This window comes from Kitasatospora sp. NPDC004289, assembly GCF_053602875.1.
The window spans coordinates 1-56,796 of sequence record NZ_JBSGEL010000002.1; the positions used below are offsets into that span (position 1 = coordinate 1).

A 56,796-nucleotide genomic window follows, 5' to 3' on the forward strand; every position below is an offset into this window, starting at 1 on the left:
ACTGATCCACCCCGAAGGGCTTCACCGTTCGACTTGCATGTGTTAAGCACGCCGCCAGCGTTCGTCCTGAGCCAGGATCAAACTCTCCGTGAATGTCTACCGGTAATCCGGCAAGCACCCGCGTTGAGCGGCACGGCAACCACCGGAATAAGGCGGTCCCGCGCACTGCGTCCTCGCTAGTGTTTACTTCATAAAGGAATCTCCAACCCCACCGAACGGTGAGGCCGGGGATGTCAACATATCTGGCGTTGACTTTTGGCACGCTGTTGAGTTCTCAAGGAACGGTGGCTTCCTTCGGTCCGCCTTCCAGCGGGCCCTCCGGGCGCTTCGTTCGTGTTTCCCAGCCTATCAGACGTTTTCCGCTCCGTTTGACCGGAGTTTCATCCATCTGACCTGCTTTTGTTCGCTGCTCTCGCGGCGACTCCGGAACTGTACGGGGATCGGCGCCCCACAAGCAAATCGCCCCCGCCCGGCGGACCGGGCGGGGGCGAAGCGCGCTGCGCGTCAGCGGACCTCGGTGATCTCCGGGCCGCGGGCGAAGGGGTCGAGCGAGGCGTCCGCGAAGCGGGAGCCGGCGCCCTCGACAACGCCCGCGCCGCCGTCAGCGACCATCTGGGCGTCCTCGGGGAGCTTGAGGACGATCGGGTCGCGGGGGGCCATGGGGGTCTCGCCGCGGACCACGACGGTCTGCTGGAAGACCTGCTCCAGGACGCCCGCCATCTCGGGCTGGACCGCGGCCTGGCCGGAGATGACGCCGCGGAGGAACCAGCGCGGGCCGTCGCAGCCGACGAAGCGGACCAGCTGGACACCCTGGGTGCCGTCCGGGAGCTGGACCGGGACCTGGGCGCGGAGGTGCCAGCCCAGCGGGCCCTCCTCCTCCTCGACCAGACCGCCCTGCTGGGTGATGCCGGTGGCGATCTCCTCGCGGACCTCGCCCCAGATGCCCTCGGACTTGGGGGCGGCGAAGGCCTGCAGCTGGATGGCGCTGTTGCCCAGGACCAGGGTGGCGGCCACGATCGCGTCGCCGGCCACCTCCACCCGGAGCTCCATGCCCTCGACGCCGGGGATCAGCAGACCGCCGAGGTCCACCCGGCCGTCCTGCGGGGTCTCGAGCTCGGAGACGTCCCAGGGGCCCTCCGGGCGCGGGGCCGGCGGCAGGCCGACCCGGTCGGCGGGGTCGATGCTGTTCTCGCTCTCGGAGTCGGCGGAACCTTCGACGTCATCGGCCGTCTCGTCGGCGCTGATGGCGTCGTCGGCGAGCTGCTCGACAGCGTCCTCGCTCTTCTGGCGACGACGGAACACGGTCACTGTCCTTCCCGGTCCAAGACCGATGCGAATACCTGCTCGACTACTGCTCGGCTACTGCGCTGGCGCGGGCATGGTAACCCTGTCGTGACCTCCGGTCGACCCGAACCCGCCTTCTCCCCGGGACGAACCGGGCAGTTCGGCCACCTCGTGGAAGAGGGCCTTCTCGACCTGCTGGATGACCAGCTGGGCGATCCGGTCCCCCCGGCGGAACTTCACGGGCTCGCGCGGGTCCAGATTGACGACGATCACCTTGATCTCACCACGGTACCCGGCGTCGACCGTCCCCGGGGCGTTCACCAGGGCAACGCCGCACCGGGCCGCGAGGCCGGAGCGCGGGTGCACGAAGGCCGCGTAACCGTCGGGCAGGGCGATCGCGATGCCGGTGGGGAGCACGGCCCGCTCGCCCGGGGCCAGCTCGGCGTCCTCGGTGGTGCGCAGGTCGGCGCCGGCGTCGCCGGGGTGCTCGTACGCGGGCAACGGGATCTCCGGGTCCAGCCGGGTGATCAGGACGTCTACCGGCGGGCGGGCGGTGGTGCTCACGGGTTCACCTCAAGGGCTCGGGCGCGTTTGAACAGGTCCGGGTCGTCCATGGCCTTCTTGATGTCCTCGGGACGACCGTGCGTGGTGAAGTGTTCCAGCTTCACCTGGATGAAGAGTGCCTGGGCGCGGATCGCGACCGGTCCGTCAGGTCCGCCGATCCGGCCCTCGGCGGCGCTGTAGATCTTGCGGCCGTGCACACCGGTGATCCGGGCGTGGATGTGCAGCTCCGAGTCGACGGGCACCGGGCGGACGAAGTCGCACTCCAGGCGGCCGGTGACGGCGGGGGCGTTCAGCAGCCAGTTGAGGGTGCCGATGGTCTCGTCCATGGCGGTCATCAGGACGCCGCCGTGGGCCAGGCCGGGGCCGCCCTGGTGGCTGGGGCGGACGGTGAAGCGGGCGGTGACCTCCAGGCCCTCCCCGGCCACCGCGTCGAGCTGGAGGCCCTGGGGGTGCTGCGGACCGCAGCCGAAGCAGTGGTCGTAGTGCGAGCCGAGGTGGGTGCCGGGCGCGGGCGCCTCGGGGGCACGGGGCGGCAGCACGGCCTCGGCGGGCGGGGTGGTGGGCGGGAGCGCCGGTGGGGCGGGCGCCGCGGTGGGGGTGTCGGTGGAGGCGTTCACGCCCGCGACCCTACCGGCGGGTAGCTTCCGGTGCACGGGGTGTCCGGCGCCCGCCCGCACGGACGCCCGAGGTGCCCGGGCGGGCCTCCGGCGGGGCCCCGGAGGCCGTGGGCGGCGTTGGCGGACCCACAATGGAGCCATGTACGACGAACGCCTCACCGTCCCGCGCAGCTGGTGGCTGCTGCCCGTCGCGCTCGGCCTCACGCTGGGCCTGATCATGATCCGGTTCGACGCCGTCGCGGCCCTGGTCGCGCTGGTGATCGGCCTGGTCCTCGGCGCGGCCGCGCTGAGCAGCTACGGCTCCGCCCGGATCCGGGTGGTGCAGGGCTCGCTGGTGGCGGGGCAGGCCCGGATCCCCGCCGAGGCGCTGGGCACCGCGCACGTGCTGAACCCCGCCGAGACGGTCGCCTGGCGGACCAGCAAGGCCGATCCGCGCGCCTTCATGCTGCTGCGCAGCTACGTCCCGACGGCCCTCCGGGTCGAGGTGACCGACCCGGCCGACCCGACGCCGTACGTCTACCTGTCCACCCGCTCGCCGCAGAAGCTGGCCGACGCCCTGGCCGACGCCCGCCGGGTCGGGCGCACCAAGTAGGCCCGAGCCGCGCAGGTCCGCACCGGGCGGCCCCGGACACGGAGGAGGGACGGCTCCGCGTGGTGTCACGCGGGACCGTCCCTGTGTTCCGGTACTGCTGCCGCTCGGCCGGACGGACCGGCCGTGCGGTGGTGCGGGCGCGACCGCCGGAGCGGCCGCTGCTGCTGCCTCCGGCCTTGCTGCCCAAGGCCGGGCGGGGTGGTGTGCCGGGCCGGCGGTGACCGTCGGACCCGGGCCGTTCCCGCTCCGGCTCAGGCGCCGCAGTCCACGCAGATGGGCTGGCCGTTCTTCTCGCCGGCCAGCTGGCTGCGGTGGTGCACCAGGAAGCAGCTCATGCAGGTGAACTCGTCCGCCTGGCGCGGCAGCACCCGGACGGAGAGCTCCTCGTTGGACAGGTCGGCGCCGGGGAGCTCCAGGCCCTCGTTGGCGTCGAACTCGTCGACGTCCACCGAGCTGCCGGACTTCTCGTTCCGGCGAGCCTTGAGCTCCTCGATGCTGTCTTCGTTGACGTCGTCGTCAGTCTTGCGTGGGGTGTCGTAGTCCGTTGCCATTGTTCGCTCTCCCCCTCTGGGTGTGTGCGGGTATCTCCAGCGCACGTAACGCATGGGGGGCCGGTCTTGTGCCCGACCCGAGGCCGAGATTTTGCCTTACTTCAAGCCCCGTTACTCAATCGACACCCTCAAACGGCCCCCTGGGGCACGTCCTGAGGGGCCGTCAGGGGTTCACGCAGAGCTGCCACCGCCGGTGCGACAGGGCACTCGGATGGTCACGCTGAGCAACGGCCGCCGAGGGGACAATTCGCCAACTCACCTGTAACGCCATGGATTTGACGCTACGTCGACAATTGTCCCCACCGAACGGGCCGTCACCCTGCGGAGCCGATTCACCCTGATCGGTGATCACCAAGAGAGATCATCCGAACGGGTCGAGGGCGTTTGTGTGAGATCCGTCACAGTCTGAACTTTTCGGGCAAATCCCGAAGAATCCTCCTGCCCCGTGACTACTTCCGAGCGGCCGCGGCGGCCCTGCGTGCGAGCAGGGCGGCCTGCCGCTCGTCGAACTTGGTGGCCTGCGCGTCCAGCCCGTCCAGGAAGGCGCCGAGCTCCTGCTGGGCCAGCAGGCCCTCCGGGCCCAGGCCCCCGATCTCCATCACCTTGAGGTGGCGCAGCACCGGCTGCAGCACGTCGTCGTGGTGGATCCGCAGGTTGTAGACGCCGCCGATGGCGATCTGGGCCGCCGCACGCTCGAAGCCCGGGATGCCGTGGCCGGGCATCCGGAAGTTGATCACCACGTCGGCGACGGCCCGCATGGCCTGGTCCGGGGCGATCTCCAGGGCGGCCTTGAGCAGGTTCCGGTAGAAGATCATGTGCAGGTTCTCGTCGTTCGCGATCTTCGCCAGCAGCTGGTCGGCGAGGGGCTCGCCGGCGCACTTGCCGGTGTTGCGGTGCGAGATCCGGGTGGCCAGCTCCTGGAAGGCCACGTAGGCCACCGAGTGCAGCATGCTGTGCGCGTTGTCGGACTCGAAGCCCTCCGACATGTGCGACATCCGGGCCCGCTCCAGCTCCACCGGGTCGACCGCACGCGTGGCCAGCAGGTAGTCGCGGATGGCTATCCCGTGCCGGCCCTCCTCGGCCGTCCAGCGGTGGACCCAGGTGCCCCAGGCGCCCTCGCGGCCGAACATGGTGGCGATCTCGTGGTGGTAGCTGGGGAGGTTGTCCTCGGTCAGCAGGTTGACCACCAGGGAGACCCGGCCGAGCGGCGTCACCTGCGACTGGTCCAGCGACCAGGCCTCGCCGCCCAGCACGCCGTCGAAGTCCCGGCCCTGGCTCCACGGCACGAACTCGTGCGGCATCCACTCCTTGGCCACCTTCAGGTGCCGGTTGAGCTCCGTCTCCACGACCTCCTCGAGCGCCATGATCAGCCGCGCGTCGGTCCAGCCGGTGGTCGCGAGCGGGGCGGCGGTGGGGGCGGCGACGGTGCGCTGCACGGGTGCGATGGTCACGGTGCTCCTCGGGCGGGCAGGGACGACGGCGGTCGCGGTCGGGCCTGGGTGGCTGCGATCCACCTTACGGCTGCGTAGGTTACGACACCGTAAGTTCTCTCGGCGGCAAAAGACAAGCCGCCCCCGCCAGGGCATATGTCGGCTGACTTGCCTGGCGGGGGCGGCTGTTGGGCGATCGTGGACGTAACGGAATGCTCCGGACACGGAGCGACGCGGAGGCACCGGGGCGGCCGGTGGGGCGGCTGCGGGGGCGCGGGGACGGCGGGGCGGCGCGGGGGCGCCCGGAGGTCAGGCTCCCGGGATCCGGACCCGGATGGTGAGCCCTCCCCCGGGGCGCGCGGTGGCCTCGATGGCGCCTCCGTGCGCCCGGACCACCGAGCGGACGATGGACAGGCCCAGGCCGACCCCCTTGTCGCTCCTGGTCCGGTCCGCGCCCTTGACCCGGCGGAACGGCTCGAAGATGTGCTCCAGCTCGTAGCCGGGCACCACCGGCCCGGTGTTGCTGACCGTCAGCTCTCCCCCACCGCCCGGGGCGGGGGCACTGGTGATCTCCACCCAGCCGCCGGGGGTGTTGTAGCGGATGCCGTTCTGCAGCAGGTTGAGCGCGATCCGCTCCAGCAGCACGCCGTTCCCGCCGACCACGGCGGGGTGCAGCTGGGAGCGCACCTCCACCTCGCGGCCGGCCGCCTCCGGCTTGGTCACCTCCACCGCCCGCTGGGCCACCTCGGACAGCTCGACCGGGCGGCGCTCGGTCAGCTCGTTGTCACTGCGGGCGAGCAGCAGCAGGCCCTCGACCAGCTGCTCGCTGCGCTCGTTGGTGGCCAGCAGGGTCTTGCCGAGCTGCTGGAGGTCGGGCGAGGCCCCCGGATCGGAGAGCTGGACCTCCAGCAGTGTGCGGTTGATCGCCAGCGGGGTCCGCAGCTCGTGCGAGGCGTTGGCGACGAACCTGCGCTGGGAGTCGAAGGCCCGGTCGAGCCGCTCCAGCATCTCGTCGAAGGTGTCGGCGAGCTCCTTGAGCTCGTCGTCCGGGCCGTCCATGTCGATCCGGCGGTGCAGGTCCGACCCGACCACCTCGCGGGCGGTGCGGGTGATCCGGTTGAGCGGCTGGAGCACCCGGCCGGCCAGTGCGTAGCCGAGGATGAAGGCGATCACGGCCAGGCAGACCATGACGGTCAGTGACTTGCGCAGCAGGGTGGTGAGCGAGTCCGCGGACTCCTGCTGCTGGTACTCCCGGATCAGCTGGTTGAACGTGCCCTCGGTGGCCACCTGGCCGTTCGGCAGGGCGACCTGCACGTTCGGCCCGAGCCTGATGTACGGCAGCGAGGCGTCGTGGAAGGCCTGCTGGACGAAGTAGTACATGAGCAGCAGCAGCAGCACGCCGGCCATCAGGAACATCCCGCCGTACAGCAGGGTGAGCCGGATCCGGATGGTCGGGCGCAGCTGGAGCCAGCCGAACAGTCCGCCGCCGCTCGCCGGCTCGGCCGGCGACGGGGCCGCTGCCACGGCCGGGGGTTGGGTCGGCTGCGGCGGTGCCGGGGTGCCTCCGGGCGCGCCGGAGGACCCGCCGGGCGAGGGCGGGGTGGTCATGGCTGTCCTCTCGGGTGCGGTCCGGGGCCGGGGCGGTCCGGGGCCTGTGGTGGGTGGGGCCGGTCGGGTTGACGCGGCGTCAGGTCGGCTGCCCCGGACTCAGATCCGGTAGCCGGAGCCGGGCACGGTGACGATGACGGCCGGGTCGCCGAGCTTGCGGCGCAGCGTCATCACGGTCACTCGGACCACGTTGGTGAACGGGTCGGTGTGCTCGTCCCAGGCCTTCTCCAGCAGCTGCTCGGCCGAGACCACGGCGCCGCCGGCCCGCATCAGGACCTCCAGCACGGCGAACTCCTTGGGGGCCAGCTGGATCGGCCGCTCGTCCCGCAGCACCTCGCGGCGGCCCGGGTCCAGCGAGATCCCGGCCCGCTCCAGCACCGGCGGCAGCGGGACGGTGGCCCGGCGGCCGAGCGCCCTGACCCGGGCCACCAGCTCGCTGAAGGCGAAGGGCTTGGGCAGGTAGTCGTCGGCGCCGATCTCCAGGCCCTCGACCCGGTCGCTGATGTCGCCGGAGGCGGTCAGCATGATCACCCGGGTGGCGAGGCCCTGCTCGACGATGCTGCGGCAGACGTCGTCGCCGTGCACCAGTGGCAGGTCGCGGTCGAGCACCACCACGTCGTAGTCGTTGACCGCGATGCGCTGGAGCGCGGCCTCCCCGTCGTAGACCACGTCGACGGCCATGGCCTCCCGGCGCAGACCGGTGGCCACTGCTTCGGCGAGCAGCTGCTCGTCCTCCACGACGAGAACCCGCACGGTGGTTGTCCCTTCTACGGCTTGGCTGCGGCCCACCGTGGCGGTGCCCGGGCAGGCCGTGGTGCGGCCGGGCGCGGACACCGGCGCGGACGCCCACCGGCCTTGCGGCGGCGGGGCCGGGCACAGCGGTCCGACGGTGGCTCCATCCTGCCTGGTCGGGCGGTAAAGCAGCGATAAGCCAGGGCACGTCAGGTCGAACGGTTCCGTGTTCGGACTGTGACGCGGGCAACTTTCCGTCCCCGTCAGGTTTCCCGGCGGTGGTGGCGGGGAGTAGAGCTGCACACCCACGATCGCGCCGAACGCCGATCGTGGTCACCACCCGCCGTGCGTTCATCCGCACCGGTCCGGGTTTCGGAGTCACATAGGGCGGCCGCAGGCCGTTGACGCACCAGCCGGGGGAGCAGGGAGCCTGGCTGGGGCGTTCCCGTTGTCGCCGTCATCCGGATCGGGGAACGCCGGACCGTGCCCGTCCGACACCGTAAGGGGGCCCGAATGGACGCCTTCACCGCCGGGATCATCCAGCGCATAAGGAACGCCGAGGAAGACCTGCACCGCGCTCTCGCCTCCGGGGACGAGTTCCTCGCCGAGGTCGAGCAGTCCGAGCTGGACGACCTCCGCCGGCTCGCCGCCGAACACGGCGTCGACCCGGTGCAGGAGCTGCACCGCTCCGCCGCCTGACCCAGCGCCACCCGCACCGCCGCGCCACCCGCACAGACCGAGCCCTGGCACCCCCCGTGTGCCAGGGCTTCGTGCTGCCCGGGCACAACGGGGTACGGGGGTGCGGGTGCGGGGATGCGCGGCGGGGACGCGCGTGCGGCTGCGACCCGTCAGGCGCCGAGCTCGGCCAGCCGGGCGGTGAGCCGCTCGAAGGTGGCCGGCGGCGCGGCCACCGTGAGCCCGTCGCCGGCCGGTTCGCCGGGGCGGCCGCCGGAGACCCCGCCCGCCTCGGCGACGATCAGCAGCCCGGCGGCCCGGTCCCAGGCGTGCAGGCCGCGCTCGTAGAAGGCGTCCAGCCGGCCCGCCGCCAGGTCGCACAGGTCGACCGCCGCGGCGCCGCCACGGCGGATGTCCCGGACCTCCGGGAGCAGGCCGAGCAGCACCCGGGCCTGCTCCTCCCGGACGGCCCGCACGTAGTTGAAGCCGGTGGAGACCAAGGCCTGGCCCCAGGGCGGGGCCGGGCGGCAGCGGATCGGGGCGCCGTCGAGGTGGGCGCCGCGGCCGAGCACGGCGTGGAAGAGCTCCCCCCGGGCCGGGACGGCGACCACCCCGACCACCGCCCGCCCGTCCAGCTCGGCGGCCACGCTGACGCCCCAGGAGGGCAGCCCGTACAGGTAGTTGACGGTGCCGTCGAGCGGGTCGACCACCCAGCGCACCCCGCTGGTGCCGGGCCGGTCGGCGCCCTCCTCGCCGAGGTAGCCGTCCTGCGGGCGGCGGGTGCCGATCAGCTCCAGGACGAGCTTCTCGGAGGCGAGGTCCATCTCGGTCACCACGTCCACCGGGCTGCTCTTGGTGGCGGCCACCCCGAGGTCGGCCGGGCGGCCGTCGTGGAGCAGGGCGCCGGCCTTGGTGGCGGCCTCCAGTGCCACGTCGAGGAGTTCGTCGAGCAGGGCGGGATCGGGCACGGGGTTTCCTTCCGACGGTCCGTCAGGGTGACGCGGCGTCAGGACGACGCCGCGTCAGTTCGGCTCGGCGGCTCAGCGTTCGGCGGCGGCCGGACGCGGGGCGCGCGGGTTGGGGCAGCAGGCGACGGCGCACACGTCGTGGCTGGGGCCGAGCGCCCCGAGCGCACACCGTTCGGGGCGCTCCCCGCGTTCGGCGGCCGCGCGCTCCAGCACCAGCTCGCGCACGGCGGCGGTGAAGCGCGGGTCGGCGCCGACCGTGGCGGCCCGGGTGACCGGCAGGTCCAGCTCGGCGGCCTTGGCGGTGGCCTCGGTGTCGAGGTCGTACTTGACCTCCATGTGGTCGGAGACGAAGCCGATCGGCACCATCACGGCGGCCGGGGCGCCGGCCTCCTTCAGGCCCTCCAGGTGGTCGCAGATGTCCGGCTCCAGCCACGGGACGTGCGGCGCGCCGCTGCGGCTCTGGTAGACCAGCTGCCACGGACGGCCCGTCACGCCCGTGCGCTCGGCGACGGCCTCGGCGACCAGCCGGGCCACCTCCAGGTGCTGGGCCACGTACGCGCCGCCGGGCTCGCCCCGGGCCGGGTCGTCGGGGGCGCCGGAGCCGTCGGCCATCGCGTCCGGGATGGAGTGCGTGGTGAAGGCGAGGTGGGCGCCGTCGCGGGCCGCGGCGGGCAGCCCCTCCAGGGCGGCGAGGGTGGCGTCCACCATCGGCTCGACGAAGCCGGGGTGGTTGTAGAAGTGGCGCAGCTTGTCCACGCCCAGCCCGGTGACGCCCTCCGCCTCCAGGGCGGCCAGCGCGTCGGCCAGGTTCTCCCGGTACTGGCGGCAGCCGGAGTAGCCGGCGTAGGCGCTGGTGGCCAGCACCAGCACCCGGCGGTGGCCGTCGGCGGCCAGCTCGCGCAGGGTGTCGGTCAGGTAGGGCGCCCAGTTCCGGTTGCCCCAGTAGACCGGCAGGTCCAGGCCGTGGTCGGCGAAGTCCTTGCGGAGGGCGGCCAGCAGCTCCCGGTTCTGCTCGTTGATCGGGCTGACCCCGCCGAACAGGAAGTAGTGCTTGCCGACCTCGGCCAGCCGCTCCTTCGGGATGCCCCGGCCGCGGGTGACGTTCTCCAGGAAGGGGACCACGTCCTCGGGGGCCTCGGGGCCGCCGAAGGAGAGCAGCAGCAGGGCGTCGTACGGGGCCGGGCCGGAGCCGGGCGTGAGGGTGCGCGAGTCGGGCATGGCACCGATCCTGCCACCAAAGGGCCCGTTCCCCGGCGCAGGTCCACAGAACGGAAATATCGGTTGCCCGGGCTCGTAAGCTGTGTATGCGATCCGTGTTCCTTACCCCACCTGCGGAGCTCCCCCGTGCTGTCCAGCTACCGCCAGATCTTCGCCGCCCCCGGCACCCTGGCCTTCTCGTTCTCCGGATTCATAGCCCGGATGCCGATCTCGATGACCGGCATCGGCATCATCACCATGCTGTCCCAGCTGCGCGGCTCCTACGGGCTGGCCAGCGCGGTCTCGGCTGCCATGGCCGTCTCGGCCGCGGTGCTCGGCCCGCAGGTCTCCCGGCTGGTCGACCGCTACGGACAGCGGCGGATCACGCTGCCGGCGACGGCGGTCACGGTCGCCGCGGCGGTGGTCCTGCTGCTGCTCGCCCGGGCCGGGGCCCCCAGCTGGACGCTCTTCCTGCCCGCGATCGGGATGGGCGTGATGCCCAGCGCCGGCTCGATGGTCCGGGCCCGCTGGGCCAACCTGTACAGCTCGACCCCGCCCAAGCTGCACACCGCGTACTCCTTCGAGGCGGTGGTGGACGAGATCTGCTTCATCATCGGGCCGATCCTCTCCGTCACGCTGGCCACCAGCGTCTTCCCGGAGGCCGGCGTGCTGCTGGCCGGGGTCTTCCTGCTGGTCGGCGTGCTGCTCTTCACCGCCCAGCGGCGGACCGAGCCGCCGGTGCGCACCGAGGAGCACCGGGCCGGGCGGTCGGCGATCTTCTCCAAGGGTCTCCAGGTGCTGGTGGCCACCTTCGTGGCGACCGGCGCGGTCTTCGGCTCGGTCGAGGTGGTCACCCTGGCCTACGCCGAGGCCGAGGGGCACAAGAGCCTGACCGGCGTGGTGCTGGCGATCTACGCGCTCGGCTCCTGCCTGGCCGGGGTGGTGTTCGGGACGCTGAAGCTCACCGGATCGATGGCCACCCGCTTCCTGGTCGGGGTCGCGCTGATGGCGGCCAGCATGGTGCCGCTGGTGGTGGTCGGCTCGCTGGTGCACGGCACCGCCGGGCTGATCGCGATAAGCGCCGCGCTGTTCGTGGCCGGCATCTCCATCTCGCCGACCCTGATCACCGCGATGGCGCTGGTCGAGCGGCTGGTGCCGGCCACCCAGCTGACCGAGGGGATGACCTGGACCACCACCGGCCTGGCCCTGGGCGTGGCGCTCGGCTCCTCGGCCGGCGGCCTGGTGGTGGACGCGGCCGGCGCCTCGGCCGGGTACTGGGTGCCGGTGGCCTCCGCCGCCTTCGGCGCGCTGGTCGCCCTCGGCGGCATCCGGCGGCTGCGCGCGGGGCTGCCCGCCCCCGAGGCGCAGCAGCCCGTGGCGGTCTGAGACCGCTCCCCTCCGAATGATCGTCGGCGTGCCCCGGACCCCTGTTTTCCGGGGCGCGCGGCGACTACGCTCCCCCTACCCACCGGTACGGAGCGGGCCGAGGCCCGGAGCGGAGGCACCCCCATGCCCCAGGCCACCTGGCGGAACTGGGCCGGAAACCAGAGCGCCCGGCCGAGCCGGACGGCGACGCCGCGCTCGGTCGAGGAGCTGTCGGCCCTGATCGGCCACGCCGCCGAGCAGGGCCGGACGGTGAAGGCGGTCGGCTCCGGCCACTCCTTCACCGCGATCGCCTCCGCCGGGGACGGCCTGCTGATCCACCCCGACGGCCTGTCCGCGCTGCGCGGCATCGACCGCGAGGCCGGCACCGTCACCGTCGAGTCCGGCTTCCCGCTCTGGAAGCTCAACCGGACCCTGGAGGCGGCCGGCCTCTCCCTGACCAACATGGGCGACATCGAGGTGCAGACGGTCGCCGGGGCCACCAGTACCGGCACCCACGGCACCGGCCGCGACTCCGGCTCGCTGGCCGCGCAGCTGCGGGCGGTGGAGATCGTGCTGGCCGACGGCTCGGTGCAGCAGTGCTCGGCGCAGCAGAACGCCGAGCTGTACCAGGGCGCCCGGCTGGGCCTCGGCGCGCTCGGCGTGGTCAGCGCGCTGACCTTCGCGGTGGAGCCGCTCTTCCTGCTCACCGCGCACGAGCGGCCGATGGGCTTCGAGGAGGTGCTCGGCTCCTTCGAGGAGCTGGCCGCCGTCAACGAGCACTTCGAGTTCTACTGGTTCCCGCACACCGACCGCTGCTCGGTGAAGCGGAACAACCGCAGCCAGGGCCCGGCCGCGCCGCTGCCGCGCTTCAAGGCCTGGCTGGACGACGAGTTCCTCTCCAACACCGTCTGGGAGGGCGCCTGCCGGGTCGGCCGCCGCTTCCCCGGCTCGATCCCCACCATCGCCCAGCTGGCCAGCCGCGCCTGGTCCGAGCGGACCTTCACCGACGTCGCGTACAAGGTGTACACCAGCCCGCGCACGGTGCGTTTCACCGAGATGGAGTACGCCGTCCCGCGCGCGGCGGCCACCACCGTGCTGCGCGAGCTCAAGGCGCTGGTCGAGCGCTCCGACTGGAAGGTCAGCTTCCCGGTCGAGGTGCGGGTGGCACCCGCCGACGACCTCTGGCTCTCCACCGCCAACGGCCGGGACAGCGTCTACATAGCCGTCCACCTCTACCGGGGCACCCACGAGCAGGGCTACTTCACCGAGGTGGAGAAGCTGATGACCGCTCACCAGGGCCGCCCGCACTGGGGGAAGCTGCACACCCGCGACGCCGGGTACCTGGCCTCGGTCTATCCGCACTTCGGCGACTTCACCGCGCTGCGCGACAAGGTCGACCCGGGCCGGCTGTTCGCCAACGACTACCTGCGCCGGGTGCTCGGGGACTGACGGCCGGTCAGGGCGAGGGGCTCCCGGACGGCGGCTGCGCCGCGGGCTCGCCGGAAGGGGCCGTGCCCTGCGTCGGGGTCGACGACGGGGTCGGGCTGGGGGTCGGGCTCGGCGTCGGCGTCGGGCTCGGGCTGCCGGAGGGGGAGGACGAGGGCGAGGAGGACGGAGACCCCGAGGGCGTCCCGCTCGGCGTCCCGGACGGAGTCCCGGACGGGCCTCCGCTCGGCGTGGCCCCCGGCTGCTGCTTCTCCTCCGACGAGGTGTCAGGAGACGGCGGGGACTTCTCGACCGTGCCCCCGAAAGAGGTGCCCTGGCCCTGCTCTCCCTTGACGGTGGCCGCCACCGGCTGACCGGTGATCAGCTCGAAGGACACGATCGGCACCATCGCCAGCGCGAACACCAGCCCCGAGACCGCCAGGTACGTCCGCCAGGTCCAGCGCCGCTTGGCCCGCACCGTGGTCGGCTCGTTCCACTCCTCGGACAGCTCGGACACCTCGGTGACCTCGGGCAGCGGCTCCCGCTTCGACCCCTGGGTGCGGTCCACGACCTGACGGAGTTGCTCCCCACCGCGCCGGAACCAGTGCTGGAGGACCGCGCTCCCCGTGGTGGCACCGATCGAGACCACCGCGGCGCCCAGGATGGTGCCGTAGACGCCCAGCTCGGAGGCGAGCAGCGCGCCGACGATCGTGGCCAGCGCGCTCGCGGCCACCTGGGCCACGCTCAGGTCGATCCGCCGTCGGCCGCCCTCCCCCTCCTTCTCCTCGGTGGTGGTCGCTTCGGTGCGCTGCTGGGGCATCAACATCCCTCGGTCGGTACGGCTGTTCATCCGGAAAAGTCCCTCCATCTTGCACAAAGAAGGACACAACGGGCGAAAATCTGGTTCTTGGCCGCCGATATATGTGAAGATGATCACCGCGCACTGACCGACCGTCGGCTATTGGAGTGCCCGCCCTTGAGATTCCCCTGAATCCGGGGAGACTTGAGCGGCGAGCCGCCCCTCTGGATGCCACGAATGGAGTACTGTTCGTGGAGCCTGAGCCTCGGTCATCAGTGTCGGCTGTCCAGCGGACGGCGGCCGGGGCCCCCGGGCGCGACGTCGACCGGCGACGTGGCAAACAGGCAACCGTGCCACAACGGTGCGTCAGGGCGGAAGCCCGACACGCCGAGTAACTCTGCAAGGTTGTGGCCAGTCGTGAGTGGGCAGGCCACACTCAGTACGGGAGCAGCGACGCAGGTGACGTCGGCAGGCACCACCCGGGAGGTAACCGTGCCCGAACTGCGCGTCGTGGCCGTCAGCAACGACGGCACACGGCTGGTGCTCAAGGCTGCCGACAGCACGGAGTACACCCTCCCCATCGACGAGCGGCTGCGCGCCGCCATCCGTGGTGACCGCCCGCGCCTCGGCCAGATCGAGATCGAGGTCGAGAGCCACCTCCGCCCGCGGGACATCCAGGCGCGGATACGAGCCGGTGCCTCCGCCGAGGAGGTCGCCCAGGCCGCCGGCATCTCCGTGGACCGGGTGCGCCGCTTCGAGGGTCCGGTGCTGGCCGAGCGCGCGTTCATGGCCGAGCGCGCCCGCAAGACCGCGATCCGCCGGCACGGCGAGACCACCGGCCCGCAGCTCGGCGAGGCCGTCGCCGAGCGCCTCGCGCTGCGCGGGGCGGAGAAGGACACCGAACGCTGGGACTCCTGGCGGCGCGACGACGGCACCTGGGAGGTCATCCTCTCCTACCGGGCCGACGGCGAGGGCCGCAGCGCCGGCTGGACGTACGACCCGCCGCGCCGGCTGGTGCAGCCGAACGACGACGAGGCGCGGGCGCTGATCGGCGAGAACGTGGAGCGGGAGGAGGACTCCGTCTTCCCGTTCATCCCGCGGATCGCCCGGCTGCCCCAGGACCGTCCGTCCCGCCCGATGATCGAGCGGCCCTCGGCCGACCGGATCATGGCCCGGGAGGTGCGCGAGGTCCGGGAGGTCACCGCGGCGGCGGCCACCGCCGAGGTCCGCGACCCGCTGACCAGCCTGCTGGACGTGGTGCCCTCCTTCGTGCCCGCCATCGAACCGGTGGTGGCGGCCGAGGTCGAGCCGGACGAGGTCGAGGAGGCCGCTCCGGCGGCCAGCGTCGGCGCCGGTTCGGCGTACGCGGACATCCTGATGCCGCGGGCGGTCGCGCCGCACCGCGAGCGGCTGGTCGGCACCACCGACCGGCAGGCCGAGGCGGACGGGGTCCGGCCCGGTCGGCGGGCCACGGTGCCGAGCTGGGACGAGATCGTCTTCGGTTCGCGCCGCAAGAAGCAGGACTGACCGGCCGTCAGGCCGTGAGCGCGGGAGGCGGGGCCCCTCGGGGCCCCGCCTCCGCCGCGTTCCGGGGCCGGGCGGGCACCCGGTCGCGGCCGGGTCGGCCGTCTCAGGCGCCGGTCGCGGCCGGGTTGGCCGGGTCGGCCGACCACTCGCTCCAGGAGCCCGGGTAGAGCGCGGCCCCGTGGTGGCCGGCCACCGCGAGGGCCAGCAGCTCGTGCGCGGCGGTGACGCCGGAGCCGCAGTAGACCGCCACCCCGGAGGCCTCCTCGACGCCGAGTGCGCGGAACCGCGCGGCCAGCTCGGCGGCGGGCCGGAAGCGCCCGTCGGCGGCCAGGTTCTCGGTGGTCGGGGCGGAGACCGCGCCGGGGACGTGCCCGGCCCGTGGGTCCACCGGCTCGACCTCGCCGCGGTAGCGCTCCCCCGCACGGGCGTCCAACAGCAGCCCGGTGCGGGCGAGTTCGGCCGCACCGGCGGCGTCCACGGTGGGCAGCGCACCCGGCTCGGGCTTGAAGTCCCCGCCGCCGTCGGCCGGGGCCTCCGTGGTCAGCGGGCCGCCCGCCGCCGTCCAGGCGGCCAGACCGCCGTCGAGCACCCGGACGTCCCGGTGGCCGGCCCAGCGCAGCAGCCACCAGGCCCGGGCGGCCGAGGTGGCAGGCCCGGCGTCGTAGACCACCACGGGCCGGTCGGCCCGCACCCCGGCGCGGCGCAGTGCGGCACCGAACACCTCCGGGTCGGGCAGCGGGTGCCGCCCGGCGGCACCCGGCGGGGCGGCCAACTCCCGGTCCAGGTCCACGTAGTGGGCGCCGGGCAGGTGGCCGGCCGCGTACTCCTCGGCGCCGGGCGGGCCGCCCAGGGCCCAGCGGACGTCCAGCAGGGCGGGGGCGTCGGCGCCGCCGAGGGCGGCGGCCAGCTCCTCGACGTCGATCAGGGGGGAAGGGGTGCTCATGCGCGCCATTCTTCCTCCGAAACTCCCTCCTTTGTACGGTCTTTGCGCGGCTCGCCGGGGCATGTACACCACGAGTCCGCCTTCGCGGTGGAACCATTCCCCTGCGACCGGAGCACTCCGAGGAGGACCGCCATGACCGCGGTGAAGGCACGGCTTGCCCAGGGCACGCCCTGCTGGGTGAGCCTGATGACCGGCGATCCGGAGGGCGCGCAGGAGTTCTACCGCGCCCTGCTGGGTTGGGAGTTCGAGCCGGGACCGACCCCGTTCGGCGGCTACGTGCGGGCCACCCTGGGCGGGGCCCGGGTGGCCGGGCTGGGCGTCACGCCGCCCGGCTCGGGGCACGGGGTGGAGTGGACGACGTACTTCGCGGTGGACCAGGCCGACGACGTGGCGCAGCGGATCCGGGAGTGCGGCGGCACCGTGGCGGTCGGCCCGGTGCAGGCCGAGCGGGCCGGGCGCGTCGCCATCGCGGCGGACGTGACGGGCGCGGTGTTCGGCCTCTGGCAGGGCGAGGAGCACACCGGCTGGGAGCTGGTCGGCGTGCCGGGCGCCCCGGCCCGGGTGGAGCTGCTGACGCCGGACCGGGAGGGCGCCGGGTACTTCTACGACGCGGTCTTCGGGGCCGGCCCGGAGCGGACCTTCCGGGGCGGGGAGGAGCTGCGGGACGGGCCGCCGCGCTGGCGGGTCCACTTCGGCGTCACCGACCCGGACCTGACGGCCGACCTGGCCGAGCGGCTGGGCGGGCGGGTGCTGGTCTCCCCGCACGACACCGGGCACGGCCGGGTGGCCCGGCTGGCCGATCCGCAGGGCGCGCGCTTCTCGGTGATCGCGGTCTCCTGACGGAGGCTCAGGAGAGGCGATCCTCAGGCCTGTTGTGCGCCCGCCTCGCCGAACGGCAGCACGTCGGGCGAGAGCACCGAGGCACGGGCGGTGGCGGCGGTCAGCCTGCGCCGGTGGTGGCGGCGGCAGAGCACCTCGTAGCCGACCTCGGCCTCGCTCTTGGCGATGTCGCCGACCACCACCTGGGCGCCCTCGACCACCATCACCCCGCCGACCGTGCGGGCGTTGTGGGTGGCCCGGGCGCCGCACCAGCAGAGCGCCTCGACCTGGAGCACCTCGACCCGGTCGGCCAGCTCGATCAGGCGCTGCGAGCCGGGGAAGAGCCGGGTGCGGAAGTCGGTGGTGATGCCGAAGGTGAAGACGTCGATGGAGAGTTCGTCCACCACCCGGGCCAGCTGGTCGACCTGCTCGGCGGTGTAGAAGTTGGCCTCGTCGCAGATCAGGTAGTCGACCTTGCCGCCGGCCGACAGCAGGTGCACCACGTGGGCGTGGAAGTCGAAGCCGTCGGTCACCTCCTTGGCCTCGGCGCGCAGGCCGAGCCGGCTGGAGATGGTGGAGGCGCCGGCCCGGTCGTGCCGGGAGAAGATGATGCCCCGTCGGCCCCGGGCGGCGTGGTTGTGGTCGAGTTGGAGCGCGAGCGTCGACTTGCCGCAGTCCATCGTGCCCGAGAAGAACACCAGGTCAGCCATGGGTGGAACGGGGGCCTTTCGGTCGTGAGAGCTGGGGTCGGTCAGCTGCGGACTTCGAGCAGCGGCACGATCTGCTCCACCGCCGTCATCGACCCGTGCAGGCCGATCATCGAGGACTCGCCGGGCTCGCGGCGCGAGGCGATCACCGCGACGTCGTCGCGGGCGGCCGCCACCACGTCGCCGATCCGGTGGTACACCCGGTCCTCGACCACCGGGCCGAACCAGCCGGCCGCGATCGCCTGGTCCCGGGTGGCCACCCAGAACCTGTCGCCCAGCACCTCGCTCCAGACCGTGAAGACGTCGCCGGCCGCCCCGGGCACCGCGTACACGTGCCGGGCCCGGCCCTCGCCGCCGAGCAGGGCGACGCCCGCGCCCAGCTCCCAGTCCTCGTCGAAGTCGATCCGGTCCTCGGGGGCGACGTCGATCATGCCGTGGTCGGCGGTGACGTACATCGCCGAACGGGGCGGCAGCTGCTCGGCCAGCCGCTTGGCCAGCCGGTCCACCGCGAACAGCGCCATCCGCCACTCGCCCGAGTCCACCCCGTACCGGTGACCGGTGCCGTCCAGCTCGCTGACGTAGGTGTAGACCAGCGCGCGGTCGTGCTCGGCCAGCCACTGGGCGGCCAGGTCCATCCGCTCCTCGCCGGTGGTGCGGCCGAGGAAGGTGCCGCCGGAGAGGGCCACCTGGGTGAGCGGGGTCTGGGCGAACAGCGGCGAGGAGACCTGGGCGGTGGCCACGCCCGCCTGGTGCACCCGCTCGAAGACGGTGGGGTGCGGCTGCCACTCGCGCGGCGGCACCGGGGGCTGCCAGCGCAGCTGGTTCATCAGCTGGTCGCGCCCCGGCACGGCCACCGTGTACCCGGCCAGCCCGTGCGCGCCGGGCGGCAGGCCGGTGCCGACCGAGGCCAGCGAGGTGGCGGTGGTGGACGGGAAGCCGGAGGTGACGGAGCGTCCGCCCGCCGCGATCAGCGCGTTCAGGAACGGCGCGTAGTCCGGGTTCCGCTTGATCAGCTCGTAGCCCAGGCCGTCGACCAGGAAGACGCAGACCCGGTCGGCGGGCTCCAGGCCGAGGCCGTCGGCGAAGCCGGCCAGGCCGAAGCCGGCCGCCACCGCGGGCAGCAGGTCGGAGAGCGCGCCGGTGCCGTAGCGCGGCACGGGGGCGTCGGAGGGGTCGAGGATCTCGAAGTCGTCGTACCCGAGGTGCGTGGTCATGAAGGTGCGTCAGCCCCGGTTGATGGTGGCCTCGGACAGCGCCCGGGCGAAGACCAGCGACTGCGCGACCGTCTCCGGACCGTCCCCGGCCTCGCTGACCCGCAGCGACAGGTCGTCGGCGGTGGCCGAACCGGTGTAGCCGTGGTCGGCCTCGCAGTTCGGGTCCGAGCAGCCGGCCGGCTCCAGGTCGATCCGCTGGACGGCGCCCCAGCCGATGGTCAGCACCACCTCGCGCGGCAGCGTGCCGGGGGTGTACGTCTCGGGGTTGGCCACCATCCGGGAGAGCACCACGGAGTTGATCCGGTCGATCCGGACGCACTCGGTGGAGGTGGTGGCGTACGGCACCGGGTTGGACCCGTCGGCGTTCTGCTCGTCGGTGTGGCTGACCACGAACCGGCTCGGCGTCAGCACCAGGACGGTCACGTGGCGGCGCACCTCGTTGGAGTCGAAGGTGGTCTCCTGGTGGACCAGGTAGGAGACGATCGGCTCGGAGCCCACCGCCGACTCCACGGCCTCCGACACCAGGGCCGGGTAGTAGCCGCTGCGCTCGATCGCCGACCGCAGGTCCTGGGTGGTGGTGGTACCGGTCTTCGCCATAGCTCCATCCTGGCATGTCCCGCCGACGTGGCGGTCGGCGCTGCGCCGGACTTCCGGCCTCTTCGCGTCCGGTGTCGGACACAACCTAGGAAGGTTACAGGGTGCTCATGGCGCGCGGCCCCAGATCGCTGCGGACCGGCAGCGGCGCGATCCGCACCCGGGCCGCCAGCACGGCCAGCCCGCGCGGTGCCACCACCACCGGGTCCAGGTCCACCGAGGCCACTTCCGGGAGGTCGTCCACCAGCCGGGAGACCCGCAGCAGCAGCTCCTCCAGGGCCCCGGTGTCCACCGGCTCGGCGCCCCGCCAGCCGAACAGCAGCGGGGCCGCCCGCACCTCGCGGACCAGCGCCGAGACGTCCTGGTCGGTGGCCGGGACCAGCCGGTGCGCGACGTCGCCGAGCAGCTGGGACGGGGCGCCGGCCAGGCCGAAGGAGAGGATCGCGCCGACCGCCGGGTCGACGGTGGCGCCGATCACGGTGTCCACCCCGCGCGGCGCGAGCCGCTGCACCACCAGCCGGGCCTTGGCCGCTCCGCCCAGCAGCGCGTCCAACTCCCGGAAAGCGCGCCGCAGTCCGGGCTCCCCGGTGAGGTCGAGGCGGACGCTGCCCAGGTCGGCGCGGTGGCGCAGGTGCTCGGCGGTGGCCTTGAGCGCGACGGGGTAGCCGAGCGCGGCGGCCGCCCGCAGGGCGCTCTCCTCGTCGGGCGCGGGCAGCGCGGGGTGGACGTCGATGCCGTAGTGGCCGAGCAGCTCGGCGGCCTGCTCGTCGGAGAGGACGATCCGCGCGCCGCCGGGCTGGGTCCGGGCCGCCACCGCCGTCCTGGTCTGCAGCGCGGCCTCCACCAGGGCGCGGGCCCGGTCCTCGGCGATCCGGTCCAGCTCGGGGACCCGGGCGGTCTGCTCGGCCTCGGCGGTGCGGCGGCGCCAGTCGGCGTAGCGGGCCGCCTGGGCCAGCGCGTGCACGGCCCGCTCGGGTGCCGGGTAGGCCGGGATCCGAGCCGCCTTGAGCCGCTCGGGCAGGTCGGTCAGCGCCAGGTGGGCGAGCAGCAGCGGCTTGCCCAACTCCCTTGCCCTTCCAGCCACTTCGATCAGGGCGTCGGCGAACTCCGGCTCCTGGGCGCCGCGTTCGGTCGGCGGGCGGTGGGTGGCGATCGGCGGGATGGTCACCGCGATCACCGCGTCCACCGCCGGGTCGGCCAGCGCGGTGTCCAGCGCGATCCGGAAGTTCTCGCCGGTGGCACCGGTGGTCAGGTCCACCGGGGTGCCGGGGCGCAGGCCGGCGCTCAGGCAGGCGTCGTGGGTGAGCAGTCCGAGCGAGTCCGAGTTTCCCACCACCGCGACGCGGTCCCCGGCCGGGAGCGGCTGGAAGGCCAGCAGCTCCCCGGTGTCGAACAGCTCGGTGATGGTCTCCACCCGGACCACCCCGGCCTGCTGGAACAGCGCGTCCACGGTCTCGTCCCGCAGCCCGCTGGAGGCCGGCTGCACGGCGTGGCCGGGCGGCAGGCTGCCGGTGTGCCGAGCCCCCTTGACCACCACCACCGGCTTGCTCGCGGCGAGGCGCCGGGCGATCCGGGTGAACTTCCGCGGGTTGCCGAAGGACTCCAGGTAGAGCAGCACCACCTCGGTCGCCGGATCGTCCTCCCAGTACTGCAGCCAGTCGTTGCCGGAGACGTCGGCGCGGTTGCCGACCGAGGCGAAGGAGGAGATCCCCAGGCCCCGGCGGTGCGCGGTCTCCAGCAGCGCCACACCGATCGCCCCGGACTGGCAGAACAGGCCGAACGGGCCCCGGCCGGGCAGTGCCGGGGAGAGCGAGGCGTTCAACGGCCGCTCGGGATCGGTGTTCACCAGGCCGAAGGCGTTCGGCCCGATCACCCGCATCCCGGCCGCCCGGGCCTGGCGCACCAGCGCCCGCTGACGGTCCCGCCCCTCCGGACCGGTCTCCGCGTAACCGGCGGTGACCACCACCAGGCCCTGCACGCCGTGCGCCCCGCACTCGGCGACGGCCTGCGGCACGGCGGGCGCCGGGACGGCGATCACCGCCAGGTCCACCGGGCCGGGGATCTCCAGCACCGAGCGGTGGCTGGGCACGCCGTCGATCGGGGTGCCCGGCTCCGCGTTCCGGTTCACCGCGAACAGCTCGCCCGCGAAGCCGCCGCCGCGCAGGTTGCGCAGCAGCGAGCGGCCGACCGACTGCGGCTGGCGGGAGACCCCGATCACCGCGACCGAACGGGGCGTCAGCAGCCGCTGCACCGAACGGGCCTCGGCCCGGTGCTCGCGGGCCCGCATCACCGCCAGCGCGGAGTCGGTGGGCTCCAGGTCGAACTCCAGGTGCACCACGCCGTCGGCGAAGGACCGGCGCTGGACGTAGCCCGCGTCGGTGAAGACCTTCACCATCTTCCGGTTCTCCGGCAGCACCTCGGCCTGGAAGCGGCGGATGCCGCGCTCCTGGGCCACGGCCGCGATGTGCTCCAGCAGCGCCGAGGCCACGCCGCGGCCCTGGTGGGCGTCCTGCACCAGGAAGGCCACCTCGGCGTCCGTCCCGGTGACGGAGGGGCGGCCGTCGGGGTCGATCCGGTCGTAGCGGACGGTGGCGATGAAGCGGTCCCGCACCACGACGGCCAGGCCGACCCGGTTGACGTAGTCGTGGTGGGTGAAGCGGCGGACGTCCTTGTCGGAGAGCCGGGGGTACGGCGCGAAGAACCGGAAGTACTTCGACTGGTCCGAGACCTGTTCGTAGAACTCCACCAGCCGGTCGGCGTCGGCCTCGGTGATCGGGCGGATCCGGGCCGTGCCGCCGTCGCGCAGCAGGACGTCGGCCTCCCAGTGCTGGGGGTAGCTGTGCTCGTCGCCGTGCGGCGCACCGTCTTCCACAGCGTCAGGTTAGACGCTCCCGGCCTCCACCGAGCAGGCCTCTCACCCCGCTGGCCCGGCGGGTCCCGCCTGCGCTTCCGGTTCGGCCCGGGCCCCCTCCCCCGCCCTCCCCCCGGCTCCGCGCAGCGGCCCCCTCACCCCTTCGCCCCGGCGAGCCTCACCGGCACCGCGGGTGGTCCCGGGCAGGGTGGGACTTTGGCCACCAAAGAGTCCCGCACCGGCGCGACCTCGCCGTTTGCATGCGACACTGGTCTAGACAACCCAGCTCCACCAGCACCACCTGAAAGGCACGTCACATGGCTGAGCGCCGCGTCACCATCGGTTGGGCCGAGGGCCTGCACGCCCGTCCCGCCTCCGTCTTCGTCCGGGCGGCGACCGCCGTGGGCGTGCCCGTCACCATCGCCAAGGAGGGCGGCAACCCGGTCAACGCCGCCTCCATGCTGGCGCTGCTGGGCCTCGGCGCCCAGGGCGGCGACCCGGTCGTCCTGGCCTCCGACGCCGAGGGCGCGGACGAGGCGCTGGACCGCCTGGCGAAGCTGGTCCAGGAGGGCCTGGACGAGCTCCCCGCCGCCTGACGCACCATCCGAAGGGGCGCGCCACCGGTCAGCCGGCGGCGCGCCCCTTCCGTGCGCCCGGACCTCAGAACACGGACCACCCCGTGGCGGTGGTCAGCGCGTCCAGCGCCGCCACGCCCAGCACCGAGTTCCCCGCCTGGTCCAGCCCCGGGCTCCACACGCAGACCGCCCCGCGCCCCGGCAGCACCGCCAGGATCCCGCCGCCGACCCCGCTCTTGCCCGGCAGCCCGACCCGGAAGGCGAACTCCCCCGCCGCGTCGTACGTGCCGCAGGTGAGCAGCACCGCGTTCACCCGCTTCGCCTCGCTCCGGCTCAGCAGCCGCGAGCCGTCCGCCCGCACCCCGTGCCGGGCCAGGAACCGCCCCACCAGCGCCAGGTCCCGGCAGCTCGCGGTCATCGCACAGTGCGCGTAGTAGTGCGCCAGCACGCTCTCCACCGGGTTGCGCAGGTTGCCGTAGCTGGCGATGAAGTGCGCCAGCGCCGCGTTCCGGTGCCCGTGCCGGGCCTCCGAGGCGGCCACCGCGTCGTCCACCTCGATCGCCTCGTTGCCCGACTCCGCCCGCAGGAAGTCCCGCACCGCACCGACCGCGTCCCCGGTCAGCTCCAGCAGACGGTCCGTCACCACCAGGGCGCCGGCGTTGATGAACGGGTTGCGCGGGATGCCCTGCTCCGTCTCCAGCTGCACCAGCGAGTTGAACGGATTGCCCGAGGGCTCCCGGCCGACCCGCCGCCACAGCGCGTCGCCGTCCTCCCCGCCCTCGGCGAGGGCCAGCGCCAGGGTGAACAGCTTGGAGACGCTCTGCACCGAGAACGGCGTCTCCCAGTCCCCCGCGCCGTACACCTCACCGTCCACCGTCGCGATCGCCATGCCGAACGCCGTCGGGTCGACCGCCGCCAGGGCCGGGATGTAGTCAGCCGGCCGGCCGCGCTCGGGCGCGCTCAGCGCGGTCGCCATCGCCTGGTGCAAGAGCTGCTGGTAGTCCACCCGGCCATTGTGCGAGCACCCGTCCCACCAGTCGAAATGCCGTTCGCATTCGGACGGCTGGACCGCCTACGGTGCCGGGATGACCGCCACCGCCCCGCCACCCGCACCACTGCCCGCACCGCCGCTCGTCCCGCCGCTCGTCCCGCCCCGCGCCGCCCTCCGGGACACCCTCGGCGTGGGCATCGGGATCTTCCCGCTCGGGCTGGCCTTCGGCGTGCTGCTCACCCAGAGCGGCTACGCCTGGTGGTGGGCCCCGCTCTTCTCGGTGCTGATCTACGCCGGCTCGGTGGAGTTCCTGGCCATCGGCCTGCTGATCGCCGTCACCCCGCTCGCCTCGCTCGCCATGACGACCTTCCTGGTCAACTTCCGGCACGTCTTCTACGGGCTCTCCTTCCCGCTGCACCGCGTCCGGGGCCGGCTCGGCAAGGCCTACAGCATCTACTCGCTGACCGACGAGGCCTACGCCCTCACCGCCACCAAGCCGGCCGAGACGCTCTCCTCGGGCTACGTGCTCGGCATCCAGGCCCTCTGCCAGGCCTACTGGGTGACGGGCGGTCTGCTCGGCGCCCTGCTCGGCTCCGCCCTCCCGGCCGGTCTGGAGGGACTGGATTTCACCCTCACCGCCCTGATCGCGGTCCTCGCCGTCGAGGGCTACCGCGCCACCCGCGACGTCCCCGGCCCGGTCCTCGGACTGCTCTCCGCCCTGACCGCCCTGCTGATCGCCCCCGACCAACTGCTGGCCGTCGCCCTCGGCCTCTACGTCGCCGCCCTCGCCGTCCGCCACACCCTCAGGAGCCGCCGCCGTGCCCAGTGACCGCTACCTCCTGACCGGCCTCCTGGTGATGCTCGCCGTCACCCTCGCCCTCCGCGCCGCCCCCTTCCTCCTGCTGGGCCGCCTCCGCGACTCCCCCTTCCTCACCTACCTCTCCACCGCCATGCCCGCCGGCGTGATGGTCATCCTCGCCGTCTACACCCTCCACGGCACCACCGCCGCCACCGCCCTCCCCGCCGCCGCCGGCCTGACCACCACGGTCGGCCTCCAACTCTGGCGGCGCAGCGCCCTGCTGAGCGTCCTGGCGGGCACGGCGGTCTACATGACGGCGCTCCAGCTCGGCTGAGCGGACAAATCGCCTTTAGCAAATCCATCCGATCGGATGGTCCGAGCCGATTTCAGGAACGACGCACATCATCGGCCTTCGACCTCGAACGCCCCGAGCACGCCTACATGTTCGGCTTCCTTCAGGCGGACGGGCACCTCCGCCTGGAAAGCCGCAACAGGGGCCGCCTCACTGTGGAGATCTCCGCGCGCGACGCCCCACTCCTTGAGGAGTTCCAGCGGCTCTGCCCCTACTACAGCTCGATCAGGTACCGCACCCGCAGCACCAACTTCGCCGCCGAACACACCTCGGTCGCATGGACGGTCTGCGCCCGCGAGTTCCGCGAGACGCTCCAGGCGCTCGGCCTACCACCCGGCCGGAAGTCCGACACCATAGCTCCGCCCACGGTGCCACACTCCGAACGCGACTACCTGCGCGGCTTGGTGGACGCTGATGGCTCACTGGGCCGTACCGGGAGGGACCTGCCGTTCATCGGTCTCACCACCAAGAGCGATGTGATCGCCGCTCACTTCGGGGCGTACGCCGAGCGGATCACCGGCCTCCGACGCATCATCAACCGCAACTCCCGTGACGACATCTACAACATCTGCATCACGCGAGAGGATGCCGTCGCGATCACCGACGACCTCTACTACCCGGGTTGCCTGGCCCTGCCGAGGAAGCTCGAGTCGGCACATCAGGTGACGAGTTGGATCCGGCCTGCCAGTGTGCGGAAGATCAGTCGTCGCTCCTGGACCGACGAGGAGACCGAACTCCTCCTCGCCACAGCGGACCCGGCGGAGGCCGCCGTCCTGCTGAACCGCACGGTCCAGAGCTGCCAGATGCGCCGCTGGCGCGTCCAAGGACCGAAAAAGGCCAGGGTGCGCTTCCCGCGCCCCCTGGCCTGATCCGTCAACCCTTCACGCAGATGAGCTGCTTGAGCTGAGCCACCACCTCGACGAGGTCGCGCTGCTGGTCCATCACCTTCTCGATGGACTTGTAGGCGCCCGGGATCTCGTCCACCACGCCGCTGTCCTTGCGGCACTCGACGCCCTTGGTCTGGTCCGCCAGGTCCTGCGCGGTGAACTTCTTCTTCGCCGCCGTCCGGCTCATCTTCCGACCCGCGCCGTGCGAGGCCGAGTTGAACGCCGCCGCGTTGCCGAGGCCGCGGACGATGTACGAACTGGTGCCCATCGAGCCCGGGATGATCCCGTACTCTCCGCCGCCGGCCCGGATCGCGCCCTTGCGGGTGACCAGCAGGTCGACGCCGTCGTACTGCTCCTCCGCCACGTAGTTGTGGTGGCAGCTGATCTCCGGCTCGAACGCGACCTTCGCCTTCGGCAGCTCCCGCCGGACGACGTCCTTGAACAGGGCCATCATCAGCGCACGGTTGTACTTGGCGTACTCCTGCGCCCAGAACAGGTCCGAACGGTAGGCCGCCATCTGCGGAGTGTCCGAGATGAAGACCGCCAGGTCACGGTCGACCAGTCCCTGGTTGTGCGGAAGTCCACGGGCGACGCCCATGTGATGCTCCGCCAGCTCCTTGCCGATGTTCCGCGACCCGGAGTGCAGCGTCAGCCAGATCGACCCCTCGGTATCGAACAGCAGTTCGAGGTAGTGATTTCCGCTGCCGAGCGTCCCCATCTGCTGCATGGCCCGCTCGCGCCGCCACTTCACCTCAGGAGCGACCCCGTCGAAGCGCTGCCAGAAGTCGTCCCAGCCCGCCGTGGCGAAGCCGTGGAGCTTGCCCGGATCGATCGGATCCGAGTGCAGCCCACGCCCCACCGGGATGGCCTGCTCGATCTTCGAGCGCAGCCGCGACAGGTCGTCGGGCAGGTCCTTCTTCGTGAGCGAGGTCTTCACCGCGCTCATCCCGCACCCGATGTCGACGCCGACCGCCGCCGGGCAGACCGCGCCCTTCATGGCGATGACGGACCCGACCGTGGCGCCCTTCCCGAGGTGCACGTCCGGCATCACGGCGAGGCCGTGCAGCCACGGGAGGGAGCTGATGTTGCGGAGCTGCTGCATCGCGGCGCCCTCGACCGTCGAGGGGTTGGTCCACATCCGGATCGGGACGCGGATGCCGGGTACTTCGGTGTACGACATGGTGAACGACCTCCACGGGTCGGCTGGTTCAAGCGTAAGGAGAACGAACTGCCACGCGAAGCTTCCGGCGTGGCTCGGGGAAGACCGAGAGGGCTCAGAGAGCCGCACAGGGGAAGTACGGCCTCGGGGAGCCAGTTCGTCGCTCGACCCGCATGGTGACCGCCTCCTCTCCCGTGCTCGATGGCCGCCCGTGTGGCGACGGGAGCAATCTAGCCACAGCCACCGACAGCGGCACAACGAAATAAAAAACGGCCCGGCGGAGCCGAAAGGGCTCCACCGGGCCGCGTGCCGACGGTGCGTCAGCTCACCACGGTGACCTCGCCGATCCCCAACTCCCGCACCGCGTCCGCGAACGCGGAGGCGTCGCCGACCAGCACGGTGACCAGCCGGTCCGGCGGGAAGGCGGCGACGACGGCCGAGGTGGCGGCGTCGGTGCCGAGGGCGGCGAGCTGCCGGTAGACCTCAGCCTGGTAGTCGTCGGGCAGGTACTGCTCGACCTGGTCGGCCAGGGTGGCGGCCACCGATCCGGCCGTCTCGAACTTGAGCGGGGCGACCCCGACCAGGAACTGCACGGCCTCGTCGCGCTCGGCGTCGGTGAGGCCCTCGGCGGCGAGGGTGCGCAGGATGGTCCAGGTGTCGGCCAGGGCGGGGGCGGTGGAGGCGGTGTCCACCGAGCCGCTGATGGCGAGCAGGGAGCGGCCGGTGCCGGCCGCGTTGGAGCGCAGCGGCTGGGCGAAGGACCGGACGCCGTAGGTGTAGCCCTTCTCCTCGCGCAGGACGCGGTCCAGGCGGGAGGTGAGGGTGCCGCCGAGGCAGTAGGTGCCGAGGATCTGGGCGGCCCAGTCGGCGGAGTGGCGGTCGGGGCCGATCCGGCCGATGAGCAGCTGGGTCTGGACCGATCCGGGCCGGTCGACGATGACGACCCGTCCGGTGTCGTCGGCGGTGACGGCGGCGTGCGCGCTGGGCTCGACGGCGGTGCCGGTCCACTGGCCGAGGGTGGCCTCCAGCAGGGCGGGGAGGTCGATGCCGGTGAGGTCGCCGACCACGACCGCGGTGGCGGTGGAGGGGCGGACGTGCGCGGCGTAGAAGGCGTGGACGGCGGCCCGGGTGATGTTCTTGACCGTGTCGGCGGTGCCGCTGCGCGGGCGGGAGAGGCGGTCGGCCTCCTCGAAGAGCTCGGCGTAGAGGGCCTTGGCGGCGCGGCGGGCCGGGTTGGCCTGCTCGTGCTGGATCTCGTCGAGGCGGTTGGCGACCAGGCGCTCGATCTCGTCCTCGGGGAGGGCGGGGGCGCGCAGGGCGTCGGCGACCAGGCTGAGGCCGCGCTCCAGGCGGGAGGCGGGGACTTCGAGGGAGACCCGGATGCCGGGGTGGTCGGCGTGGGCGTCCAGGGTGGCGCCGGCCCGCTCGAGCTCGCCGGCGAACTGCTCGGCGGTGAGGGTGTCGGTGCCCTCGCTGAGGGCGCGGGCGAGGATGTTGGCGATGCCGTCGAGGCCGTCGGGTTCGGCGGCCAGCGGGGCGTCCAACTGGATCTCCACGGCGACCAGTTGCTGGCCGGGGCGGTGGCAGTCCAGCACCGTGAGGCCGTTGCCGAGGACGGACCGCTCGGGGGCCGGGAAGGCCCACGGGCTCGGGTCGCCGGCGGTCGGCTTGGGGTGGAAGGTCATGGTGGGGGTGGGGTCGGTCATGCCGCCGCCTCCTCGTCCTGGGTGTCGTCAGCGGCAGCGTCGTCGGAGTCGCCCGCGGTGGGTTCGTAGACCAGCACGGCGCGGTTGTCGGGCCGAAGGCGGGCGGCGGCCACGGCCTTGACCTCCTCGGCGGTGACGTCGAGGACCTTGCCGAGCGCCTCGTTGAGCAGCTTGGGGTCGCCGAACAGGACCGCGTAGCGGCAGAGTTCGTCGGCGCGGCCGGCCACGGTGGTGAGGCGGTCGAGCCATTCGCGCTCGATCTGGGCCTGGGCCCGCTCGAGCTCCTCGGCGGTGGGACCCTCGGCGGCGAAGCGGGCGAGCTCCTCGTCGACGGCGGTCTCGATCTGGGCGATGGTGGCGTCGCCGGAGGTCTTGACGTCGAGCCAGCCGAGCGAGGGGGCGCCGGCCAGGCGGAGCAGGCCGAAGCCGGCCGAGACGGCGGTGCGGTCGCGGCGGACCAGCCGGTTGTAGAGCCGGCTGGACTCGCCGGAGCCGAGGATGGTGAGCGCCAGGTCGGCGGCGTCGGCCTCGCGGGTGCCGTCGTGCGGCAGGCGGTAGGCGGCCATCAGGGCGCGGGAGGGGACGTCCTCGCGGATCAGCTCGCGGACCTCGGCGCCGATCACCTCGGGCAGGGTGCCGTCGCGCGGGGGCTGCTTGCCGTCGTGGGCGGGGATGGTGCCGAAGTACTTCTCGACCCAGGCGATGGTCTGCTCGGGGTCGAGGTCGCCGACGATGGAGAGCACCGCGTTGTTGGGCGCGTAGTAGGTGCGGAAGAACGCGCGGGCGTCCTCCAGCGTGGCGGCGTCCAGGTCGGCCATGGAGCCGATCGGGGTGTGGTGGTACGGGTGGCCGTCGGGGAAGGAGAGTGCGGTGAGCTTCTCGAAGGCGGTGCCGTAGGGCACGTTGTCGTAGCGCTGGCGGCGTTCGTTCTTGACGACGTCGCGCTGGTTCTCCATCGAGGTGTCGTCGAGGGCGGCCAGCAGGGAGCCCATCCGGTCGGCCTCCAGCCAGAGCGCGAGCTCCAGTTGGTGGGCGGGCATGGTCTCGAAGTAGTTGGTGCGCTCGAAGCTGGTGGTGCCGTTGAGCGAGCCGCCGGCGCCCTGGACCAGTTCGAAGTGGCCGTTGTTGGAGACGTTGGCGGAGCCCTGGAACATCAGGTGCTCGAAGAGGTGGGCCAGGCCGGTGCGCCCCTTCACCTCGTGGCGGGAGCCGACGTCGTACCAGAGGCAGACGGCGGTCACCGGGGTGAGGTGGTCCTCGGAGAGCACCACGCGCAGGCCGTTGGCCAGGCGGTGCTCGGTGATGGCGAGTCCTCGGGTGGAGGCGGGGGCCGGGTTGGCCATGCTGGGTCCTTCCCGTCTTCGGTCGGTCGCGGCCGGACGGCTGGTCCGGGTGGCAGGGATGCCGTTCCTCATTCTGGTGCAACGCACGGCGCGTCCGGTTGTGCCCGCGCCAACGGTGCGTTCGCCACGGGCGGACGCGGCGTCAGGGGGGAGGGGGTTGACTGGGGCTGTCAGCCTTAGGGTTCACAATGGGGGGCGCCGTACCCCGGCGCCGAGCCCGGACGTTTACCGAAGTACCGTCAGAGACGCAAGGGAGCCAAGCCGCGATGGCCCGCCGCAGTTCGCCCACCCCGCCGCCCGGAGACTACGAGGAGCGCATCCTCGACGTGGACGTGGTGGACGAGATGCAGGGCTCCTTCCTGGAGTACGCCTACTCGGTCATCTACTCCCGCGCCCTGCCCGACGCGCGCGACGGCCTGAAGCCGGTGCACCGCCGGATCCTGTACCAGGCCAACGAGATGGGCCTGCGCCCGGACCGCGCGCACGTCAAGTGCGCCCGTGTGGTGGGCGAGGTGATGGGCCGTCTGCACCCGCACGGCGACGCCTCGATCTACGACTCCGTGGTCCGGATGGCGCAGCCGTTCTCGATGCGGCTGCCGCTGATCGACGGTCACGGGAACTTCGGTTCGCTGGGGAACGACGACCCGCCGGCCGCGATGCGGTACACCGAGTCGCGGCTGACGGCCGCCTCGATGGCGATGGTGGAGTCGATCCACGAGGACACCGTCGAGTTCGGGCCGAACTACGACGGCAGCGAGCAGGAACCGACGGTCCTGCCGTCGGCGTTCCCGAACCTGCTGGTGAACGGCGCCACCGGCATCGCGGTCGGCATGGCGACCAACATGCCGCCGCACAACCTGGCGGAGGTGGTGGCCGCCGCCCGGCACCTGATCAAGCACCCGCAGGCGGACCTCGAGACGCTGATGCGCTTCGTGCCGGGCCCGGACCTGCCGACCGGCGGGCGGATCGTCGGCCTGTCGGGCATCCGGGACGCGTACGAGTCGGGCCGCGGCACCTTCAAGATCCGGGCGACGGTCTCGATCGAGGCGGTGACGGCCCGTCGCAAGGGCATCGTGGTCACCGAGCTGCCGTTCAGCGTCGGCCCGGAGAAGGTGATCGGCAAGATCAAGGACCTGGTCGGCGCCAAGAAGCTCCAGGGCATCGCCGACGTCAAGGACCTGACGGACCGTGAGCACGGTCTGCGCCTGGTCATCGAGGTGAAGAACGGTTTCGTTCCCGAGGCGCTGCTGGAGCAGCTCTACAAGCTGACGCCGATGGAGGAGACCTTCGGCATCAACAACGTGGCGCTGGTGGACGGCCAGCCGTTGACGCTGGGCCTGAAGGAGCTGCTGGAGGTCTACGTCGACCACCGGTTCACGGTGGTCCGGCGGCGCAGCGACTTCCGCCGCCGCAAGCGGCAGGAGCGGCTGCACCTGGTCGAGGGCCTGCTGGTCGCGCTGGTGGACATCGACGAGGTCATCGCGATCATCCGCTCCAGCGACAACGCGACCCAGGCGAAGGAGCGGCTGATCGAGCGCTTCTCGCTGTCGGAGACGCAGACCGCGTACATCCTGGACACCCCGCTGCGCCGCCTCACCCGCTTCGACCGGGTGGAGCTGGAGGACGAGCAGGCCAAGCTGCTGACGGAGATCGCGGAGCTGACCGAGATCCTGGACTCGGACAGCAGGCTGCGCAGTGTGGTCTCGGGTGAACTCGCGGCGGTGGCGAAGCAGTTCGGCACCGAGCGGCGCACCGTGCTGCTGGAGGCCGGGGCGGCCCCGGCCGCCTCGCTGGCGGTGCCGCTGGAGGTCGCGGACGATCCGTGCCGGGTGCTGCTGTCGGCGACGGGCCTGCTGGCCCGGACGGCGGACGGCGAGCCGGTGGAGTTCTCCGAGACGCGCTCCAAGCAGGACGTGGTGGTGTCGGCGGTGCCGGCCACCGCGCGGGCCGACGTCGGGGCGGTGACGACGGCCGGGCGGGTGCTGCGGCTGCCGGTGATCGACCTGCCGGCGCTGCCGCCCTCGCCGTCGTTCTCGCTGGCCGGGGGTGCGGCGGTGGGCGAGTTCCTCCGCCTGGACGACGGTGAGCGGGTGATCGCGCTGACCACGCTGGACGAGTCCTCGCCGGGTCTGGCGCTGGGCACGGTGCAGGGCGTGGTGAAGCGGGTGGTGCCCGAGTGGCCCGCCAACAAGGACGAGTTCGAGGTCATCGCGCTCAAGGACGGCGACGAGGTGGTCGGTGCGGTGGAGCTGCGCACCGGCGAGGAGGATCTGGTCTTCATGACCTCGGACGCCCAGCTGCTGCGCTACCCGGCCGGCCAGGTCCGCCCGCAGGGCCGCCCGGCGGGCGGCATGGCGGGCGTCAAGCTCGCCGACGGCGCCCGGGTGCTCTCCTTCACCGCGGTGGACCCGGCGGCGGACGCGGTGGTGGTCTCGGTGGCCGCCGCCTCGGGCACGCTCTCCGGTTCGGAGCACAGCAGTTGGAAGGTCACGCCCTTCGAGCTCTACCCGCGCAAGGGGCGCGCCACCGGCGGCGTCCGGGTGCAGCGCTTCCTCCGCGGCGAGGACGGCCTGGCCTTCGCCTGGGCCGGCCCGGCCCCGGCCCGTGCCTGCACCGCCAACGGCGCTCCGGTCGACCTCCCGGAGCGCGATCCGCGCCGCGACGGCTCGGGCACCCCGGTCACCGGCACCGTCGCCGCGGTGAGCGGGCCGACGGCCTGAGGGGTCGAGGGGGCCGACGGGCCGAGCGGGCCGACGGTCTGACGCGAACGGGAGGGCGGTACCGGATCACCGGTGCCGCCCTCCCGTCGTCGCCGCCGGGATCCGACGGAACAAGTTCGTACTCACTGCGGCCGGGGGGCGGGGAAGGGTAGCCTTACCGGCGTGAGCACTTGTGCGACGCTGTCCCGCGAACTGACCGAGCCGCTGTCCGCGACGGCGGCCACCGCGGCGACCTGGCTGCTGGTGGAACAGGCCGGCCCCTGGGGCGCGAAGGCCCTGACGGAGAGTCACCTGGACCCGGCGGTCGGCCGGGCGCTGGACGCGGCGGCCGCGGGCACCGGGGTCCGGGTGGCACTGATCCGGCGGCCCGGCCGGCACGCGGACCGCCTGGGGACCGCCCGGCACGAGGTGGTCCTCGCGCACACCGCTCCGGGCCGCTCCTGGGTGCGCCGCACCGGCGTGGCCGATCCGGCGGAGCTGCTCGCCCTGGACTTCGCCGCGCTGGGGGCGGGCGAGCACGGCGGCTTCGGCGCCGAGCACCGCGGCGACCCGCTGGCCCTGGTGTGCACCAACGGCCGCCGGGACCGGTGCTGCGCGCTGCTCGGCCGTCCGCTGGCGGCCGAGCTGGCCGCGGCCGGCCACGCGGAGGTGTGGGAGGTGACCCACCTGGGCGGGCACCGCTTCTCCCCCACCATGCTGGTGCTCCCGTTCGGCTACGCGTACGGGCGGCTGAGCCCCACGGCCGCCAAGGAGGTGCTGGCGGCCACCGCCGTCGGCCACGTGGTGCCGGAGTTCTCGCGCGGCCGCTCGTGCTGGGACCGGCCGGGCCAGGCCGCCGAGCAGGCGGTGCGGCTGCTGACCGGCGAGAGCGCCGCCGACGCCCTGACGGTGGACCAGGAGCGGGACGGCGAGGGCTGGCGGGTGACGGTCCGTCACCAGAACGGCCGGGCCTGGCGGGCCGAGGTGACGGCGGGGGTGAGCGAGCCGCCCCGGGCGGAGAGCTGCGGCAAGGCCGCGGCCACGCCGTCCCGGATGGACGTCACCTCGCTGACCGCCCTGGCCGACCTCGGCTGACACCCGTCTGCCCCCGTCCGGCCCTCAGCCGGCCTTGGAGACGAACTCCGTGGTGTAGGTACGGGCCAGGTCGATCGACGCCTCCTTGCCCTGGACGTCCGGGTGGAAGGCGCCGAGCACCGCGAGCACCGTCTTCGGCCCCTCCGGCGGCATCACCCCGTCGGTGGTAAACATCGGCAGGGTGGCCTTGATCGCCGCCGCGTACTGCTCGGCGCCGCCCTGGGCGTAGTCGGCGGGCATCTTGGCGGCGATCTCCTCGGGGGTGTGGGTGTTCATCCACGTGAGGGTCTTCACGAAGGCGTTCGCCAGCTTCTGCACGGTCTCCTTGTTCTGCTGGACCCAGGCGGTGTTCATGTAGAGCGAGGAGGAGGGGTAGAGGCCGCCGAGGGCGGCGCGCGAGCCCTCGGGGGTGCGCATGTCGTAGAGCACGGTGCCGATCTGCTTGGCCAGGACGTTGGCCACGGTCGGGTCGGTGGTCATCCCGGCGTCGATCGAGCCCTGCTGCATGGCGGCGATGAAGGTCTGCCCGGCGCCGACCGCGATCGGGCTGAACTCGCTGACCGCGACGCCGTTCTTGACGGCCAGGTACTTGGTGAGGAAGTCGGTGGAGGAGCCGATGCTGGTGACGCCGAGCTTCTTGCCCTTGAAGTCGGCGCCGCTGCGGATCGCCCCGGCCTGCTTGGCCGAGACCACCTCGACCTCCCCGGGCGCCTGGGAGAACTGGACCACCGACTGCACCTCCTTGCCCTTGGCCTGGAGGTCGATGGTGTGGTCGTAGAAGCCGACGGCGCCCTGCACGTCCCCGGCGAGCAGCGCGGTGGTGGCGTTCACCCCGGCGGGCTCGGTGAGGAGTTCGACGTTGACCCCGGCCTCGGCGAAGTGGCCGAGCCGCTGGGTGAGCATGGCGGGCAGGTAGATCACCTTGTCCAGCCCGCCGACCATGATCTTGACCTTGGGGCCCTCGACCACCGGACCGGAGCCGGCGCTGTGCGAGGAGGAGGCCTCGTTGGCGCAGGCGGTGAGGGTGAGCAGCAGGGCGGCGGCGAGGAGAGCGGTTCTGCGCACGGGTGGGTGCCTTTCGATGAGGAGGTGAGGGGGCGTCAGCGGCCGTCGCCGGAGTCGGCCGGCTTCCAGCGGAAGAGCCGCTTCTCGGCGAAGGTGAGCAGCCCCTCGGTGAGCAGGGCGACCACGGCGAGGATGGTCATCGCCGCGTACACCCCGGCCGCGTTGAAGGTGCCCTGGGCAGCAGCGACCAGCAGGCCGAGGCCCTTGGTGGCGCCGATGTACTCGCCGACGATGGCGCCGATCAGGGCGAAGCCGAAGGAGACGTGCAGGCTGGTGAAGATCCAGCTGGTGGCGGCCGGGATGACCACCCGGAAGGTGACCTGGCGGTTGGAGGCGCCCAGGATGCGGGCGTTGGCGATCAGGTTGCGGTCCACCTCGCGGGCGCCCTGGAAGGCGTTGAAGAAGACCGGGAAGAAGACCAGCACCACGGCGGAGGCCACCTTGGAGGCCGGGCCGAGGCCGAACCAGATCAGGAAGATCGGGGCCAGCACGATCCTGGGGATCGCGTTGAGCACCTTGATGTAGGGGCCGAACACGTCCGCCAGGAAGCGGACCCGGCCGAGCGCGATGCCCAGCAGCACGCCGCCGACCACGCCGACCACCCAGCCGGTGAGGGCCTCGTAGAGGGTGTAGCCGATCTGCTCGCCGAGCGAGCCCTGTGCGGTGCCGTGGGTGGTCCACTGCCAGATCTGGGCCCAGATCCGGGACGGCTGGGAGAAGTTGAACGGGTCGACGACCCCGGTGCGGGCGGCCAGCTCCCAGAGGCCGAGGAAGCCCGCCAGCACGGCGGCGCGGGCCCCGGCGACGCCCAGGCGGCGCTGCCGGGCGGCCCGTTCGCGGGCCTCGGTGCGGGAGCCGGCGGCGGCCGGAGCGGCGGCGGGCGGGGTGACGGTGTCAGGCTGCACGGTCGGCTCCTCGTTCGGCACCTCGTTCACGGGTGATCCGGACCTCCTCGCCGAGGGAGGCCCAGATCTCCCGGTACAGCTCGACGAAGCGGGGTTGCAGGCGGACGGCCTCGACGGTGCGCGGCCGGGGCAGGTCCACGGTGAAGACCTCCTTGACGGTGGCGGGGCCCGCCGTCATCACCACCACCCGGTCGGCGAGCGCGATCGCCTCGTCCAGGTCGTGGGTGACGAAGACCACCGAGGAGCCGGTGCCGGCCCACAGCTCCAGCAGCTGATCGGACATCAGCGCCCTGGTCTGCACGTCCAGGGCCGAGAACGGTTCGTCCATCAGCAGCACCCGCGGGTCGTTGACCAGGGTCTGGGCCAGCGCGACGCGCTTGCGCATGCCGCCGGAGAGCTGGTGCGGGTAGCGGTCCTCGAAGGCGGCCAGGCCGACCCGGGCCAGCCAGTCCCGGGCCCGCTCCCTCGCCTCGGCGGCGGGCACGCCCCGGAACCGGGGGCCGGCCGCGACGTTGGAGAGCACCGTCCGCCAGGGGAAGACGGCGTCCTGCTGGAAGACGAACCCGACCTCGGGGTCGATCCCGGTGACCGGGCGGCCGTGCACCAGCACCTCGCCCTCGGTGGGCTCCTCCAGCCCGCTGACCAGGGTCAGCGTGGTGGACTTGCCGCAGCCGGTCGGGCCGACCACGGCGACGAACTCGCCCGGGGCGACCGCCAGGTCGAGGCTGTGGACGGCGGTGTGCAGGGAGCCGGACGGGGTCCGGAAGCGTTTGGTGGCGCCGATCAGCTCGATCGCCGGCGGGGTACTGCTCATGGGTCTCTGGCCTCCACGGGTGGGTGGTGGTGCGGTGCTCCGGGAGGCTAGGAGCGGGCGGGCCGGGGCCGGGAGGCTTGCGGGCGTTACGCGGGTTCTGCGCACAGGGGGCTGTTCTGCTCGTTCTGCTTCCGGATACTCGGCGGACGGGGGCTGACAGGACGCGAGGACGAACGTAGGGTGCCCGTCACCTGCGCCGTCCCGGAGAGAGGAGAGGAGCCCCGGATGAGACGTCCGCACTGGCCGCGCCGGGTCTTCGCCCAACTGCTGCTCGGCCAGACCGTGGTCACCCTCGGCGTGACGGCGCTGACCGCCGGTCTGCTGCTCGCCCCGGTCAGCCACGAGCTGGACCGGGACGCGATGGCCCGGGCGCTGTCCATCGCCCAGGCCACCGCCGCCGACGAGACCATCGCCCTGGCCGCCGCCGAGCGGGACTCCGCGACCGTCCAGCGCAACGCCGAGCAGATCCGCCTGGCCACCGACGCCAGCTTCGTGGTGGTCACCGACGCGGCCGGGCTTCGGCTCTCCCACACCGATCCGGCCCGGATCGGCCAGCGGGTCTCCACCGACCCGGAGCCCGCGCTGAACGGACGGAGCGTCACCGCCATCCAGCACGGCACCCTCGGACGCACCGCCCGGGGCAAGGTGCCGCTGCGGCTGGCCGACGGCCGGATCGTCGGCGAGGTCTCGGTCGGGATCAGCGACCGGTCGATCCGCCGTCAACTGCTCGGCATGACCGACGGGATCGCCCTCTGCGCCGGCACCGGCCTGGTGGCCGGGACGGTCGCCACCCTGCTGCTGGCCCGGCGGCTCAAGCGGCGCACCCACAACATCGCGGTGGCCGACATCTCCGCCCTGCTGATCGAGCGGGAGGCGATGCTGCACGGCATCCGCGAGGGCGTGGTGGCGCTGGACGCCCGCGGCCGGATCCGGCTGGCCAACGACGAGGCCCGCCGTCTGCTGGCCCTCCCCGAGGACTGCACCGGGCGCCCGGTGGACGAGGTGCTGCCGCCCGGCCGCCCCGCCGACGTGCTGGCCGGCCGGGTCACCGGGGCGGACCTGCCCGCCGTCCGGGGTCAGCAGGTGCTGCTGATGAACCGGATGGCCACCGCCGACGGCGGTGCCGTCACCACCCTCCGTGACCGCACCGAACTAGAGTCGCTGGTCCGCGAGTTGGACCACACCCGGAGCCTCACCGAGGCCCTCCGGGCCCAGGACCACGAGCACGCCAACCGGCTGCACACCCTGCTCGGCCTGCTGGAGCTCGGTCTGCACGACCAGGCCGCCCAGTACCTCTGCGAGGAGTCCGGCACCCAGGCGGCGGTGGCCGCCCGGATCGCCGGACAGGTCCAGGACCCGCACGTGGCCGCGCTGCTCGCGGGCAAGACCGCGGTCGCCGCCGAACGGGGCGCCCGGCTGACGGTCACCCCGGACAGCCACCTGCCGGACGCGGCGGCCGACGCCCGGATGCTCGCCGCCGTGCTCGGCAACCTGCTCGACAACGCGCTGGAGTCCGCGGCCCGTTCGGTGGAGGTCTCCCTCCTCGCCGACGGGCCGCGCCTGCGCCTGACCGTCTCCGACGACGGCCCGGGCGTACCGCCCGACCTGCGCGAGCGCGTCTTCGAGGAGGGCTGGACCAGCAAACGGGCCCCCGCCCACCGCCCGCGCGGCCTCGGCCTCCCCCTGGTCCGCCGTCAGGTCGAGCGCGCGGGCGGCTCGGTGACCGTCGGACGGTCCGCCTCCGGCGGAGCGGAGTTCGCCGTCGAGCTTCCCGAGGCCCTGCTGACCGCCCCGCCCGCGGGGCACCCGAACCCGCTCCCCTCCACCCTCCCCCACCCCGCAGGAGCCCCCCGATGATCGACGTGCTCGTGGTGGACGACGACTTCCGGGTGGCCCAGGTGCACGCCGCGTACGTCGCCAAGGTCCCCGGGTTCCGGGTCTCCGGGCAGGCCCACAGCGCCGCCGAGGCCGCCGCCGCGCTCCGCCGCACCCCGGCCGACCTGATCCTGCTGGACCATCACCTCCCGGACCGCACCGGTCTGGAGCTGATCCGCGACCTCCAGTCCGCCGGGATCGGCTGCGACGTGATGATGGTGACCGCCGCCCGCGACGTCTCCACGGTCCGGGCCGCGATGCGGCACGGCGCGCTGCAGTACCTGGTCAAGCCGTTCACCTTCGCCGGACTGCGGGAGAAGCTCACCGCCTACGCCGAGCTGCGCCAGGCCCTCACCGGCCCGGCCGCCCGGGAGACCTGCCAGGCCGAGGTGGACCGGCTGTTCGCCACCCTCCGCACCGCCGCCCCCGCCGCGACCGCCCTCCCCAAGGGCCACTCCGCCCCCACCACCGACCTGGTGCTGGCCGCCCTGCGCCGCACCCCGGGCCCGCTCTCCGCCCAGGACGTCGCCGACCGCACCGGTCTCAGCCGCTCCACCGCCCAGCGCTACCTCAAGCAGCTCGAACGCGACGGCCGCCTGCGCCTCTCCCTGCGCTACGGCGACACCGGCCGCCCCGAGCACCGCTACCTGCTGGCGGCCCCGCCCGCCCGCTGAGCCCGCCCACGGTCCGCGAACCAGCAGTTCAGCGCAGTCGTGCCGAGCAGCACCGCCATCGCCCGCAGCAGCGCCGACTCGTAGGTGGCGTCGGTGACCGCCCGCACCGCCAGGTACGCGGCCACCAGCCCGGCCACCCCGCCGGCGAGCAGCCACGGCAGCGCGGCACCGGCCCGGCCGCCCAGCCCCTGACGGAGCGCCAGCACCCCGACCAGCCCCCCGGCCAGCGCGCCGAGCAGCGGGGTGCCGAAGGCCACGCTGTAGCGGACGGCCAGCGCGGGCACCAGGAAGTAGGCCAGCGACCAGCGCAGCACCCCCTCCAGCGCCGCGGCCGTCTCCCCGCCGTCCGCTCCCGGCCACCGGTCGACCACCCGGGTGGCCCCGAACACCCCCACCAGAGCGAGCAGCAGCGAGGGCCACCGCGCCCCCAGGTGCCCGAGGTTGTAGAGCAGCGCGGTGTCGTAGACCACCAGCACCAGCTGCCCCAGTGCCCACAGCCCGAGCGTGAACCCCAGCAGTCCGACCGCCCCGAGCCGCCGCTCCCCACCGGTCTCCCACCGGGCCAGCGCGGTGACCACCAGCGGGGTGACCAGGCAGGAGGCCGCCCGGACCACCAGGTCCTGCCCGGTCCACGGGTTGTGCAGGTCCCGCTCGACCACGCAGAAGACCGCCGTGTAGGAGAGTGCGGCGGCCCACACCAGCGGCCGCGAGCCGAGCAGCCGGCGGTAGAGCCCCGGGCTGAGCAGCCGCAGCACCGTGCCGTAGGCGAACAGCACGAGGGGCAGCTCCAGGAAGGCCTGCACCCGGAGCACGGTGACCGCGAACAGCCCGGGCACCGGCAGCCGTTCGGCCAGCCACTCCACCACCGGGTTCCCCACCGGCTGGGCGAACCACCCCTCGGGCAGGTACCGGGTGACGTACGAGGGGTCACCGTCGTGCACCCGCAGCAGGTAGGCGGCGCAGAGCAGTTGGTTGAGGTAGACCAGCGCGACCACCACGGCGAGGGCCGCCGCCGGGCTGACGGTCCGTCCGGTGGAGGTCCGCTCCCGGCCGCGGAGGACGCGGGGGACGGCGCGGACCGCGAAGCCGGTGGCGAAGGCGACCGCGCCGTCGACGAGCAGGGTGGTCGACGTCATCCGGCAGACGGTACCGACCCGCCGGCGATCCCGGTCAGGCGGCCCCGGCGCCGGTCAGGGCGCGGACCTCCAACTCGGCGTAGCCGTCCGGGTCGGCGGGCTCGCGGGAGGTGACGGTGCCGAGCCAGCCGGCCAGGAAGCCGACCGGGATGGCGACCAGGCCCGGGTTCTCCAGCGGGAACCAGTGGAAGTCCACGCCCGGCAGGACGGACGTCCGGGAGCCGGAGACCACCGGGGAGAAGACCACCAGCAGCACCGCCGTGGTCAGCCCCGCGGCCACCGACCAGACCGCGCCACGGGTGGTGAAGCGCCGCCAGAAGAGGCTGTAGAGCAGCGTCGGGAGGTTGGCCGAGGCGGCCACCGCGAAGGCCAGGCCGACCAGGAAGGCCACGTTCAGCCGCTGGGCGAAGAGGCTGAGCACGATCGCGAGCGCCCCGATCAGCACCGCCGCGCCCCGGGCCACCAGCACCTCCTGACGCGCCGTCACCTCGGCTCCGGCCCGGGCCCGGCGCCAGACCCCGAGGTAGAGGTCGTGCGCGAAGGCCGCGGAGGAGGCCAGCGTCAGCCCGGCCACCACGGCCAGGATGGTGGCGAAGGCGATGGCCGAGATCAGCGCGAAGAGCAGCAGCCCGCCGGTGGAGGAGGCCCCGCCGCCGAGCACCTGGGCGAGCAGCGGGACGGCCGTGTTCCCCGCCGGGTTGTCGGCGCGGACGGCGGCGCTGCCGACCAGGGCGGCGGCGCCGAGGCCGAGCACGATGGCCATCAGGTAGAAGCCGCCGATCAGGCCGATCGCCCAGACCGTGGAGCGCCGGGCGGCCCGGGCGGTGGGCACGGTGTAGAAGCGCGAGAGGATGTGCGGCAGCCCGGCGGTGCCGAGCACCAGGGCCAGGCCGAGCGAGATCAGGTCGAGCCGGCTGGCCGTGGTGGCCCCGTACTTGAGGCCGGGCCGCAGGTACGCGGAGCCGGCGCCGCTGTGCTCGGCGGCGGAGCGCATCAGCCCGGCCAGGTCTCCCCGGAAGCGGATCAGCACCAGCACGGTGAGCAGCACCGAACCGGCCACCAGCAGCACGGCCTTGACGATCTGGATCCAGGTGGTGGCCTTCATCCCGCCCACCGTGACGTAGACGATCATCAGCCCGCCGACCGCGACGATCGCCCAGGTCTTGGCCGCCCCGCTGCCGGTGCCCAGCAGCAGCGCCACCAGGCTGCCCGCCCCGACCATCTGGGCGACCAGGTAGAGCAGGGAGACCACCACGCTGGCGCTGCCCACGGCGGCCCGCACCGGGCGTCGGCGCAGCCGGACCGCCAGCACGTCGGCCAGGGTGTACCTCCCGGCGTTGCGCACCAGTTCGGCGACCAGCATCAGCACGGCCAGCCAGGCCACCAGGAAGCCGACGCTGTACAGCACCCCGTCGTAGCCGTAGAGCGCGATCAGGCCGGTGACGCCGAGGAAGGAGGCGGCGGAGAGGTAGTCCCCGGAGAGCGCGAAGCCGTTCTGCAGCGGGCTGAACTCGCGGCCGCCGGTGTAGAACTCCTCGGCGGCCTGGCCGCGGCGTCCGGCCCAGAGGGTGATGCCGAGGGTGACCAGCACGATCACCGCGAACAGGCCGACCGCCAGGTGGTGCCGGGTGCCGGTCATCGGAGCTGGTCCTGGGTGTCCCAGCGCAGCTCCAGGGCGGCGGCGTCCCGGCGGGTGCGGGCGTGCCGCACGTAGAGCCAGGTGAGCAGGAAGGTGGAGCCGAACTGCAGCAGGCCGAGCAGCCAGGCCACGTTCACCGGCCCGGCCAGCTGACGCGCCATCAGGCCCGGTGCCGCGGCCTGGGCCACCAGGTAGAGCAGGTACCAGCCGAGGAAGGCGCCGGTGGCCGGGAAGACGAAGCCGCGGTAGCCGCGGCGGATCTGCTGGAAGGCCTCGCTCTCCTGGACCGCGAGGTACACCTCGGCCTGCGGTCGTTCCGCCCGTTCTCGTACCTGCTGCTGTGCCACGGGCTGCTCCACGATCGGCGTCGGCGCGCGGAGGCCGAACCCGGAGGCCGGTCCTCCGGTACGCCCGGATCGTTCAAGGATGGGATGGTCCGTCCCGTCTGCGCCGGGGCTTTGCAGATACGTTCACCCAAACAGGTGAGCCCCCGTCGGCTGACGGGGGCTCACTTCGCGTGCGGGGGCTCAGGCGTCGATGCGCGAGCGGTCCAGGGTGGCCGCCGAGTCGACGATGAACTCCTTGCGCGGGGCGACGTCGTTGCCCATCAGCAGGTCGAAGATCCTCTCGGCCTGCTCCAGGTCGCCCAGGTTGATCCGGCGCAGGGTGCGGTGGCGCGGGTCCATGGTGGTCTCCGCCAGCTGGTCCGCGTCCATCTCGCCGAGGCCCTTGTACCGCTGCACCGGCTCCTTCCAGCGCTGCCCCTTGCGCTGGAACTCCAGCAGGGTGGAGCGCAGTTCGGCGTCCGAGTAGGTGTAGTGGTACTTGTCCTGGCCGCGCTTGGGGCTGGTCAGCTCGATCCGGTGCAGCGGGGGCACGGCGGCGAACACCCGGCCCTGCTCGACCATCGGCCGCATGTAGCGCTGGAACAGCGTCAGCAGCAGGCAGCGGATGTGCGAACCGTCGACGTCGGCGTCGGCCATGAAGATGACCCGGCCGTAGCGGGCCTGGTCGATGTCGAAGGTGCGGCCCGAACCGGCCCCTATCACCTGGATGATCGAGGCGCACTCGGCGTTCTTCAGCATGTCCGAGACCGAGGCCTTCTGGACGTTGAGGATCTTGCCGCGGATCGGCAGCAGCGCCTGGAACTCGGAGTTGCGGGCCAGCTTGGCGGTGCCGAGCGCGGAGTCGCCCTCGACGATGAAGAGCTCGCTGCGCTCCACGTCGTCGCTGCGGCAGTCGGCCAGCTTGGCGGGCAGCGAGGAGGTCTCCAGCGCGGTCTTCCGGCGCTGCGCCTCCTTGTGCTGACGGGCCGCCACCCGGGTGCGGGCGGCCGCCGCGACCTTCTCCAGCACGGCGCGGGCCTGGAGCTTCTCGTCCTTCTTGGTGGAGGCCAGGAAGTTCTTCAACTCCTTGGCCACCACGGCCGCGACGATCCGGTTGGCCGCCGAGGTGCCGAGCACCTCCTTGGTCTGGCCCTCGAACTGCGGCTCGGCGAGGCGGACGGTGACCACCGCGGTCAGGCCCTCGGTGGCGTCGTCCTTGGTGACGTCGTCCTCGGCGACCCGGAGCACCTTGGCCGCGCGCAGCGCCTCGTTCACCGTCTTGGCCAGCGAACGCTCGAAGCCGGTGACGTGGGTGCCGCCCTTGGGGGTGGCGATGATGTTGACGAAGGAGCGCAGGGTGGTGTCGTAGCCGGCGCCCCAGCGCAGCGCGATGTCCACCCCGAGCTGGCGGGTGACCTCGGTCGGGGTCATGTGGCCGAGCTCGTCCAGCACCGGGACGGTCTCCTTGAAGGAGCCCTCGCCCTGCAGGCGCAGCACGTCGCAGACCGGCTTGTCCGGGGCGAGGTACTCGCAGAACTCACCGATGCCGCCGTCGTAGCGGAAGGTGTCCTGCTGGACCTTCTCGCTCTCCGTCAGGCGCTCGTCACGGACCAGGATGGTCAGGCCGGGCACCAGGAACGCGGTCTGCCGGGCCCGGGCGTGCAGGGTCTCCAGCGAGAGCTTCGCGTCCTTGAGGAAGATCTGCCGGTCGGCCCAGTAGCGGATCCGGGTGCCGGTGCGGCCGCGCGGGGCCTTCCCCTTCTTGGTCATCCCGCTGCCGGCCTCGAACGGCGCGTCCGGGCTGAGCTCGGTGAAGATGCCGGGGGTGCCGCGCCGGAAGCTGATCGCGTGCACGTGCCCGCCGCGGTCCACCTCGACGTCGAGCCGGGCCGACAGCGCGTTGACCACCGAGGCGCCGACGCCGTGCAGACCACCGGAGGCAGCGTAGGAGCCGCCGCCGAACTTGCCGCCGGCGTGCAGCTTGGTCATCACGACCTCGACGCCGGAGAGCCCGGTCTTGGGCTCCACGTCGACCGGGATGCCGCGGCCGTTGTCCTTCACCTCGACCGAGCCGTCCTCGTGCAGGACCACCTCGATCCTGTCGCAGTGCCCGCCCAGGGCCTCGTCCACCGCGTTGTCGATGATCTCCCAGAGGCAGTGCATCAGACCGCGGCTGTCGGTGGAGCCGATGTACATGCCGGGGCGCTTGCGGACCGCCTCCAGCCCCTCCAGGACGAGCAGGTGCCGAGCGGTGTAGTTGGAACCGTCGTCTCCGGCCAGCAGGGCGGACGACGCGGTCGGTTCGGCGCTCACGCGGTGTGCACTCCTCAATGACGTTCTGACTCGTCTTACTTCGGCCCGCCGTCAGGCGGCCGACCCCCACAGTGTTCCCAATGCCTGAGACACATCGGGCCCGGCCTCCGCAGCTTGTACGCGCTGCGCGAACAAGAGCCGGCCCGTTTCCGGCGGCACCGGAACGCCATCTCCACCTGCCACCACGGCTCCTGTCGGACCGTCGGCCCCGGGGCAGGCGGCGGAGCAGCCGTTATGCAGGCTACCGGTGTCGTGGACGGGGCTTATGCTCCAACCCAGCAGAGGATTATGCTACGCGGACCTCGACCCTCGACCCGTTCGGGAGTTCGAGCCGAATGGCGAGTCCTGGAAGTCGACAGGCATGAACCGCCGACGGCCTGGGCACGTCCTCATCAACAACACAGCAGAATCCTCAGAGAAGAAAAGCCACGAGCGGGAACGTTTTCGGCCTGGTTGGATGTTGACCCTGGTACGACAGCTCGTCGAGCTAGAGAAGAGGCGACGTGACTACTGTTCTGACCCCTGCGAGCCCGCTCACCGCGGCTGACCGCTGCGACCGCTGCGGCGCCCAGGCCTACCTGCGCGTCGTACTCGCGAGCGGCGGAGAGCTGCTCTTCTGCGCCCACCACGGGCGGAAGTTCGAGCCGGAGCTGAAGAAGATCGCCGTCGAGATACACGACGAGACCGGTCGCCTCACCGAGACCAGCACCAGCGCCTCCGAAGACGAGCGCTGAGCCCAGGGGCCCGCACAGGCGGGCCCGGCTGGCTCACCGGCGGAGCCGGACGGCACCCCTCCTCCCGGAGGGTGGCCGTCCGGCTCCGCTGCGTTTCCCGGGCCGGCATCGAGTGATGTCCGACACTCCGTCAGCTCCCCGGCCCCCAGCGGCGTGGGCAGCGCCGGAACGTGCCCGGGCAAGCACGGAGCGCAGCGGCGACGGGAGCACGTGGCGGCCCTGATCCGTCCCGGGTCCGACTCAGATCCTGGAGTGCACCGCGTCCGAGACGGCCGCGACCCGGGTGTAGACCCCGGGGTAGCGCGCATCCGCACAGCCGGTGCCCCAGGAGACCAGCCCGACCAGTCGGCCCTGCACCACCAACGGCCCGCCGCTGTCGCCCTGGCAGGCGTCCTTGCCGCCCTTCTGCTCGCCGGCGCAGACCATCACCCGGGGGTCGTAGGAGCCGTCCCTGCCGTGCCGGTAGGCGTCCCCGCAGACCTGGTCGGAGACGATCGGCACGTCCACCGAGCGCAGGGTCCGGGAGTAGCTGCCGTTGCCCTGGGTGTCGCCCCAGCCGAAGACGGTGGCCCGGGTGCCCGGAGCGTACGGGTCGGCCTCGCCCTGTCCCACCAGCTCGATCACCGGGCGGTCGCCCTGGTCCTCGGCCAGCGTGAGCACGGCCACGTCGTTGAGGTTGCGGGCGAAGTCGTACGAGGGGTGCACCCAGATCTCGCGCACCTCCACCTCGCGGCCGACGCCGGTGCGGCCCAGGTCGTCCCGACCGACGATCACCCGCAGGCCCGGGCGGTTCACCCGCTGGCCGTTGGACTCGTCGTAGAAGCAGTGCGCGGCGGTGGCCACCTTGGTCGGCGAGATCAGCGCACCGCCGCAGAACTGACCCGACCGCGCGCTCCCGAACTGCTGACGGCTCGCCAGGGCGACCATCCAGGGCACCTGTTGGGTGCTCACGTTCTGACCGCCGACGATGCGGCGCTGCGCGTTCGCCGGGCCGGCCGCGCCCAGGGCGATCAGCGGGGCCGGCAGGGAGGCGAGCAGCGCCAGGGCGACGGCCCGGCGGTGACGGCGGCGGGTCGGCGGGGTCGGGCGGGCGTCCGTGATGGGCGGCACCGAGGTCTCCAAGATCGGTCGGCGGACAGCAACCGGCACAGCGTAGTGGAGCCGTCACCCAGCGTGCTGGCGCCCGCGCCGGGTGTACCCGGACGGGCGACCTGACGCTCCCTCGGCTGACGCAGCGTCGTCCTGCGGACACCGGGTCGCCAGGACACCGGGACCCCGCAGCGCCGGGACGGCGGAACGCCGGAAGGCCCGGAGCGGTGGTGAACCGCTCCGGGCCTTCCGGCGTGTGTGTCCGTCCCGGGATCAGTCCAGGTAGTCGCGCAGGACCTGCGAACGCGACGGGTGGCGCAGCTTGGACATGGTCTTGGACTCGATCTGGCGGATGCGCTCGCGCGTCACGCCGTAGACCTTGCCGATCTCGTCCAGGGTCTTCGGCTGGCCGTCGGTGAGGCCGAAGCGCATCGAGACAACGCCCGCCTCACGCTCGCTGAGCGTGTCCAGGACGGAGTGCAGCTGCTCCTGGAGGAGGGTGAAGGAGACCGCGTCGGCCGGGACGACCGCCTCGGAGTCCTCGATCAGGTCACCGAACTCGCTGTCGCCGTCCTCGCCGAGCGGGGTGTGCAGGGAGATCGGTTCGCGGCCGTACTTCTGGACCTCGATGACCTTCTCGGGGGTCATGTCGAGTTCCTTGGCCAGCTCCTCCGGGGTGGGCTCGCGGCCCAGGTCCTGGAGCATCTGGCGCTGGACGCGGGCCAGCTTGTTGATGACCTCGACCATGTGCACCGGGATGCGGATGGTGCGGGCCTGGTCGGCCATCGCGCGGGTGATGGCCTGACGGATCCACCAGGTCGCGTAGGTCGAGAACTTGTAGCCCTTGGTGTAGTCGAACTTCTCGACCGCACGGATCAGACCGAGGTTGCCCTCCTGGATCAGGTCCAGGAAGAGCATGCCGCGGCCGGTGTAGCGCTTGGCCAGCGAGACCACCAGGCGGAGGTTGGCCTCCAGCAGGTGGTTCTTGGCCCGGCGGCCGTCCTCGGCGATGATCTCCAGCTCGCGCTTGAGCTTCGGGGCGAGCTTGTCGGCGGCCGAGAGCTTGTCCTCGGCGAACAGGCCGGCCTCGATGCGCTTGGCGAGCTCGACCTCCTGCTCGGCGTTGAGCAGCGGGACCTTGCCGATCTGCTTCAGGTAGTCCTTCACCGGGTCCGCGGTGGCACCGGCGACGGCGACCTGCTGGGCCGGGGCGTCGTCCTCGTCGTCGTCGGAGAGCACGAAGCCCTGGTCCGACTCCTCCTCGGGGGTCTCCGGGCCGGCTTCCTTGTCACCGGGCAGGGCGACGTCCTCGAGCAGCTCCTCCTCGCCGAGCAGCTCCTCCTCGCCGTCCTTGGAGGTGGACTTGGTGGCGGCAGTCTTCTTGGCCGCCGTCTTCTTGGCGGGGGCGGCGGCCTTCTTGGCCACCGCCTTCTTGGCGGGGGCGGCAACCTTCTTGGCCACGGCCGCACGCACCTCGGTGCCCTCGCCGAAGCCCTCGACGGACTCGACCACGCGGACCTCGGGCACCACCGGGGCCGGCGCGGCCGGGGTGGCGGACGGCGCGATCCGCACCGGCGGCTTGGTCGGCGCCGACGGGGTGCGGGTGGTGACCGTCTTGGCGGCGGTGCGCTTGGCGGCGCTCTTGGTCGCGGTCGCCTTGCGCTTCGCGGCAGACGGCTCCGCCGCGCTGACCATGAGGTCCACACCCTCCTCAATCAGGACCTGATTGAGGCTGCGCATGACGTTCTTCCACTTGGTGACCGGGATCTGGTCCGCCTCGAAAGCCTGACGCACGTCGTCACCGGCGATCTGCCCCTGGGCCTTGCCCCGCTCGATGAGCGCCAGCAGAGCCGCGGACTCGGCGATCTCGGGGGGGAGCGAACGGGATGTGCTGGCCGACACGAACAACCTCTCGGACGATGAGTGAACTCGACACCAGTACCGGCCGCCGAGCCGACGGGAGCGGCCACGCGGAAGGCGCGCGGACCCGGTTCCGACCGGCTCGGGCTTGGGGACTGGGGTGTGCAGGACGGCAGCGGCGCCGCAGACCAACACAGCATTCTGACACGGTGGTGGTATTCCGGAGCCGCTTCCGCTCCGTACACATCGCCGCCGCTCCTCAAGTGTTACGCATGCCCTTGGTGGCGCCCGTCACACCGGGGCCCCGGGAGGGGCCGGTGCGGGGGTGCCGGGAGGTCCCGGGACGGCCATGGCCCCCCAGTCGCAGGGGAGAGCGACTGAAGGGCCATTGGGTACCGACGGATTTCCGTGCTCGGATCGTTGTCTTCCGGATGTCCTACGCATGTCTTCCGCGTGCGGATCCGTCTTCCGTGCGGATCGCTGCCGTCCGCGCGGGCCGGTGCTCGCGCGAGGTCAGCGCTCGCGTGGGGTCAGTGCTCGCGCCGGGTCAGTGCTCGCGCGGGGCCGGGACGGAGTGCTCCACCTCGGGGTGGACGGTGAGCAGGGCACGGACGGCGGCCTCGGCGGCGGTGCCGTCGCCGGTGCCGAGGGCGTCGACCAGGCGGGCGTGCAGGCTGACCGCCGAGTCGGACGGCCGCTCGCAGGAGGTGGCCGGGCCGCCGGAGACCTGGAGGGCGCAGCCGACGATGCCGGAGAGGTGCTCCAGCATGCGGTTCCCCGCCATCTGCAGGACCAGCGCGTGCAGCTCGATGTCGGCACGGCCGTAGCTGACCATGTCGCCCTGGGCCGCGGCGTGGCCCATCACCTCGGCCAGTTCGGTGAGGCGCTGCTGGACGTCCTCGCGACCGTGGCCGGCCGCGAGCCGGGCCGCCAGCGGCTCGATCGCCCAGCGCAGCTCGAAGAGCTCGCGGCGCTGCTCGTCGCGCTGCGGGCCGAAGGCGCGCCACTCGATGATGTCCGGGTCCAGCAGGTTCCAGTCGCCGACCGGGCGGACCCGGGTGCCGACGTTCGGCCGGGCGCTGACCAGGCCCTTGGCCTCCAGCACCCGCAGGGACTCGCGGACGACGGTGCGGGAGACCTCGAACCGCTGGCCGATCTCCTCCGGCACCAGCGGGCGGTCGGCGCCCAGGTCACCGGAGACGATCATCTGACCGAGCTGCTGGACCAGCTGGCCGTGCAGGCCGCGGCCCCGGCTGCTGGTGGTCTTGCGGCCGACCCGCAGGTCGACCTCGGAGCCCTCCCAGCGGGGGGCGGGCGGGGTGGGCCGTTCGGCGTAGGAGAAGCGGTCCAGCTCTCCGGGGACGACTGCGTCGGAGGGACGAGCTGCGTTCATGGTGGGGTGCGCAAGGGTACTCACAGCTCCTTTGTCGGCGATCGGCGGGCCCGCCTTGAGAATTCTCGTGAAAAGCACACGAAAGGGTGATCGCCCGTGACCGGACAATTGACTTCTTATCAGCCGTAATCCCCCAGATCGACGCGGCTGCACGGATCTTGGTGACGGGGTGTCACCGACCCTCTGGAGGGCCATCGTTCACGCTTCGGCACGGGCGCGGCGGAGTGATCGACTCGGCGCGCTCCGAGTCAGAGCGCGACGAGTCAGAGCGCGACGAGTCAGAGCGCTCGACGGCGGAGTTGGGCGAGGACCGCCGCGACCAGGAGCAGGGCGAGCGGCGCCAGCACGGCCGCGACGAAGGCACCGTCCAGGGCCGGTGCCGCCCCCAGCCGCTGCGGGTCGACACCCCGGACCAGGTCCAGGCCGTACTGGAACGGGAGGAGCTCGCGGGCCTGGGCCGGCCAGCCCCGGCCGCTGCGGCGCAGCAGCAGGGCGAGCGCCGGTTCGAGCAGAGCGGGCACCGCGCACAGCACCAGCAGGCCCGCCGCCGCGCTCCGGAGCAGCGAGGTCAGCAGCAGGCCGGCCCAGCCGGCCAGCACCGTCAGGCCAGCGAAGAGCGCGAGCGGACGGAGCAGGTCGCCGAAGGCCGCTGCGGACGGGTCGGTGAGCGTGCCCGCCTGTGCGCCCGGGGCGGCGGCGAGCACCACCGCCGCGTTCACGGCGACGGTGACGGCGGCGAGCAGCAGTGCCACCGGCCCGGTGACGGCCAGCTTCGCGGTGAGCAGCCCGAGCCGCCGGCCGAGGGCGACCTGGCCGGCCACCAGGCCGGGGTGGCGCACCTCGTGGCCGTAGGAGAGGGCGCCGAGGGCGCCCGCGCCGAGGGCGGCGATCGGGAGCGGCAGCAGCGGGACCACGGCCGTCAGGCAGCGGACGGCGGCGGCCGCACCGAGCGGCCCGGCGGGCAGTTGGCGTGCCAGCACGGCGGCCACGGCGGCGTCGACCAGCAGGACGGCGGCCAGGATCAGCCAGGTGGAGCGGAGGCCGCGCAGGCGGCGCAGCTCGTAGGCCAGTACGCGCACGGTCACTCGCTCCGGGGCTCGGGGGCGGTCGGGTGGGGGGCGGTGGAGTTGCCGGGGCCTCCGGGGCTTCCGGGGGTCGTGGGGGCTCCGGGCGTGGGAGCGGCGGGCGTGGAGAGAGCGGTGGGAGCGGCCGGCGGCGGGGCGGTGACGAAGGCGGGGGCGGAACCGGGGAGTTCGTCGCGGAAGAGCTGACGGCCGCTCAGGGTGATGGCGCGAGGGGCCGTACCCGCCTCGGCCGGGCCCGGCGGCCGGGTGTCGCCGGGGGTCGTGGCGTACGGCTCGGCCTGGGTGGGTGCCGGGACGGGGTGCACCCCGGGAGCGATGGGGTGGGCGAGCAGGACGGCGGTCTGTTCCTCGGGCTGCTCGGTGCGTGCTGCGGACCGTGCGCCGACGGCACCGACGGCACCGACGGCACCGACGGCACCGACGGCCAAGGTTGCGAGGGCAGCCGGCACCGGGGCCTCGGCCTCGGTCTCAGCCGTCGGGTGGGCCGGAGCCGGGAGGTGTGACGGGACGGCAGTGCCGGGGCCGGGCCCGTCGACTGAGGGTGCGGCAGCGGGGACCGGGACGGGCTGGACGTGACCGGAACGGCCGGAGGCGGCGGGGAGCACCGGGTGCGGGACGGGCTGCTCGACCACTCGGTCGGCGAGCTCGTGGAGCAGGATGCCGTGGCGGTAGGCGAGTTCGCCGACCTCGGTCCGGGTCAGGCCGCTCACGGCGAGGCCGGTGCCGCCGTCGCGGCGGACCTGGTGGCCCTGCTCGGTCAGCAGGTCGGCCAGCCGGGCCATCTGCGGGCCGCGGACCGAGACCTCCGGGTGCAGCCGGGTGCGGCGGAACTCGGTGACCGACTGGTCGGCCACCAGGCGGCCCTGATCGAGCGTCACCACCCGGTCGGCCAGGTCGGCGGCCTCCTGAGGGGTGCGGGTGGTGACCAGGACGGTGCCTCCGGAGACGCCGAAGGAGCGCAGGAAGGAGTGGAACCACTCGATGTTGCGCGGGGAGAGGCCCTCGGTCGGCCCGTCCAGCAGCAGGGTGCCGGGCGAACCGAGCAGGGCCGCGGCGAGGGCGAGGCGGCGGTGCATGCCGGGCGAGAAGGAGCGCAGACGGTGGCCGGCGACACCGGCCAGCCTGGTCTGCTCCAGGAGTTCGTCGGCCCGCGAGGCCGGCACCCCTGCGGCGGCGGCCAGCATCCGCAGGTGAGCGCGGGCCCGCATGCCCGGGTGGCCGCTGCCGTGCCCGCCCTCGGGCAGCAGGACGCCGACCTCGCGCTCGGGGTGGCGCAGCCTGCGGTACGTCCGGCCGTTGAAGAGCGTGACGCCCAGGCCGCGCTCCAGCTCGACCATCAGCCGGAGCGCAGTGGTCTTGCCGGCCCCCTCGGCGCCGAGCAGGGCGGTGACCAGCCCCGGGCGGGCGTCGAAGGTGAGGTCGAGCAGGGCCGGGGGGCGACCTCGGCGGTGGACCTTGGTCAGTCCGGTGATCTGGATCATCGCTGCCTGCTCCTGTCTCGGCCGACCGGGCAGCGGAGCTCTTGCGCCCCGCTGGAGCACAGTAGGGCGAGCAGGCAGTGAAATCGGGCATTACGGACGCGGAGCGGACGGCGTGGCCGCCCACCTCACTCGATCAGGGGACAGTCGCCCCGCGGAGTCGCGGTGGAGGCGGCTCAGGACTCCGGGCGGAGCATCGGCGGGTTGAGGACCGTGGCACCGCCGGCCTTGAAGAGCTGTGCGGGACGGCCGCCCTGACGGGTCGTCGTGCCACCGGTGGGCAGCAGGAAGCCCGGGGTGCCGGTGACCTTCCGGTGGAAGTTCCGGGGGTCGAGGACCACGCCCCAGACCGCCTCGTAGACCTGGCGGAGCTCGCCGACGGTGAACTCCGGCGGGCAGAAGGCGGTGGCCAGCGAGGAGTACTCGATCTTCGAGCGGGCCCGCTCCACGCCGTCGGCGAGGATCTTCCCGTGGTCGAAGGCGAGCGGCACCCCCTCCGCCGGGGTGGGGCCGAGCAGGTCGCCGACCGGCGCCCAGCGGGCGCCGCTGGCGTCGCCGCCGGGGCGGGGCGTGGGCAGGTCGGGGGCCAGGGCGAGGTGGGCCACGCTGACCACCCGCATGCGGGGGTCGCGCTGCGGGTGCCCGTAGGTCGCGAGCTGCTCCAGGTGGGCCCCGACCGTGCTGGGACCCTGGCCGGGGGCGGAGAGGGCGCGCAGGCCGGTCTCCTCGGCCAGCTCGCGGGAGGCCGCCTCGGCCAGGCCCTCGTCCAGGCGGACGAAGCCACCGGGCAGTGCCCAGTAGCCCTGGAACGGTGGCTCGCCCCGGCGGACGAGCAGGGCACAGAGCGCGTGCTCCCTGACCGTCAGCACCACCAGGTCGACCGTGACAGCGAACGGGGGGAAGGCCGACGGGTCATAGCGAGACATGGCGACGATCATAGTCGTCTCTCTGACGATAAGCACAGGGCCCGGACGGGCGTCCATCAGATCCTGCTCCGTCCACGGAGCGCCTGGGCCGGAAGGCGCCGGAGGACACTCCCGGCCGCCCCGGGGGACGGGTCCCGGGCGGGGTCCGGGGCGGCGGCGGCGAGGCGCCGCCCCGGACTCAGCGGGTGCCGAGCTGGAGCGTCGGGGAGGCCTCCTCCACGACCGCGACGCCGATCCGGCTGATCCGCACCGAGAAGGGCTCCCCGGCCACCCGCAGGCCGCCGAGCTCCAGCTCGCCCAGCGGGGCGGTGCTGGCCGGGCGGACGGTGACCCGGCCGGACGGGACGTCGGGTCGGACCCCGGCCAGGCCCGCGACCAGGTGCACGGCCGCAGCGGAGGAGAGCGCAGCCGGGCGGCAGGCGGAGGGGTGCGGCACCGGCGGGCACCCGGCGACCCGCTGCTCCCCCGCGTACATCTCGGGCAGCCGGCCCTCGAACTGGGCGGAGGCGTCGAGCAGGCCCTCCAGCAGTATCCCGGCCTCCCGCTCGAACCCGGCCTCGGTGAGGCCGACCACCGCGAGCGCCGTCTCGTGCACCCGGACCGCGCCGCTGCGGTGCCCGAGCGGATTGAACCGGGGCGATCTGGCACTGAGCGTCCGCAGGCCCCAGCCGCAGTCGAACTCCGGGGTGACCAGGCGCTGGGCCAGCACCCTGGTCTGCTCCCGGTCGAGCAGGCCCTCGTGCCGGTCGCCCTCGGCGGCCAGACCGAGGTCCAGCAGGTGGACGAAGGAGGAGGCCACGGCGGGCAGCGGCCGGTCGGGGGCGAGCAGGGCCGCCGCCGGGCGGCCGCCCGACAGGTCGTCGATCCAGAACTGCTCGCGGAAACGCTCCCGCAGCCCGGCCGCCCAGGAACGCCACTCGGCGGCGCCGGGGCGTCCGAAGGCCTCCAGCAGTTCGGCCCCGTGCAGCGCCGCCCGGTGGGCCTGGGCCTGCACCTCGCAGCGGGCGGGCACCGGTCTGGCCGCGCGCTCCTCGGCCGACCGGCCCAGGTCGGTCACGAATCCGACCGGGCCCGGCAGGGCACCGTCGGTCTCCGGTCCGACGGAACCCCCGGAACCGCCGGCGGGCCACCCGGAGGCAGGACCGGCCGGCCGGCCGTCGCCTGACGCACCGTCCGCCCCGGCCGGGGCGTCGGTGACGTTGTTCCGCAGCGCGGCCAGCGCCCGCTCGGCCGCGGGCAGCAGCTCGGCCACCTCCTGGCGGGGCAGGCCCCAACGCCACGCCTCCGCCAGCACGGTGACGAAGAGCAGGGTGGCCTCGGTCGCGGTGCAGGAGGGCGGCAGCTCGGGGCCGCCGTGCCGGAGCGGGCCGGGGACCACCCCGGCCTGCGGGCCGGTGGTCGCCTGACGGCGGGCCAGCGCGCGGAGCGTTCCGGCCGCGAGCCGGGTGCCGAGCGGCAGGGTGAGCCGGGCCGCCCAGAGCGCGTCGGCGGCGGTCAGCCCGAACCGCCAGGGCGCCCCGGAGACGGCGTACAGGTCGGTGGGCCGGTCGGCGTCGGCGATCAGCAGGCCGCCGAGAGCGTCCAGGGAGCGCGCCACCAGCGGGGCCGTGCGGGTGTCGTCGCAGCGGACCTCGGGCTCCGACCAGGGCAGCGGCACCCCGGGGCCACGGCCCGTGGGCGGGCGCGGGCCGGTCTGGGCGGAGGTCTCCAACGTGGTGCTGAGCTCGACCGACCAACGGGCGCCCGGCTGCACCTCCAAGTCCCAGCGCAGCACCCCCGCTCCGGCCAGGACGGCGTGCGGCGAGGGACGGGCCGCCACGGAGGCGCTGTGCTGCGGACCGGCCCAGCGCAGGCCGGCGGACTGGACCTGCCCCGGCAGGTCCGCCAGGCGCTGGCCCGCGGAGATCTCGGCGAGCTGGCCGAGGTCGGTGCCGAGGGTGATCTCCAGCGGTATCCGGGCCGGCCTGCTGCCCGTGTTCCGCACCGTCACGGTCTCGACGCCGTTGGCGTGGCGGAGCCGTTCGACCGTCAGGGCCGGGTCCGGATCCGGGTCACCGGGCACCCGGACGGCGCCGACGAAGCGCGCCTCCGCGGCCGAGGTCAGCGTGCCCTGGAGCGGCAGCGGCTCCATCCCGCCGAGGCGCAGCTCCATCCGGGCCAGCGTGCGGACGCCCGAACGGTAGAAGCCGTGCAGCGCCTGGCCGCGGAGCTGACCGTCCAGGCCGGAGAGCGCCATCGCCGGGGCACTGACGCAGAGGACGGTGGCGTGCGTGGCGGGCGGCTGCGGGCGGAAGGGGCCGGATGCGCGCGGCGCCCCGACGGCCCCCGGCGCCGGGACCTGTGTCCCGCCGGGCGGCGTGTGTGACGACCCGACAGGGCCGCCTGGGTTGCCGGGGCCGCCGAGGAATCCGCCAGGGGCGGCGCCCGGGCCCCCCGGGGCACCGGGCGGGGTGTGCGGGAGCCCGGAGGCGGGGGCACCGGGCCCGGTGGCGGGCATCGGGGCGGTCTGGTGCTCGGGGTGGGGCCGGGGCCTCGACGGGGCGTCAGCGGGCGCGCCGGAGGCGGTCGGTGGCCCCCACGGTGCGGCGGCAGGAGGTGTGGCCCTCGGCGCGCCCGGGAAGGGAGCGGCGGCGGTCGGCGGAGTTGCGCCGGGGGCGCGCGGAGGCAGGTCGTGCCCCCCTGATGGCGAGGCGAAGGACGGAACGGTCGGCCCCGCACCGAACCGGTCGGCACTCGACCGCCCGTCGCCGGACGGCCCGTCACCGGACGGCCCGGCCGCCGCGGTGGCGTACGAGGGTGTCGTCGCCTCGGCCCCGGCGGGAGTCGGTACCGGGACGGGAGCTGACGGTGCGGCAGACCCGACGGTGGGCGGTGCGTCCCGCAGCGGCCTCGGGTCGTTCACCTGGCTCTCCTTCTTCGACCGGGCGACGGCGGTGCTGCCGGTCGGCCGGATATGTCCTCGATCACGATCTGGTGCTGCTTGCTCGTGCCGTCGGGCGGGCGGCCCGTCGGCAGGTCGGCCGGAGCCGGGGGCGGTCGGGTGCGGCGCTCCCCCGCGCCGGACCCCGCTCCGGGCGCCCGAGCCGTGAGGTCCGGCCGGATGCCCCGGCGGCGGTGCGGACGGGCACGGGGCCAGCCTGGCCACCCGGAGCGGCGCCCATCGCCGCTCCGACCGTCGTCGCGGGGGCGGGACGCCCGGTGACCTTGCCGCCCGGCGAGGATGTGCTCCGGAGGCGGCCGTCCCGGACGGCCACGACACCGACCGCACGGCGCCGGCCGGGACCGGCGGTTGCGGGCACCGCCCAGCAGATTGAACGCACCGCCCCTCCCCCAGGTCACGCCGTACCGGTCCGTGGACAGGTCTTCCCTGGTCGGCCGCTGCCCGCACGCCCCCCGGTCGTACGGACGGTGACGGC

The 56,796-nt window shown here is 73.3% G+C and carries 48 protein-coding genes and 1 rRNA gene; 15 read left to right on the forward strand and 34 right to left on the reverse strand.

Annotated features, from left to right (window positions below; translation table 11 throughout):
* From ACWEPF_RS01540 to ACWEPF_RS01555, 4 genes are all read right to left on the reverse strand, one after another.
* Positions 1-93: ribosomal RNA gene (locus tag ACWEPF_RS01540) — 16S ribosomal RNA — on the reverse strand; the annotation flags it as partial.
* 411 nt (positions 94-504) lie between these two features.
* A complete protein-coding gene (locus tag ACWEPF_RS01545) occupies positions 505-1,302 on the reverse strand; it encodes a DUF3710 domain-containing protein (protein ID WP_345288522.1) in 798 nt (265 codons plus the stop codon).
* Positions 1,303-1,359: 57 nt separating this feature from the next.
* Positions 1,360-1,848 carry a dUTP diphosphatase gene (dut, locus tag ACWEPF_RS01550; protein ID WP_452170946.1) on the reverse strand — a complete coding sequence of 163 codons (489 nt, stop codon included), beginning with the start codon at positions 1,846-1,848 and terminating at the stop codon, positions 1,360-1,362.
* The gene (locus tag ACWEPF_RS01555; protein ID WP_452170947.1) at positions 1,845-2,465 is read right to left on the reverse strand and encodes a PaaI family thioesterase; all 621 of its coding nucleotides are present in this window, start codon (positions 2,463-2,465) and stop codon (positions 1,845-1,847) included. The genes dut and ACWEPF_RS01555 overlap by 4 nt, the downstream gene beginning before the upstream one ends.
* Positions 2,466-2,604: 139 nt before the next feature.
* Between ACWEPF_RS01555 and ACWEPF_RS01560 the strand changes: the two genes are divergently transcribed.
* Positions 2,605-3,057: a DUF3093 domain-containing protein gene (locus ACWEPF_RS01560; protein WP_345288516.1), complete on the forward strand. Its 453-nt coding sequence runs from the start codon at positions 2,605-2,607 to the stop codon at positions 3,055-3,057.
* Between the two features lie 251 nt (positions 3,058-3,308).
* On the opposite strand, the gene ACWEPF_RS01565 is transcribed toward ACWEPF_RS01560, so the two are convergent.
* The 4 genes from ACWEPF_RS01565 to ACWEPF_RS01580 form a co-directional block, all read right to left on the reverse strand.
* A complete protein-coding gene (locus ACWEPF_RS01565; RefSeq protein ID WP_345288514.1) occupies positions 3,309-3,608 on the reverse strand; it encodes a DUF4193 domain-containing protein in 300 nt (99 codons plus the stop codon).
* A gap of 449 nt (positions 3,609-4,057) precedes the next feature.
* The gene (locus ACWEPF_RS01570; protein WP_380149864.1) at positions 4,058-5,059 is read right to left on the reverse strand and encodes an acyl-ACP desaturase; all 1,002 of its coding nucleotides are present in this window, start codon (positions 5,057-5,059) and stop codon (positions 4,058-4,060) included.
* Between the two features lie 288 nt (positions 5,060-5,347).
* Positions 5,348-6,646 carry a sensor histidine kinase gene (locus tag ACWEPF_RS01575; RefSeq protein ID WP_452170948.1) on the reverse strand — a complete coding sequence of 433 codons (1,299 nt, stop codon included), beginning with the start codon at positions 6,644-6,646 and terminating at the stop codon, positions 5,348-5,350.
* Positions 6,647-6,745: 99 nt separating this feature from the next.
* Positions 6,746-7,399, reverse strand: a complete 654-nt coding sequence (locus tag ACWEPF_RS01580) for a response regulator transcription factor (protein WP_345288510.1) — start codon at positions 7,397-7,399, stop codon at positions 6,746-6,748.
* A gap of 492 nt (positions 7,400-7,891) precedes the next feature.
* Here ACWEPF_RS01580 and ACWEPF_RS01585 point away from each other — a divergent pair, with 492 nt between their 5' ends.
* Positions 7,892-8,077 carry a hypothetical protein gene (locus ACWEPF_RS01585; protein ID WP_345288508.1) on the forward strand — a complete coding sequence of 62 codons (186 nt, stop codon included), beginning with the start codon at positions 7,892-7,894 and terminating at the stop codon, positions 8,075-8,077.
* 149 nt (positions 8,078-8,226) lie between these two features.
* Here ACWEPF_RS01585 and ACWEPF_RS01590 read toward each other — a convergent pair whose 3' ends face one another.
* Positions 8,227-9,021, reverse strand: a complete 795-nt coding sequence (locus tag ACWEPF_RS01590) for an inositol monophosphatase family protein (protein WP_345288506.1) — start codon at positions 9,019-9,021, stop codon at positions 8,227-8,229.
* 72 nt (positions 9,022-9,093) lie between these two features.
* The gene (locus tag ACWEPF_RS01595) at positions 9,094-10,239 is read right to left on the reverse strand and encodes a ferrochelatase (protein ID WP_449797623.1); all 1,146 of its coding nucleotides are present in this window, start codon (positions 10,237-10,239) and stop codon (positions 9,094-9,096) included.
* Positions 10,240-10,365: 126 nt separating this feature from the next.
* Here ACWEPF_RS01595 and ACWEPF_RS01600 point away from each other — a divergent pair, with 126 nt between their 5' ends.
* Entirely contained in the window at positions 10,366-11,604 is a 1,239-nt protein-coding gene (locus ACWEPF_RS01600; RefSeq protein ID WP_452170949.1) for an MFS transporter, read from the forward strand.
* A gap of 123 nt (positions 11,605-11,727) precedes the next feature.
* Positions 11,728-13,032: a D-arabinono-1,4-lactone oxidase gene (locus ACWEPF_RS01605; RefSeq protein ID WP_452170950.1), complete on the forward strand. Its 1,305-nt coding sequence runs from the start codon at positions 11,728-11,730 to the stop codon at positions 13,030-13,032.
* A gap of 7 nt (positions 13,033-13,039) precedes the next feature.
* Here the strand turns inward: ACWEPF_RS01605 and ACWEPF_RS01610 are convergent, their stop codons facing one another.
* The gene (locus ACWEPF_RS01610) at positions 13,040-13,828 is read right to left on the reverse strand and encodes a hypothetical protein (RefSeq protein WP_452170951.1); all 789 of its coding nucleotides are present in this window, start codon (positions 13,826-13,828) and stop codon (positions 13,040-13,042) included.
* Positions 13,829-14,266: 438 nt separating this feature from the next.
* Between ACWEPF_RS01610 and sepH the strand changes: the two genes are divergently transcribed.
* Entirely contained in the window at positions 14,267-15,334 is a 1,068-nt protein-coding gene (sepH, locus tag ACWEPF_RS01615) for a septation protein SepH (RefSeq protein ID WP_452170952.1), read from the forward strand.
* A 103-nt stretch (positions 15,335-15,437) separates the two neighbouring features.
* Here sepH and ACWEPF_RS01620 read toward each other — a convergent pair whose 3' ends face one another.
* A complete protein-coding gene (locus ACWEPF_RS01620; protein WP_452170953.1) occupies positions 15,438-16,277 on the reverse strand; it encodes a sulfurtransferase in 840 nt (279 codons plus the stop codon).
* A 132-nt stretch (positions 16,278-16,409) separates the two neighbouring features.
* On the opposite strand from ACWEPF_RS01620, the gene ACWEPF_RS01625 reads away from it, so the two are divergent.
* On the forward strand, positions 16,410-17,117 hold the full coding sequence (locus tag ACWEPF_RS01625; protein WP_452170954.1) for a VOC family protein: 708 nt from the start codon (positions 16,410-16,412) through the stop codon (positions 17,115-17,117).
* Between the two features lie 23 nt (positions 17,118-17,140).
* Here the strand turns inward: ACWEPF_RS01625 and ACWEPF_RS01630 are convergent, their stop codons facing one another.
* From ACWEPF_RS01630 to ACWEPF_RS01645, 4 genes are all read right to left on the reverse strand, one after another.
* The gene (locus ACWEPF_RS01630) at positions 17,141-17,806 is read right to left on the reverse strand and encodes a thymidine kinase (protein WP_345283242.1); all 666 of its coding nucleotides are present in this window, start codon (positions 17,804-17,806) and stop codon (positions 17,141-17,143) included.
* Between the two features lie 41 nt (positions 17,807-17,847).
* Complete coding sequence (locus ACWEPF_RS01635) at positions 17,848-19,017, reverse strand: alkaline phosphatase family protein (RefSeq protein WP_345283240.1); 1,170 nt, start codon at positions 19,015-19,017, stop codon at positions 17,848-17,850.
* Between the two features lie 9 nt (positions 19,018-19,026).
* Positions 19,027-19,614: a DUF5998 family protein gene (locus ACWEPF_RS01640; RefSeq protein ID WP_345283238.1), complete on the reverse strand. Its 588-nt coding sequence runs from the start codon at positions 19,612-19,614 to the stop codon at positions 19,027-19,029.
* Positions 19,615-19,708: 94 nt separating this feature from the next.
* Positions 19,709-22,483, reverse strand: coding sequence for a bifunctional acetate--CoA ligase family protein/GNAT family N-acetyltransferase (locus ACWEPF_RS01645; protein ID WP_452170955.1), 2,775 nt, complete (start codon positions 22,481-22,483; stop codon positions 19,709-19,711).
* Positions 22,484-22,779: 296 nt separating this feature from the next.
* Here ACWEPF_RS01645 and ACWEPF_RS01650 point away from each other — a divergent pair, with 296 nt between their 5' ends.
* Complete coding sequence (locus ACWEPF_RS01650) at positions 22,780-23,058, forward strand: HPr family phosphocarrier protein (RefSeq protein WP_380149860.1); 279 nt, start codon at positions 22,780-22,782, stop codon at positions 23,056-23,058.
* A 64-nt stretch (positions 23,059-23,122) separates the two neighbouring features.
* Here the strand turns inward: ACWEPF_RS01650 and ACWEPF_RS01655 are convergent, their stop codons facing one another.
* Positions 23,123-24,043 carry a glutaminase gene (locus ACWEPF_RS01655; protein WP_380149859.1) on the reverse strand — a complete coding sequence of 307 codons (921 nt, stop codon included), beginning with the start codon at positions 24,041-24,043 and terminating at the stop codon, positions 23,123-23,125.
* Positions 24,044-24,122: 79 nt separating this feature from the next.
* Here ACWEPF_RS01655 and ACWEPF_RS01660 point away from each other — a divergent pair, with 79 nt between their 5' ends.
* The 3 genes from ACWEPF_RS01660 (at position 24,123) to ACWEPF_RS01670 (ending at position 26,048) form a co-directional block, all read left to right on the forward strand.
* Positions 24,123-24,857, forward strand: coding sequence for an AzlC family ABC transporter permease (locus tag ACWEPF_RS01660; RefSeq protein WP_452170956.1), 735 nt, complete (start codon positions 24,123-24,125; stop codon positions 24,855-24,857).
* A complete protein-coding gene (locus tag ACWEPF_RS01665; RefSeq protein ID WP_452170957.1) occupies positions 24,847-25,161 on the forward strand; it encodes a branched-chain amino acid transporter permease in 315 nt (104 codons plus the stop codon). Before ACWEPF_RS01660 ends, ACWEPF_RS01665 begins: the two co-directional genes overlap by 11 nt.
* Before the next feature lie 107 nt (positions 25,162-25,268).
* Complete coding sequence (locus ACWEPF_RS01670) at positions 25,269-26,048, forward strand: hypothetical protein (protein ID WP_452170958.1); 780 nt, start codon at positions 25,269-25,271, stop codon at positions 26,046-26,048.
* A gap of 4 nt (positions 26,049-26,052) precedes the next feature.
* Here the strand turns inward: ACWEPF_RS01670 and ACWEPF_RS01675 are convergent, their stop codons facing one another.
* The 3 genes from ACWEPF_RS01675 to ACWEPF_RS01685 form a co-directional block, all read right to left on the reverse strand.
* Positions 26,053-27,246 (reverse strand): RtcB family protein, encoded by a 1,194-nt coding sequence (locus tag ACWEPF_RS01675; RefSeq protein ID WP_345284489.1) that lies wholly within the window; start codon positions 27,244-27,246, stop codon positions 26,053-26,055.
* 299 nt (positions 27,247-27,545) lie between these two features.
* Entirely contained in the window at positions 27,546-28,931 is a 1,386-nt protein-coding gene (locus tag ACWEPF_RS01680) for a M16 family metallopeptidase (RefSeq protein ID WP_452170959.1), read from the reverse strand.
* Positions 28,928-30,274 (reverse strand): M16 family metallopeptidase, encoded by a 1,347-nt coding sequence (locus ACWEPF_RS01685; RefSeq protein WP_452170960.1) that lies wholly within the window; start codon positions 30,272-30,274, stop codon positions 28,928-28,930. The genes ACWEPF_RS01680 and ACWEPF_RS01685 overlap by 4 nt, the downstream gene beginning before the upstream one ends.
* Positions 30,275-30,540: 266 nt before the next feature.
* On the opposite strand from ACWEPF_RS01685, the gene ACWEPF_RS01690 reads away from it, so the two are divergent.
* A complete protein-coding gene (locus ACWEPF_RS01690; protein WP_452170961.1) occupies positions 30,541-32,994 on the forward strand; it encodes a DNA gyrase/topoisomerase IV subunit A in 2,454 nt (817 codons plus the stop codon).
* Positions 32,995-33,156: 162 nt separating this feature from the next.
* The gene (locus tag ACWEPF_RS01695) at positions 33,157-34,068 is read left to right on the forward strand and encodes a sucrase ferredoxin (protein WP_452170962.1); all 912 of its coding nucleotides are present in this window, start codon (positions 33,157-33,159) and stop codon (positions 34,066-34,068) included.
* Positions 34,069-34,092: 24 nt separating this feature from the next.
* Here the strand turns inward: ACWEPF_RS01695 and ACWEPF_RS01700 are convergent, their stop codons facing one another.
* The 3 genes from ACWEPF_RS01700 to ACWEPF_RS01710 are packed head-to-tail and all read right to left on the reverse strand — an operon-like array spanning position 34,093 to position 36,852.
* Entirely contained in the window at positions 34,093-35,133 is a 1,041-nt protein-coding gene (locus ACWEPF_RS01700) for an ABC transporter substrate-binding protein (RefSeq protein ID WP_452170963.1), read from the reverse strand.
* Between the two features lie 35 nt (positions 35,134-35,168).
* Positions 35,169-36,038, reverse strand: a complete 870-nt coding sequence (locus ACWEPF_RS01705) for an ABC transporter permease (protein WP_452170964.1) — start codon at positions 36,036-36,038, stop codon at positions 35,169-35,171.
* On the reverse strand, positions 36,028-36,852 hold the full coding sequence (locus ACWEPF_RS01710) for an ABC transporter ATP-binding protein (protein ID WP_452170965.1): 825 nt from the start codon (positions 36,850-36,852) through the stop codon (positions 36,028-36,030). The genes ACWEPF_RS01705 and ACWEPF_RS01710 overlap by 11 nt, the downstream gene beginning before the upstream one ends.
* A 225-nt stretch (positions 36,853-37,077) precedes the next feature.
* Here ACWEPF_RS01710 and ACWEPF_RS01715 point away from each other — a divergent pair, with 225 nt between their 5' ends.
* Both ACWEPF_RS01715 and ACWEPF_RS01720 read left to right on the forward strand, forming a co-directional pair.
* On the forward strand, positions 37,078-38,709 hold the full coding sequence (locus ACWEPF_RS01715) for an ATP-binding protein (RefSeq protein WP_452170966.1): 1,632 nt from the start codon (positions 37,078-37,080) through the stop codon (positions 38,707-38,709).
* Positions 38,706-39,401, forward strand: coding sequence for a response regulator (locus ACWEPF_RS01720; RefSeq protein WP_452170967.1), 696 nt, complete (start codon positions 38,706-38,708; stop codon positions 39,399-39,401). Before ACWEPF_RS01715 ends, ACWEPF_RS01720 begins: the two co-directional genes overlap by 4 nt.
* Here the strand turns inward: ACWEPF_RS01720 and ACWEPF_RS01725 are convergent.
* The 4 genes from ACWEPF_RS01725 to ACWEPF_RS01740 form a co-directional block, all read right to left on the reverse strand.
* Positions 39,371-40,537, reverse strand: a complete 1,167-nt coding sequence (locus ACWEPF_RS01725; protein WP_452170968.1) for a hypothetical protein — start codon at positions 40,535-40,537, stop codon at positions 39,371-39,373. The genes ACWEPF_RS01720 and ACWEPF_RS01725 overlap by 31 nt on opposite strands.
* 34 nt (positions 40,538-40,571) lie before the next feature.
* Entirely contained in the window at positions 40,572-42,176 is a 1,605-nt protein-coding gene (locus ACWEPF_RS01730) for a solute symporter family protein (protein WP_452170969.1), read from the reverse strand.
* Positions 42,173-42,523: a DUF485 domain-containing protein gene (locus ACWEPF_RS01735; protein WP_452170970.1), complete on the reverse strand. Its 351-nt coding sequence runs from the start codon at positions 42,521-42,523 to the stop codon at positions 42,173-42,175. The genes ACWEPF_RS01730 and ACWEPF_RS01735 overlap by 4 nt, the downstream gene beginning before the upstream one ends.
* 180 nt (positions 42,524-42,703) lie before the next feature.
* Positions 42,704-44,815, reverse strand: coding sequence for a DNA gyrase/topoisomerase IV subunit B (locus tag ACWEPF_RS01740; RefSeq protein ID WP_345284472.1), 2,112 nt, complete (start codon positions 44,813-44,815; stop codon positions 42,704-42,706).
* Between the two features lie 503 nt (positions 44,816-45,318).
* Here ACWEPF_RS01740 and ACWEPF_RS01745 point away from each other — a divergent pair.
* A complete protein-coding gene (locus ACWEPF_RS01745) occupies positions 45,319-45,549 on the forward strand; it encodes a DUF7455 domain-containing protein (RefSeq protein ID WP_345284470.1) in 231 nt (76 codons plus the stop codon).
* Positions 45,550-45,789: 240 nt separating this feature from the next.
* Here the strand turns inward: ACWEPF_RS01745 and ACWEPF_RS01750 are convergent, their stop codons facing one another.
* From ACWEPF_RS01750 to ACWEPF_RS01780, 7 genes are all read right to left on the reverse strand, one after another.
* Positions 45,790-46,650 carry a S1 family peptidase gene (locus tag ACWEPF_RS01750; RefSeq protein WP_452171076.1) on the reverse strand — a complete coding sequence of 287 codons (861 nt, stop codon included), beginning with the start codon at positions 46,648-46,650 and terminating at the stop codon, positions 45,790-45,792.
* A 261-nt stretch (positions 46,651-46,911) separates the two neighbouring features.
* On the reverse strand, positions 46,912-48,546 hold the full coding sequence (locus ACWEPF_RS01755; protein WP_345284466.1) for an RNA polymerase sigma factor: 1,635 nt from the start codon (positions 48,544-48,546) through the stop codon (positions 46,912-46,914).
* A gap of 499 nt (positions 48,547-49,045) precedes the next feature.
* Entirely contained in the window at positions 49,046-49,915 is an 870-nt protein-coding gene (locus ACWEPF_RS01760) for a FadR/GntR family transcriptional regulator (protein WP_345284464.1), read from the reverse strand.
* 254 nt (positions 49,916-50,169) lie between these two features.
* Positions 50,170-50,970, reverse strand: a complete 801-nt coding sequence (locus ACWEPF_RS01765) for a hypothetical protein (protein ID WP_452170971.1) — start codon at positions 50,968-50,970, stop codon at positions 50,170-50,172.
* Between the two features lie 2 nt (positions 50,971-50,972).
* Entirely contained in the window at positions 50,973-52,457 is a 1,485-nt protein-coding gene (locus tag ACWEPF_RS01770; RefSeq protein ID WP_452170972.1) for an ATP-binding cassette domain-containing protein, read from the reverse strand.
* Between the two features lie 173 nt (positions 52,458-52,630).
* Positions 52,631-53,380, reverse strand: coding sequence for an NUDIX hydrolase (locus ACWEPF_RS01775; protein WP_380149854.1), 750 nt, complete (start codon positions 53,378-53,380; stop codon positions 52,631-52,633).
* A 178-nt stretch (positions 53,381-53,558) separates the two neighbouring features.
* Positions 53,559-55,616, reverse strand: coding sequence for a glycogen debranching N-terminal domain-containing protein (locus tag ACWEPF_RS01780; protein ID WP_452170973.1), 2,058 nt, complete (start codon positions 55,614-55,616; stop codon positions 53,559-53,561).
* Between the last annotated feature and the right edge of the window lie 1,180 nt (positions 55,617-56,796).

What these genes read in the sequence shown, in the direction of transcription:
- ACWEPF_RS01560 (WP_345288516.1), top strand. Translation starts at nt 2,605, where the DNA reads ATGTACGACGAACGCCTCACCGTCCCGCGCAGCTGGTGGCTGCTGCCC.
- ACWEPF_RS01565 (WP_345288514.1), bottom strand. Translation starts at nt 3,608, where the DNA reads ATGGCAACGGACTACGACACCCCACGCAAGACTGACGACGACGTCAAC.
- ACWEPF_RS01575 (WP_452170948.1), bottom strand. Translation starts at nt 6,646, where the DNA reads ATGACCACCCCGCCCTCGCCCGGCGGGTCCTCCGGCGCGCCCGGAGGC.
- ACWEPF_RS01585 (WP_345288508.1), top strand. Translation starts at nt 7,892, where the DNA reads ATGGACGCCTTCACCGCCGGGATCATCCAGCGCATAAGGAACGCCGAG.
- ACWEPF_RS01595 (WP_449797623.1), bottom strand. Translation starts at nt 10,239, where the DNA reads ATGCCCGACTCGCGCACCCTCACGCCCGGCTCCGGCCCGGCCCCGTAC.
- ACWEPF_RS01605 (WP_452170950.1), top strand. Translation starts at nt 11,728, where the DNA reads ATGCCCCAGGCCACCTGGCGGAACTGGGCCGGAAACCAGAGCGCCCGG.
- ACWEPF_RS01610 (WP_452170951.1), bottom strand. Translation starts at nt 13,828, where the DNA reads ATGCCCCAGCAGCGCACCGAAGCGACCACCACCGAGGAGAAGGAGGGG.
- ACWEPF_RS01620 (WP_452170953.1), bottom strand. Translation starts at nt 16,277, where the DNA reads ATGAGCACCCCTTCCCCCCTGATCGACGTCGAGGAGCTGGCCGCCGCC.
- ACWEPF_RS01625 (WP_452170954.1), top strand. Translation starts at nt 16,410, where the DNA reads ATGACCGCGGTGAAGGCACGGCTTGCCCAGGGCACGCCCTGCTGGGTG.
- ACWEPF_RS01630 (WP_345283242.1), bottom strand. Translation starts at nt 17,806, where the DNA reads ATGGCTGACCTGGTGTTCTTCTCGGGCACGATGGACTGCGGCAAGTCG.
- ACWEPF_RS01635 (WP_345283240.1), bottom strand. Translation starts at nt 19,017, where the DNA reads ATGACCACGCACCTCGGGTACGACGACTTCGAGATCCTCGACCCCTCC.
- ACWEPF_RS01640 (WP_345283238.1), bottom strand. Translation starts at nt 19,614, where the DNA reads ATGGCGAAGACCGGTACCACCACCACCCAGGACCTGCGGTCGGCGATC.
- ACWEPF_RS01650 (WP_380149860.1), top strand. Translation starts at nt 22,780, where the DNA reads ATGGCTGAGCGCCGCGTCACCATCGGTTGGGCCGAGGGCCTGCACGCC.
- ACWEPF_RS01660 (WP_452170956.1), top strand. Translation starts at nt 24,123, where the DNA reads ATGACCGCCACCGCCCCGCCACCCGCACCACTGCCCGCACCGCCGCTC.
- ACWEPF_RS01670 (WP_452170958.1), top strand. Translation starts at nt 25,269, where the DNA reads ATGTTCGGCTTCCTTCAGGCGGACGGGCACCTCCGCCTGGAAAGCCGC.
- ACWEPF_RS01675 (WP_345284489.1), bottom strand. Translation starts at nt 27,246, where the DNA reads ATGTCGTACACCGAAGTACCCGGCATCCGCGTCCCGATCCGGATGTGG.
- ACWEPF_RS01680 (WP_452170959.1), bottom strand. Translation starts at nt 28,931, where the DNA reads ATGACCGACCCCACCCCCACCATGACCTTCCACCCCAAGCCGACCGCC.
- ACWEPF_RS01685 (WP_452170960.1), bottom strand. Translation starts at nt 30,274, where the DNA reads ATGGCCAACCCGGCCCCCGCCTCCACCCGAGGACTCGCCATCACCGAG.
- ACWEPF_RS01690 (WP_452170961.1), top strand. Translation starts at nt 30,541, where the DNA reads ATGGCCCGCCGCAGTTCGCCCACCCCGCCGCCCGGAGACTACGAGGAG.
- ACWEPF_RS01710 (WP_452170965.1), bottom strand. Translation starts at nt 36,852, where the DNA reads ATGAGCAGTACCCCGCCGGCGATCGAGCTGATCGGCGCCACCAAACGC.
- ACWEPF_RS01715 (WP_452170966.1), top strand. Translation starts at nt 37,078, where the DNA reads ATGAGACGTCCGCACTGGCCGCGCCGGGTCTTCGCCCAACTGCTGCTC.
- ACWEPF_RS01720 (WP_452170967.1), top strand. Translation starts at nt 38,706, where the DNA reads ATGATCGACGTGCTCGTGGTGGACGACGACTTCCGGGTGGCCCAGGTG.
- ACWEPF_RS01725 (WP_452170968.1), bottom strand. Translation starts at nt 40,537, where the DNA reads ATGACGTCGACCACCCTGCTCGTCGACGGCGCGGTCGCCTTCGCCACC.
- ACWEPF_RS01730 (WP_452170969.1), bottom strand. Translation starts at nt 42,176, where the DNA reads ATGACCGGCACCCGGCACCACCTGGCGGTCGGCCTGTTCGCGGTGATC.
- ACWEPF_RS01770 (WP_452170972.1), bottom strand. Translation starts at nt 52,457, where the DNA reads ATGATCCAGATCACCGGACTGACCAAGGTCCACCGCCGAGGTCGCCCC.
- ACWEPF_RS01775 (WP_380149854.1), bottom strand. Translation starts at nt 53,380, where the DNA reads ATGTCTCGCTATGACCCGTCGGCCTTCCCCCCGTTCGCTGTCACGGTC.
- ACWEPF_RS01780 (WP_452170973.1), bottom strand. Translation starts at nt 55,616, where the DNA reads ATGGCGCTCTCCGGCCTGGACGGTCAGCTCCGCGGCCAGGCGCTGCAC.